The 57671-nt window shown below is 70.1% G+C and carries 53 protein-coding genes (2 of these 53 running past the window's edge); 6 read left to right on the top strand and 47 right to left on the bottom strand.

Features of this window, described 5'->3' with window-relative positions:
* From coaBC to pyrR, 12 genes are all read right to left on the bottom strand, one after another.
* Positions 1 to 186: the 5' portion of a bifunctional phosphopantothenoylcysteine decarboxylase/phosphopantothenate--cysteine ligase CoaBC gene (coaBC, locus tag P8T65_RS39390; RefSeq protein WP_316730153.1), read on the bottom strand. Its footprint begins 1017 nt before the window's first position; only the first 186 of its 1203 coding nucleotides appear in the window; its start codon is at positions 184 to 186; its stop codon lies beyond the left edge, outside the window.
* Between the two features lie 119 nt (positions 187 to 305).
* A complete protein-coding gene (rpoZ, locus tag P8T65_RS39385; RefSeq protein ID WP_257547626.1) occupies positions 306 to 575 on the bottom strand; it encodes a DNA-directed RNA polymerase subunit omega in 270 nt (89 codons plus the stop codon).
* Between the two features lie 64 nt (positions 576 to 639).
* The gene (gmk, locus tag P8T65_RS39380; RefSeq protein WP_316730150.1) at positions 640 to 1233 is read right to left on the bottom strand and encodes a guanylate kinase; all 594 of its coding nucleotides are present in this window, start codon (positions 1231 to 1233) and stop codon (positions 640 to 642) included.
* A gap of 60 nt (positions 1234 to 1293) precedes the next feature.
* Positions 1294 to 1617 carry an integration host factor gene (locus P8T65_RS39375; RefSeq protein WP_003977346.1) on the bottom strand — a complete coding sequence of 108 codons (324 nt, stop codon included), beginning with the start codon at positions 1615 to 1617 and terminating at the stop codon, positions 1294 to 1296.
* A gap of 254 nt (positions 1618 to 1871) precedes the next feature.
* Positions 1872 to 2723, bottom strand: a complete 852-nt coding sequence (gene pyrF / locus P8T65_RS39370) for an orotidine-5'-phosphate decarboxylase (protein WP_316730148.1) — start codon at positions 2721 to 2723, stop codon at positions 1872 to 1874.
* Complete coding sequence (locus P8T65_RS39365; RefSeq protein ID WP_316730147.1) at positions 2720 to 3826, bottom strand: quinone-dependent dihydroorotate dehydrogenase; 1107 nt, start codon at positions 3824 to 3826, stop codon at positions 2720 to 2722. Before P8T65_RS39365 ends, pyrF begins: the two co-directional genes overlap by 4 nt.
* Before the next feature lie 55 nt (positions 3827 to 3881).
* Complete coding sequence (carB, locus tag P8T65_RS39360; RefSeq protein WP_316730146.1) at positions 3882 to 7190, bottom strand: carbamoyl-phosphate synthase large subunit; 3309 nt, start codon at positions 7188 to 7190, stop codon at positions 3882 to 3884.
* Positions 7183 to 8325: a glutamine-hydrolyzing carbamoyl-phosphate synthase small subunit gene (gene carA, locus P8T65_RS39355; RefSeq protein WP_316730145.1), complete on the bottom strand. Its 1143-nt coding sequence runs from the start codon at positions 8323 to 8325 to the stop codon at positions 7183 to 7185. Before carA ends, carB begins: the two co-directional genes overlap by 8 nt.
* On the bottom strand, positions 8322 to 8888 hold the full coding sequence (locus P8T65_RS39350; RefSeq protein WP_316730143.1) for a hypothetical protein: 567 nt from the start codon (positions 8886 to 8888) through the stop codon (positions 8322 to 8324). Before P8T65_RS39350 ends, carA begins: the two co-directional genes overlap by 4 nt.
* Positions 8885 to 10171: a dihydroorotase gene (locus tag P8T65_RS39345; protein ID WP_316730142.1), complete on the bottom strand. Its 1287-nt coding sequence runs from the start codon at positions 10169 to 10171 to the stop codon at positions 8885 to 8887. The genes P8T65_RS39350 and P8T65_RS39345 overlap by 4 nt, the downstream gene beginning before the upstream one ends.
* 4 nt (positions 10172 to 10175) lie before the next feature.
* Complete coding sequence (locus P8T65_RS39340; protein WP_045557249.1) at positions 10176 to 11156, bottom strand: aspartate carbamoyltransferase catalytic subunit; 981 nt, start codon at positions 11154 to 11156, stop codon at positions 10176 to 10178.
* A gap of 89 nt (positions 11157 to 11245) precedes the next feature.
* Positions 11246 to 11842, bottom strand: a complete 597-nt coding sequence (gene pyrR / locus P8T65_RS39335) for a bifunctional pyr operon transcriptional regulator/uracil phosphoribosyltransferase PyrR (RefSeq protein ID WP_316730141.1) — start codon at positions 11840 to 11842, stop codon at positions 11246 to 11248.
* Positions 11843 to 12061: 219 nt separating this feature from the next.
* On the opposite strand from pyrR, the gene bldD reads away from it, so the two are divergent.
* Positions 12062 to 12562, top strand: coding sequence for a transcriptional regulator BldD (gene bldD, locus P8T65_RS39330; protein WP_027751102.1), 501 nt, complete (start codon positions 12062 to 12064; stop codon positions 12560 to 12562).
* A gap of 216 nt (positions 12563 to 12778) precedes the next feature.
* Here the strand turns inward: bldD and nusB are convergent, their stop codons facing one another.
* The 18 genes from nusB to P8T65_RS39240 form a co-directional block, all read right to left on the bottom strand.
* Positions 12779 to 13213 (bottom strand): transcription antitermination factor NusB, encoded by a 435-nt coding sequence (gene nusB, locus P8T65_RS39325; RefSeq protein WP_316730139.1) that lies wholly within the window; start codon positions 13211 to 13213, stop codon positions 12779 to 12781.
* A gap of 2 nt (positions 13214 to 13215) precedes the next feature.
* The gene (efp, locus tag P8T65_RS39320) at positions 13216 to 13782 is read right to left on the bottom strand and encodes an elongation factor P (RefSeq protein WP_033532566.1); all 567 of its coding nucleotides are present in this window, start codon (positions 13780 to 13782) and stop codon (positions 13216 to 13218) included.
* 59 nt (positions 13783 to 13841) lie between these two features.
* Complete coding sequence (locus P8T65_RS39315) at positions 13842 to 14948, bottom strand: aminopeptidase P family protein (RefSeq protein ID WP_316730136.1); 1107 nt, start codon at positions 14946 to 14948, stop codon at positions 13842 to 13844.
* Between the two features lie 196 nt (positions 14949 to 15144).
* On the bottom strand, positions 15145 to 16137 hold the full coding sequence (locus P8T65_RS39310) for an AAA family ATPase (RefSeq protein ID WP_316730134.1): 993 nt from the start codon (positions 16135 to 16137) through the stop codon (positions 15145 to 15147).
* Between the two features lie 177 nt (positions 16138 to 16314).
* Entirely contained in the window at positions 16315 to 17406 is a 1092-nt protein-coding gene (gene aroB / locus P8T65_RS39305) for a 3-dehydroquinate synthase (RefSeq protein ID WP_316730132.1), read from the bottom strand.
* A complete protein-coding gene (locus P8T65_RS39300; protein WP_316731868.1) occupies positions 17403 to 17885 on the bottom strand; it encodes a shikimate kinase in 483 nt (160 codons plus the stop codon). Before P8T65_RS39300 ends, aroB begins: the two co-directional genes overlap by 4 nt.
* 32 nt (positions 17886 to 17917) lie before the next feature.
* The gene (gene aroC / locus P8T65_RS39295) at positions 17918 to 19102 is read right to left on the bottom strand and encodes a chorismate synthase (protein WP_230219221.1); all 1185 of its coding nucleotides are present in this window, start codon (positions 19100 to 19102) and stop codon (positions 17918 to 17920) included.
* A gap of 331 nt (positions 19103 to 19433) precedes the next feature.
* Positions 19434 to 20273: a shikimate dehydrogenase gene (locus P8T65_RS39290; protein ID WP_316730130.1), complete on the bottom strand. Its 840-nt coding sequence runs from the start codon at positions 20271 to 20273 to the stop codon at positions 19434 to 19436.
* The gene (gene mltG, locus P8T65_RS39285; protein ID WP_316730128.1) at positions 20270 to 22075 is read right to left on the bottom strand and encodes an endolytic transglycosylase MltG; all 1806 of its coding nucleotides are present in this window, start codon (positions 22073 to 22075) and stop codon (positions 20270 to 20272) included. The genes P8T65_RS39290 and mltG overlap by 4 nt, the downstream gene beginning before the upstream one ends.
* 124 nt (positions 22076 to 22199) lie before the next feature.
* Positions 22200 to 22664: a Holliday junction resolvase RuvX gene (ruvX, locus tag P8T65_RS39280; protein ID WP_033532576.1), complete on the bottom strand. Its 465-nt coding sequence runs from the start codon at positions 22662 to 22664 to the stop codon at positions 22200 to 22202.
* A gap of 38 nt (positions 22665 to 22702) precedes the next feature.
* Positions 22703 to 25375 carry an alanine--tRNA ligase gene (gene alaS / locus P8T65_RS39275; protein ID WP_316730127.1) on the bottom strand — a complete coding sequence of 891 codons (2673 nt, stop codon included), beginning with the start codon at positions 25373 to 25375 and terminating at the stop codon, positions 22703 to 22705.
* Positions 25375 to 25749 carry a hypothetical protein gene (locus P8T65_RS39270; RefSeq protein WP_316730126.1) on the bottom strand — a complete coding sequence of 125 codons (375 nt, stop codon included), beginning with the start codon at positions 25747 to 25749 and terminating at the stop codon, positions 25375 to 25377. The genes alaS and P8T65_RS39270 overlap by 1 nt, the downstream gene beginning before the upstream one ends.
* Positions 25750 to 25756: 7 nt before the next feature.
* The gene (locus tag P8T65_RS39265) at positions 25757 to 26203 is read right to left on the bottom strand and encodes a DUF948 domain-containing protein (protein ID WP_316731867.1); all 447 of its coding nucleotides are present in this window, start codon (positions 26201 to 26203) and stop codon (positions 25757 to 25759) included.
* Positions 26204 to 26431: 228 nt separating this feature from the next.
* Positions 26432 to 27046 carry a 30S ribosomal protein S4 gene (rpsD, locus tag P8T65_RS39260; protein ID WP_033532580.1) on the bottom strand — a complete coding sequence of 205 codons (615 nt, stop codon included), beginning with the start codon at positions 27044 to 27046 and terminating at the stop codon, positions 26432 to 26434.
* Between the two features lie 302 nt (positions 27047 to 27348).
* Entirely contained in the window at positions 27349 to 28704 is a 1356-nt protein-coding gene (locus P8T65_RS39255; RefSeq protein ID WP_215450973.1) for a replication-associated recombination protein A, read from the bottom strand.
* An 81-nt stretch (positions 28705 to 28785) separates the two neighbouring features.
* Entirely contained in the window at positions 28786 to 29424 is a 639-nt protein-coding gene (locus P8T65_RS39250) for a vitamin K epoxide reductase family protein (protein WP_184896370.1), read from the bottom strand.
* A 146-nt stretch (positions 29425 to 29570) separates the two neighbouring features.
* Positions 29571 to 30833 (bottom strand): histidine--tRNA ligase, encoded by a 1263-nt coding sequence (hisS, locus tag P8T65_RS39245; protein WP_316730122.1) that lies wholly within the window; start codon positions 30831 to 30833, stop codon positions 29571 to 29573.
* 13 nt (positions 30834 to 30846) lie between these two features.
* Positions 30847 to 31566, bottom strand: a complete 720-nt coding sequence (locus tag P8T65_RS39240) for an MBL fold metallo-hydrolase (protein ID WP_215450970.1) — start codon at positions 31564 to 31566, stop codon at positions 30847 to 30849.
* A 167-nt stretch (positions 31567 to 31733) separates the two neighbouring features.
* Between P8T65_RS39240 and P8T65_RS39235 the strand changes: the two genes are divergently transcribed.
* The gene (locus P8T65_RS39235; protein ID WP_316730120.1) at positions 31734 to 32579 is read left to right on the top strand and encodes a peptidylprolyl isomerase; all 846 of its coding nucleotides are present in this window, start codon (positions 31734 to 31736) and stop codon (positions 32577 to 32579) included.
* 136 nt (positions 32580 to 32715) lie between these two features.
* A complete protein-coding gene (locus P8T65_RS39230; protein ID WP_316730119.1) occupies positions 32716 to 33945 on the top strand; it encodes a DUF349 domain-containing protein in 1230 nt (409 codons plus the stop codon).
* A 68-nt stretch (positions 33946 to 34013) separates the two neighbouring features.
* Here the strand turns inward: P8T65_RS39230 and P8T65_RS39225 are convergent, their stop codons facing one another.
* From P8T65_RS39225 to pgsA, 15 genes are all read right to left on the bottom strand, one after another.
* Entirely contained in the window at positions 34014 to 36575 is a 2562-nt protein-coding gene (locus tag P8T65_RS39225; RefSeq protein WP_316730117.1) for a bifunctional (p)ppGpp synthetase/guanosine-3',5'-bis(diphosphate) 3'-pyrophosphohydrolase, read from the bottom strand.
* A gap of 289 nt (positions 36576 to 36864) precedes the next feature.
* Positions 36865 to 37404 carry an adenine phosphoribosyltransferase gene (locus P8T65_RS39220; RefSeq protein WP_184896358.1) on the bottom strand — a complete coding sequence of 180 codons (540 nt, stop codon included), beginning with the start codon at positions 37402 to 37404 and terminating at the stop codon, positions 36865 to 36867.
* On the bottom strand, positions 37401 to 38495 hold the full coding sequence (gene secF, locus P8T65_RS39215) for a protein translocase subunit SecF (protein ID WP_316730115.1): 1095 nt from the start codon (positions 38493 to 38495) through the stop codon (positions 37401 to 37403). Before secF ends, P8T65_RS39220 begins: the two co-directional genes overlap by 4 nt.
* A gap of 1 nt (position 38496) precedes the next feature.
* The gene (gene secD, locus P8T65_RS39210; protein WP_316730114.1) at positions 38497 to 40287 is read right to left on the bottom strand and encodes a protein translocase subunit SecD; all 1791 of its coding nucleotides are present in this window, start codon (positions 40285 to 40287) and stop codon (positions 38497 to 38499) included.
* Between the two features lie 133 nt (positions 40288 to 40420).
* Positions 40421 to 40930: a preprotein translocase subunit YajC gene (yajC, locus tag P8T65_RS39205; protein ID WP_184896352.1), complete on the bottom strand. Its 510-nt coding sequence runs from the start codon at positions 40928 to 40930 to the stop codon at positions 40421 to 40423.
* A gap of 174 nt (positions 40931 to 41104) precedes the next feature.
* Entirely contained in the window at positions 41105 to 42175 is a 1071-nt protein-coding gene (ruvB, locus tag P8T65_RS39200) for a Holliday junction branch migration DNA helicase RuvB (protein WP_316730113.1), read from the bottom strand.
* 86 nt (positions 42176 to 42261) lie between these two features.
* Positions 42262 to 42867, bottom strand: coding sequence for a Holliday junction branch migration protein RuvA (gene ruvA, locus P8T65_RS39195; protein ID WP_184896348.1), 606 nt, complete (start codon positions 42865 to 42867; stop codon positions 42262 to 42264).
* Positions 42864 to 43394 carry a crossover junction endodeoxyribonuclease RuvC gene (ruvC, locus tag P8T65_RS39190; protein WP_230219194.1) on the bottom strand — a complete coding sequence of 177 codons (531 nt, stop codon included), beginning with the start codon at positions 43392 to 43394 and terminating at the stop codon, positions 42864 to 42866. Before ruvC ends, ruvA begins: the two co-directional genes overlap by 4 nt.
* A 144-nt stretch (positions 43395 to 43538) precedes the next feature.
* Complete coding sequence (locus P8T65_RS39185) at positions 43539 to 44291, bottom strand: YebC/PmpR family DNA-binding transcriptional regulator (protein WP_184896346.1); 753 nt, start codon at positions 44289 to 44291, stop codon at positions 43539 to 43541.
* 48 nt (positions 44292 to 44339) lie between these two features.
* Positions 44340 to 44948 (bottom strand): pyridoxal 5'-phosphate synthase glutaminase subunit PdxT, encoded by a 609-nt coding sequence (gene pdxT, locus P8T65_RS39180; protein ID WP_316730110.1) that lies wholly within the window; start codon positions 44946 to 44948, stop codon positions 44340 to 44342.
* Between the two features lie 6 nt (positions 44949 to 44954).
* Positions 44955 to 45872 carry a pyridoxal 5'-phosphate synthase lyase subunit PdxS gene (gene pdxS / locus P8T65_RS39175; protein WP_033532596.1) on the bottom strand — a complete coding sequence of 306 codons (918 nt, stop codon included), beginning with the start codon at positions 45870 to 45872 and terminating at the stop codon, positions 44955 to 44957.
* Positions 45873 to 46171: 299 nt separating this feature from the next.
* Entirely contained in the window at positions 46172 to 46711 is a 540-nt protein-coding gene (locus P8T65_RS39170; protein WP_316730108.1) for a hypothetical protein, read from the bottom strand.
* Positions 46712 to 46812: 101 nt separating this feature from the next.
* The gene (locus tag P8T65_RS39165) at positions 46813 to 47973 is read right to left on the bottom strand and encodes a glycosyltransferase family 4 protein (RefSeq protein ID WP_230219191.1); all 1161 of its coding nucleotides are present in this window, start codon (positions 47971 to 47973) and stop codon (positions 46813 to 46815) included.
* Complete coding sequence (locus tag P8T65_RS39160) at positions 47970 to 49031, bottom strand: phosphatidylinositol mannoside acyltransferase (RefSeq protein ID WP_316730105.1); 1062 nt, start codon at positions 49029 to 49031, stop codon at positions 47970 to 47972. Before P8T65_RS39160 ends, P8T65_RS39165 begins: the two co-directional genes overlap by 4 nt.
* Complete coding sequence (pgsA, locus tag P8T65_RS39155; RefSeq protein ID WP_316730104.1) at positions 49028 to 49780, bottom strand: phosphatidylinositol phosphate synthase; 753 nt, start codon at positions 49778 to 49780, stop codon at positions 49028 to 49030. Before pgsA ends, P8T65_RS39160 begins: the two co-directional genes overlap by 4 nt.
* Before the next feature lie 229 nt (positions 49781 to 50009).
* Here pgsA and P8T65_RS39150 point away from each other — a divergent pair, with 229 nt between their 5' ends.
* Complete coding sequence (locus P8T65_RS39150) at positions 50010 to 52208, top strand: elongation factor G-like protein EF-G2 (protein ID WP_316730103.1); 2199 nt, start codon at positions 50010 to 50012, stop codon at positions 52206 to 52208.
* A 255-nt stretch (positions 52209 to 52463) separates the two neighbouring features.
* Complete coding sequence (locus P8T65_RS39145; RefSeq protein ID WP_316730102.1) at positions 52464 to 54134, top strand: hypothetical protein; 1671 nt, start codon at positions 52464 to 52466, stop codon at positions 54132 to 54134.
* Between the two features lie 247 nt (positions 54135 to 54381).
* On the opposite strand, the gene P8T65_RS39140 is transcribed toward P8T65_RS39145, so the two are convergent.
* Positions 54382 to 54942 (bottom strand): HIT domain-containing protein, encoded by a 561-nt coding sequence (locus P8T65_RS39140; protein WP_316730101.1) that lies wholly within the window; start codon positions 54940 to 54942, stop codon positions 54382 to 54384.
* A gap of 67 nt (positions 54943 to 55009) precedes the next feature.
* Here P8T65_RS39140 and P8T65_RS39135 point away from each other — a divergent pair, with 67 nt between their 5' ends.
* Complete coding sequence (locus tag P8T65_RS39135; RefSeq protein WP_316730100.1) at positions 55010 to 55666, top strand: potassium channel family protein; 657 nt, start codon at positions 55010 to 55012, stop codon at positions 55664 to 55666.
* A 42-nt stretch (positions 55667 to 55708) separates the two neighbouring features.
* Here the strand turns inward: P8T65_RS39135 and thrS are convergent, their stop codons facing one another.
* Positions 55709 to 57671: the 3' portion of a threonine--tRNA ligase gene (gene thrS, locus P8T65_RS39130; protein WP_316730099.1), read on the bottom strand. It continues 14 nt past the right edge of the window; the window shows 1963 of its 1977 coding nt (coding positions 15–1977); its start codon lies off the right edge, out of view; it ends in the stop codon at positions 55709 to 55711.

The raw sequence follows: 57671 nt of genomic DNA, 5'->3' as shown, positions 1-57671 counted from the left end.
GACCTCGGTCGAGACCGGGTTGCCGGAGAGCGCGGACCAGGTGGCGGCGCCGACGAAGTGCAGCGCGGAGTCGGTCGGCACGACCCGTACGTCATGACCGGATTCGGTCAGCCGGCGCAGCAGCTCGCACGCCTTGTAGGCGGCGATTCCACCGCTGACCCCCAGAACGACCTTCGGCTTGCCCACCGGGCCTCCCCGCACTCGGATGTGTACGCCTTCTGCGTGACGCCTCAATGACACACCACAGGCCCGACAGTCGCACTGCCGGGCCTGTGGAAAAACCTACTGCGATCTGCCGATATGACTTACGCGGGGCCCTCGATGGCCTCGGACGTCAGCAGACCCGCGTTGATCTCGCGCAGGGCGATCGAGAGCGGCTTCTCGTGGACGTGGGTGTCGACGAGGGGACCGACGTACTCAAGGAGGCCCTCGCCGAGCTGCGAGTAGTACGCGTTGATCTGGCGGGCGCGCTTGGCCGCGTAGATCACGAGGCTGTACTTCGAGTCGGTTGCCTCGAGGAGCTCGTCGATCGGCGGGTTGATGATGCCCTCGGGCGCGGAGATGGAAGAGGACACGCTCTACCTTCCGATGGATGGGAAAAGACCGGTCGTGATCACAGAAAACGGACAGACCCCGTGATCACACAACATCCATCAAGGCTAGCAGCTCGCGGGCCACGTCCTCGACGGAGGTGTTGACCAGGGTGACGTCGAACTCCGGCTCGGCAGCCAGCTCGACCTTGGCCGCCTCCAGGCGGCGTTCGATCACCTCGGGCGGTTCGGTGCCCCGCCCGGTGAGCCGGCGCACCAGCTCCTCCCAGGAGGGAGGTGCCAGGAAGACCAGCTGGGCGTCCGGCATGGTCTCACGGACCTGCCGCGCGCCCTGGAGGTCGATCTCCAGCAGCACCGGCTCGCCCTTCTCCAGGCGTTCGAGCACGGCGGCCCGGGGAGTGCCGTAGCGGTTGCCGGCGAACTCGGCCCACTCCAGCAGCTCACCGTTGGCGATCAGCTTGTCCATCTCCTCGTCGGTGACGAAGAAGTAGTGGACGCCGTGCTGCTCGCCGGGGCGCGGCTTGCGGGTCGTCGCCGACACCGAGAGCCAGACCTCGGGGTGCGCCTTGCGCATATGGGCGACGACCGTGCTCTTGCCGACCCCGGAGGGGCCGGAGAGCACGGTCAGCCGCGGACGTACGTCCGGGGGCTCGGGGGTCGTCCCCCGGAATGTTGCAGCCATGCAGCGATTATTCCAGCAATCCCGGAGTGCCCGGGACTCCCTTCCCGTCAGGGGGCGGGATCAGGAACCGGTGCTGCCGAACTCACGCTCCAGGGAAGCGATCTGGTTGGAACCGAGGCCGCGTACACGACGGCTCTCGGAGATGCCGAGTCGCTCCATGATCTGCTTGGCGCGGACCTTGCCCACGCCCGGCAGGGACTCGAGCAGGGCGGAGACCTTCATCTTGCCGATGACGTCGTTCTCCTGGCCCTGCTTGATGACCTCGTGCAGGGAGGCGCCGGAGTGCTTGAGTCGATTCTTGACCTCGGCCCGCTCCCGGCGAGCCGCGGCGGCCTTTTCGAGCGCGGCTGCGCGCTGTTCAGGGGTAAGGGGCGGAAGAGCCACGCCTACGTCACCTCGGATGTCGAACTGTCGGATACGGACCGGTGAGGAACCTAGTCGCCCCACACCTGGGGTGCCACGAGCAACACGCTCGCCCGTTCACCCTGCTCGGAGACTAGCGGCCAACTCCGCCAGAGTCAGCGAGAACAGCGGAAAAGTCCTGGTCAGCCTCCCTGGAGTCGGACATAACCGGCATATTGCCCTGGATTTGAGAATGTATTCAGACTCAAGGCGTCCGGTAACCGCCCCTCACACACTCATCGGAGGTCTCGGACGGTCGCCGTCGCGGTGCGGATCTCGTCCGCGAAACGATCCGAGGCGTCACGCAGCGCGACGATGTCGCGACCGTGACGAAGGACACCCCGACTGACGTTCGGGACCACATTGCCCACGGCGGACCCGAAGACCGCCGGAAGATCGGCCGGCGTGGCCCCCTGCGCCCCGATGCCGGGCGCGAGGAGAGGTCCACCGATGTTCAGGTCGTACGACGACAGGTCACCCAGCGTGGCGCCGACGACGGCCCCGAAGGACCCCAGGGGCGCCTCTCCCGCGTTCTCGGCGGCCAGGTGCGCCAGCATGGTCGCGCCGACGTTCCGGCCGTCGGTGCGGACCGCGTGCTGCACCTCGCCGCCCTCCGGGTTGGAGGTCAGCGCCAGCACGAACAGTCCGGCCCCGTTCTCGCGCGCCAGCTCCACGGCGGGCTTCAGCGAGCCGTAGCCCAGGTAGGGCGAGACCGTCAGCGCGTCCGAGAAGAGGGGCGCGTCCTTGTGCAGGAAGGTCTCGGCGTACGCGGCCATGGTGGAGCCGATGTCGCCGCGCTTGGCGTCCATGACGACCAGCGCGCCCGCCGCCCGCGCCTCGGCCACCGACTTCTCCAGTACGGCGACGCCGCGCGACCCGAAGCGCTCGAAGAACGCGCTCTGCGGCTTGAGGACGGCGACCCGGTCGGCCAGCGCCTCCACGACCGTGCGGCTGAAGTGCTCCAGGCCCGCGACGTCGTCGTTCAGGCCCCAGTCGGCGAGCAGGGAGGCGTGCGGGTCGATGCCGACGCAGAGCGGCCCGCGTTCGTCCATGGCTCGGCGCAGCCGTGCGCCGAAGGGCTCGGTCATACCGTCTTCCTCACGTCGGCGCCGACCGCGTCGGCGAGGGTGGCGTACGGGCTCGTGCGCAGCCGCGCGGCGAGCCCCTTGTGGAGGGTGCGGCTCCAGAAGGGCCCCTGGTAGACGAAGGCGCTGTAGCCCTGGATCAGGGTGGCGCCCGCCAGGATGCGCTCCCAGGCGTCCTCGGCGTTCTCGATGCCACCGACGCCCACCAGGGTGATCCGGTCGCCCACGCGCGCGTAGAGGCGGCGCAGGACCGCCAGGGAGCGGGCCTTCACGGGGGCGCCGGAGAGGCCGCCCGTCTCCTTCACGAGGGAGGGTGCGGAGGTGAGGCCGAGTCCCTCGCGCGCGATGGTGGTGTTCGTGGCGATGATCCCGTCCAGGCCCAGCTCCACGGCGAGGTCGGCGACGGCGTCGATGTCCTCGTCGGCGAGGTCCGGCGCGATCTTCACAAGGAGCGGGACGCGGCGGGCGCGGACCGTGCGGTCGGCGGCCTCGCGGACGGCGGTCAGCAGGGGCCGCAGTGCCTCGGTGGCCTGGAGGTTGCGCAGGCCGGGCGTGTTGGGCGAGGAGACGTTGACGACGAGGTAGTCGGCGTACGGGGCGAGGCGCTCGGTGGATTTCACGTAGTCCCCGACGGCCTCGTCCTCCGGGACGACCTTGGTCTTGCCGATGTTGACGCCGACGACCGTCCTGAAGACGGGCGTGCGGGAGGCCAGGCGGGCGGCGACGGCGAGCGAGCCCTCGTTGTTGAAGCCCATACGGTTGATCAGCGCGCGGTCGGCGACCAGGCGGAACAGCCGCTTCTTGGGGTTGCCGGGCTGGCCCTCGCCGGTCACCGTGCCGATCTCGACGTGGTCGAAGCCGAGCATCGACATCCCGTCGATGGCGATCGCGTTCTTGTCGAAGCCGGCGGCGAGTCCGAAGGGGCCGTGCATCCGCAGACCGAAGGCCTCGGTGCGCAGTTCCTCGTAGCGGGGCGCGAGCGCCGCCGCCAGGAAGGTGCGCAGCACGGGGACGCGGGAGGCGAGACGGATCCAGCGGAAGGCCAGGTGGTGGGCCTCCTCCGGGTCCATCCGGGTGAAGACCAGACGGAAGAAGAGCTTGTACATGGTGGTGTCCTCACGACGAGGGGGACACCGTTTCCGGTGTCCCCCTCGTCGGCTGCTAGTCGCGGGCCGCGGTCAGGTGTTCGGCGTGTTCCTGGAGCGAGCGCACGCCCACTCCGCCGTGGTTGAGCGCGTCGATGCCCTGGACGGCCGCGGCGAGGGCCTGCACGGTCGTCAGGCACGGCACCGAGCGGGCCACGGCGGCCGTCCGGATGTCGTAGCCGTCGAGGCGGCCGCCGGTGCCGTACGGGGTGTTGACGATGAGGTCGACCTCGCCGTCGTGGATGAGCTGGACGATCGTCTTCTCGCCGTTCGGACCGGTGCCCTCGGACTGCTTGCGGACGACGGTGGCGTTGATCCCGTTGCGCTTGAGGACCTCGGCCGTGCCGGACGTGGCCAGCAGCTCGAAGCCGTGCGCGACCAGCTCACGCGCCGGGAAGATCATCGAGCGCTTGTCGCGGTTGGCGACCGAGATGAACGCGCGGCCCTTGGTGGGCAGCGGCCCGTACGCGCCCGCCTGCGACTTGGCGTACGCCGTGCCGAAGACCGAGTCGATGCCCATGACCTCGCCGGTGGAGCGCATCTCCGGGCCGAGGATGGTGTCGACGCCGCGCCCGTGGATGTCGCGGAAGCGCGACCACGGCATGACGGCCTCCTTGACGGAGATCGGCGCGTCGAGCGGCAGCTCGCCGCCGTCGCCGTTCTTCGGCAGCAGCCCCTCCTCGCGCAGCTCGGCGATGGTCGCGCCGAGCGAGATCCGGGCGGCGGCCTTGGCCAGCGGCACCGCGGTCGCCTTCGAGGTGAAGGGGACGGTGCGGGAGGCGCGCGGGTTGGCCTCCAGGACGTAGAGGATGTCGCCGGCCATCGCGAACTGGATGTTGATCAGTCCGCGCACGCCGACACCCTTGGCGATGGCCTCGGTGGAGGCGCGCAGGCGCTTGATGTCGAAGCCGCCGAGGGTGATCGGGGGAAGGGCGCACGCCGAGTCGCCGGAGTGGATGCCGGCCTCCTCGATGTGCTCCATCACGCCGCCGAGGTAGAGCTCGTGGCCGTCGTACAGGGCGTCCACGTCGATCTCGATGGCGTCGTCGAGGAAGCGGTCGACGAGGACCGGCCGGGAGGGGCTGATCTCGGTCGACTCGGCGATGTACGCCTCCAGGCGGGCCTCGTCGTAGACGATCTCCATGCCTCGTCCGCCGAGCACGTAGGACGGGCGGACGAGGACCGGGTAGCCGATCTCGTCGGCGATGGCCTTGGCGCCCGCGAAGGTGGTGGCGGTGCCGTGCTTGGGCGCGGGGAGGCCGGCCTCGGCGAGGACGCGGCCGAAGGCGCCGCGGTCCTCGGCGGCGTGGATGGCCTCCGGGGAGGTTCCGACGACGGGCACGCCGTTGTCCTTGAGCGCCTGCGACAGGCCCAGCGGGGTCTGGCCGCCGAGCTGGACGACGACGCCCGCGATCGGACCGGCCAGCGACTCGGCGTGCACGATCTCCAGCACGTCCTCGAGCGTCAGCGGTTCGAAGTAGAGGCGGTCGGAGGTGTCGTAGTCGGTGGAGACGGTCTCCGGGTTGCAGTTGACCATCACGGTCTCGTAGCCCGCGTCGTGCAGCGCGAAGGAGGCGTGCACGCAGGAGTAGTCGAACTCGATGCCCTGGCCGATGCGGTTCGGGCCGGACCCCAGGATGATCACGGCCGGCTTCTCGCGCGGGGCGACCTCCGACTCCTCGTCGTAGGAGGAGTAGAAGTACGGCGTCCTCGCGGCGAACTCGGCGGCGCAGGTGTCGACCGTCTTGTACACCGGGCGTACGCCCAGGGCGTGCCGGACCTCGCGCACGACGTCCTCGCGCAGCCCGCGGATCTCGGCGATCTGCTGGTCGGAGAAGCCGTGCCGCTTGGCCTCGGCGAGCAGCTCGGGGTCGAGTTTGCCGGCCGCGGCCAGTTCGTCCGCGATCTCCTTGATCAGGAAGAGCTGGTCGACGAACCACGGGTCGATCTTCGTGAACTCGAAGACCTCCTCGGGCGTGGCGCCCGCCCGGATGGCCTGCATGACGGTGTTGATCCGGCCGTCGGTGGGGCGGACGGCCTCTTCGAGGAGGCGGGCCTTGTCGCCGGGCTCACCGACGAAGGTGAACTGGCTGCCCTTCTTCTCCAGCGACCGCAGCGCCTTCTGGAGCGCCTCGGTGAAGTTGCGGCCGATCGCCATGGCCTCGCCGACCGACTTCATGGTGGTGGTCAGCGAGGAGTCGGCGGACGGGAACTTCTCGAAGGCGAACCGCGGGGCCTTGACGACGACGTAGTCGAGCGTCGGCTCGAAGGAGGCCGGGGTCTGCTCGGTGATGTCGTTCGGGATCTCGTCGAGCGTGTAGCCGACGGCGAGCTTCGCGGCGATCTTGGCGATGGGGAAGCCGGTCGCCTTGGAGGCGAGGGCCGAGGAGCGCGAGACGCGCGGGTTCATCTCGATGACGATGACCCGGCCGTCCTCGGGGTTGACCGCGAACTGGATGTTGCAGCCGCCGGTGTCGACACCGACCTCGCGGATGATCGCGATGCCGACGTCACGCAGCACCTGGTACTCGCGGTCGGTCAGGGTCATCGCGGGCGCGACCGTGATCGAGTCGCCGGTGTGCACGCCCATGGGGTCGAAGTTCTCGATGGAGCAGACGACCACGACGTTGTCGTGCTTGTCGCGCATCAGCTCCAGCTCGTACTCCTTCCAGCCGAGGATGGACTCCTCCAGGAGCACCTCGGTGGTCGGGGAGAGAGTGAGGCCCTGGCCGGCGATACGGCGCAGCTCGTCCTCGTCGTGCGCAAAGCCGGAGCCGGCGCCGCCCATCGTGAAGGAGGGGCGGACGACGACGGGGTAGCCGCCGAGCGTCTCGACGCCGCCGAGCACGTCGTCCATGGAGTGGCAGATGACCGAGCGGGCGGACTCGCCGTGCCCGATCTTGGCGCGGACGGCCTCGACGACCTCCTTGAAGAGGTCGCGGTCCTCGCCCTTGTTGATGGCCTCGACGTTGGCGCCGATCAGTTCGACGGCGTACTTCTCCAGCGTCCCGGCCTCGTGCAGCGAGATGGCCGTGTTCAGGGCCGTCTGACCGCCGAGGGTGGGCAGGAGGGCGTCCGGGCGCTCCTTGGCGATGATCTTCTCGACGAACTCCGGGGTGATCGGCTCGACGTAGGTGGCGTCGGCGATCTCCGGGTCGGTCATGATCGTCGCCGGGTTGGAGTTGACCAGGATGACGCGCAGGCCCTCGGCCTTGAGCACGCGGCACGCCTGGGTGCCGGAGTAGTCGAACTCGGCGGCCTGGCCGATGACGATCGGGCCGGAGCCGATGACCAGGACGGACTGGATATCGGTGCGCTTAGGCACGCTGGCCCTCCATCAGGGATACGAAGCGGTCGAACAGGTAGGCGGCGTCGTGCGGGCCCGCTGCCGCTTCGGGGTGGTACTGGACGCTGAACGCCGGCCGGTCGAGGAGCTGGAGCCCTTCCACCACGTTGTCGTTGAGGCAGACGTGGGAGACCTCGGCGCGACCGTAGGGGGTGTCGGAGACCTGGTCGAGCGGGGCGTCGACGGCGAAGCCGTGGTTGTGCGCGGTGACCTCGACCTTGCCGGTCGTACGGTCCTGCACCGGCTGGTTGATGCCGCGGTGGCCGTACTTCAGCTTGTAGGTGCCGAAGCCGAGCGCGCGGCCCAGGATCTGGTTGCCGAAGCAGATGCCGAAGAGCGGGGTGCCGCGCTCCAGGACCGCCTGCATGACGGAGACCGGGTGGTCGGCGGTGGCCGGGTCACCGGGGCCGTTGGAGAAGAACACGCCGTCGGGGTTCACGGCGTACACGTCCTCGGCCGTGGCGGTGGCCGGGAGCACGTGCACCTCGATGCCGCGCTCGGCCATGCGGTGCGGGGTCATGCCCTTGATGCCGAGGTCGACGGCGGCGACGGTGAACTTCTTGGTGCCGATCGCGGGGACGACGTACGTCTCCTTGGTGGCGACCTCGGCCGAGAGGTTCGCGCCCTTCATCTCGGGGGCCTCGCGGACCTCGGTGAGCATGATGCCCTCGTCGGGCAGCGCGTTGCCGGAGAAGATGCCGACGCGCATGGCGCCACGCTCACGGAGGTGGCGGGTGAGGGCGCGGGTGTCGATGCCGGAGATGCCGACGACGCCCTGGGTGCGCAGTTCGTCGTCCAGGGAGCGCCGGGAGCGCCAGTTGGACGGCACGCGCGCGGGGTCGCGGACGACGTAGCCGGAGACCCAGATCCTCTTCGACTCGGGGTCCTCGTCGTTGACGCCGGTGTTGCCGACGTGCGGGGCGGTCATGACGACGACCTGGCGGTGGTACGACGGGTCGGTGAGGGTCTCCTGGTAGCCGGTCATCCCGGTGGAGAACACGGCCTCGCCGAAGGTCACCCCCACGGCCCCGTAGGCACGGCCGCGGAAGATCCGGCCGTCCTCCAGGACGAGTACGGCGGGAACCCTGGTGGCTCCCCGGGTGGAGGTCGTCATCGTGCGCCTTCCGTTTCCGTCTTGTTGATCATCTGGTTCAGGGTCTCGACCCACTCGTTGTGCTCGGCCGCGCGGTCGGAGCGGAACCCGGAGTCGAGCAGCTTGCCGCCGTGCTCCCAGGTGACGACCAGCAGGCCGCCCTCGGTGAGGACCTTCCCGGCGATGCCCTTGTCGAGCCGGGCCTCGCGCAGCGCCGCGACCGGGACGAAGAAGTCCGTCGCCCCCGGGCGTACGACGTCCAGGCCCGCGTCCGTCAGGGTCAGCTCGACCCGGCTGCGGGTGCCCAGGCCGTGCGCCACGATGCGGTCGAGCCACTGCCCGGCGGTGGTGGAGCCGTGGTAGCGGCCGCTCATGCTCAGTCTGGCCTCGCCCGGCTCGTCCGGCGCGGTGGGGATGGCCGGCAGATCGCTCTGGAGCGTGCCGCGCCACTTCCAGCCCTCGCGCATCAGCCAGTACACGAGCGCGACGAAGAGGGCGAGTCCGACGACCCAGCCGATGCGCGCGGCCCAGTCGGTGACCTCGGCCGATTCCTTCTCCGCGGCCAGCAGAATTACAGGTGTCACGTGAGCTTCCCGTCGACGAGCGTGGCCTTGCCCCGCAGCCACGTGTGCGTGACACGGCCCGGCAGCTCGCGGCCCTCGTAGGGGGTGTTGCGGCTGCGCGAGGCGAAGCCCGCGGGATCCACCGACCCACGGTATGCCGTGTCGACGAGCGTGAGGTTGGCGGGCTCACCTGCCGAGACGGGACGTCCGTGACCGGTCGCCCGGCCGATCTTCGCGGGCTTGAACGACATACGGTCCGCGACGCCGGCCCAGTCGAGCAGACCGGTGGTGACCATCGTCTCCTGGACCACCGAGAGCGCGGTCTCCAGGCCGACCATGCCCATGGCCGCCGCGGCCCACTCGCAGTCCTTGTCCTCGTGCGGGTGCGGGGCGTGGTCGGTGGCGACGATGTCGATCGTGCCGTCGGCGAGCGCCTCGCGCAGGGCCAGCACGTCGCGTTCCGTGCGCAGCGGCGGGTTGACCTTGTACACCGGGTTGTACGACCGCACCAGCTCGTCGGTGAGGAGGAGGTGGTGCGGGGTGACCTCGGCGGTGACGTCGATGCCCCGGGACTTGGCCCAGCGGACGATCTCGACGGACCCGGCGGTCGACAGGTGGCAGATGTGGACGCGGGAGCCGACGTGCTCGGCGAGCAGCACGTCCCGGGCGATGATCGACTCCTCGGCCACCGCGGGCCAGCCGCCGAGGCCCAGCTCGGCGGAGACGATGCCCTCGTTCATCTGGGCGCCCTCGGTCAGCCGGGGCTCCTGCGCGTGCTGGGCGACGACCCCGCCGAAGGCCTTCACGTACTCCAGGGCCCGGCGCATGATCACCGCGTCGTCGACGCACTTGCCGTCGTCCGAGAAGACGGTGACACCGGCGGCCGACTCGTGCATCGCGCCCAGCTCGGCGAGCTTCTTGCCCTCCAGGCCGACGGTGACGGCGCCGATGGGCTGCACGTCGCAGTAGCCGTGCTCCTGGCCGAGCCGGTAGACCTGCTCGACCACACCGGCGGTGTCGGCGACCGGGAAGGTGTTGGCCATGGCGTAGACGGCCGTGTAACCGCCGGAGGCCGCCGCGCGCGTGCCGGTCAGCACGGTCTCGGAGTCCTCGCGGCCGGGCTCGCGCAGATGGGTGTGCAGGTCGACCAGGCCCGGCAGGAGCACCTTGCCGTCGGCCTCGACGACCACGGCGCCCTCGTCCGACAGGCCGGTGCCCACCTCGGCGATGATCTCGCCGTCGATCAACACGTCCTGCGGCTCGCCGCCCAGCACCTTCGCACCACGGATCAGGATCTTGCTCATGGACTTACTTCTCCTCGGTGGTGCGGGTGTGGGTCACGGCGGGCTCGTTGCCGCCGAGCAGCAGGTACAGCACCGCCATCCGGATGGAGACGCCGTTGGCGACCTGCTCGACGACGGTGCAGCGGTCGGAGTCGGCGACCTCGGCGGTGATCTCCATGCCCCGGACCATCGGGCCCGGGTGCATCACGATGGCGTGCTCGGGCATGCGGGCCATGCGGTCGCCGTCGAGGCCGTAGCGCCGCGAGTACTCGCGCTCGGTCGGGAAGAACGCGGCGTTCATCCGCTCCCGCTGCACCCTCAGCATCATCACCGCGTCGGACTTGGCGAGCGTGCTGTCGAGGTCGTACGACACCTCGCAGGGCCAGGTCTCGACGCCGACCGGGACCAGGGTGGGCGGGGCGACGAGGGTGACCTCGGCGCCGAGGGTGTGCAGCAGGTCGACGTTGGAGCGGGCGACCCGGCTGTGCAGGACGTCGCCGACGAGCGTGATCCGCTTGCCGGACAGGTCCTGCCCGAGCCCGGCGTCCCGGCCGACGAGGCGGCGGCGCATGGTGAAGGCGTCCAGCAGAGCCTGGGTGGGGTGCTGGTGGGTGCCGTCGCCGGCGTTGATCACGGCGGCGTCGATCCAGCCTGAGGTCGCCAGCCGGTACGGTGCCCCCGAGGCGCCGTGCCGGATGACGACGGCGTCCACGCCCATGGCTTCGAGGGTCTGGGCGGTGTCCTTCAGGGACTCGCCCTTGGAGACGCTCGACCCCTTGGCGGTGAAGTTGATGACGTCCGCCGAGAGGCGCTTCTCGGCGGCCTCGAAGGAGATCCGGGTGCGGGTGGAGTCCTCGAAGAAGAGGTTGACGATCGTCCGGCCGCGCAGGGTCGGCAGTTTCTTGATCGGCCGGTCGGCGACCCGGGCCATCTCCTCGGCGGTGTCGAGGATCAGGACGGCGTCGTCACGGGTGAGGTCGGCGGCCGAGATGAGATGACGCTGCATCTTTCAGGCTCCGTAAGGCAGTTCGGGAGATTACGGGCAGTCAGGGGCATCGCGAGGAGACGTACGGCACCGGGCCGCACGCGCGCGTGCTACTGCTGGGCGGTCCGCTTCGCACCGAGCAGGACGGTGTCCCGACCGTCCTCCTCGGCGAGCTGGACCTTGACCGTCTCCCGCAGCGACGTGGGGAGGTTCTTGCCGACGTAGTCGGCGCGGATGGGCAGTTCGCGGTGGCCCCGGTCGACGAGGACCGCGAGCTGGACGGCGCGCGGGCGGCCGATGTCGTTCAGCGCGTCGAGCGCCGCGCGGATCGTGCGGCCGGAGAAGAGCACGTCGTCGACGAGGACGACCAGCCGGCCGTCGATGCCGTCACCGGGGATCTCGGTGCGGGCCAGCGCACGCGGCGGGTGCATGCGCAGGTCGTCGCGGTACATGGTGATGTCGAGCGAGCCGACCGGGATCTTGCGGTCGGTGATCTCCGCGAGCTTGGCGGCGAGCCGCTGCGCGAGGAAGACGCCCCTGGTCGGGATGCCGAGGAGCACCACGTCGTCGGCGCCCTTGGCGCGTTCGACGATCTCGTGGGCGATGCGGGTCAGTACGCGCGCGATGTCGGGGCCTTCGAGAACGGGCCGCGCATCGGACGACGGCGCGTCCAGGGGCAGGTTCGCTTGCGGGTCGTGCGTGTCCATACGAAACGGACCTCCTTCTCCGCCTCACGGGACGGACCTTAAAGGACGTCGGATTTGCGCCGTCAACGTTAGCAGGCCCCCGAAACGCCCCTGATCACCCCCCTGGCCCAAGGGAACGCGGTTGCCACGGAAGAGTCGGTCCGGACCATCCGGCTTGACGGGGCAGAGTCACGCTGCGTAACCTCACAGTGAGTCACCAGCCTTCGTCCGGGGAGCTATATGTCCAGCGAATACGCCAAACAGCTCGGGGCCAAGCTCCGGGCCATCCGCACCCAGCAGGGCCTATCCCTCCACGGTGTCGAGGAGAAGTCCCAGGGACGCTGGAAGGCGGTCGTGGTCGGTTCGTACGAGCGCGGCGACCGCGCCGTCACCGTGCAGCGCCTCGCGGAGCTGGCGGACTTCTACGGGGTTCCCGTGCAGGAGCTGCTTCCTGGTACGACCCCTGGTGGCGCCGCCGAGCCGCCGCCGAAGCTCGTCCTGGACCTGGAGCGCCTGGCGCACGTGCCGGCCGAGAAGGCGGGCCCGCTGCAGCGTTACGCGGCGACGATCCAGTCCCAGCGCGGTGACTACAACGGCAAGGTGCTCTCGATCCGCCAGGACGATCTGCGCACACTCGCCGTCATCTACGACCAGTCCCCCTCGGTCCTCACCGAGCAGCTGATCAGCTGGGGCGTCCTGGACGCGGACGCGCGCCGCGCCGTCTCCCACGAGGACGCCTGACCCTCCGGGCGGAGCCCAGCAGAAACGTGCCGCCGGGGTGGCCCGAACCAGTTGGTTCGGGCCACCCCGGCGGCTTTGTGTGTGGCGTACGGCACGTGGTCACAGAGGAGCGGGACAGCGCCCCGCAAGGGGCGCGGGGAACTGCGCGACCAGCCACGGATCACCCGCGGCCGGCTTCGCACAGCACCTCTACGGCGCTCTCCGTCCGGCCGTCCGCTACTCGGCTTCCCGGCGGAGCGAAGGCTTGAGGTCCTTCAACCGGCCGAGCAGCCCGTTCACGAACGACGGCGAGTCGTCCGTGGAGAACTCCTTCGCCAGCTGCACCATCTCGTCCAGCACCACCGCGTCCGGAGTGGCGTCGACCCAGATCAGCTCGTACGCGCCGAGCCGCAGGATGTTGCGGTCCACCACCGGCATCCGGTCGAGCGTCCACCCCACCGAGTACTGCGCGATCAACTCGTCGATCCGCCTGGCGCGCTCGGCGTACCCCTCGACCAGCTCCATGGTGTACTCGCTGACCGGCGGCTGACGGGTGTCGCTGTGGGCGTGCCGGATCCAGTCCGCGAGGACGGTCAGGACGTCGACCCCGCGCTGGTCGCCCTCGAAGAGGATCTGGAAGGCGCGCTTGCGGGCCGTGTTACGGGCAGCCACGGTTAGCTGTTCACCCGGCCGAGGTAGTCGCTCGTGCGGGTGTCGACCTTGATCTTCTCACCGGTGGTGATGAAGAGCGGCACCTGGATCTGGTGGCCGGTCTCCAGGGTGGCGGGCTTGGTGCCACCGGTGGAGCGGTCGCCCTGGACGCCCGGCTCGGTCTCCTGGATGACGAGCTCGACGGCGGCCGGCAGCTCCACGAAGAGCACCTCGCCCTCGTGCTGCGCGACGGTGGCGGTGAAGCCCTCGATCAGGAAGTTGGCGGCGTCGCCGACGGCCTTGCGGTCGACCATGAGCTGGTCGTAGGTCTCCATGTCCATGAAGACGAAGTACTCGCCGTCCATGTAGGAGAACTGCATGTCGCGCTTGTCGACAGTGGCCGTCTCGACCTTGACGCCGGCGTTGAACGTCTTGTCGACGACCTTGCCGGAGAGCACGTTCTTGAGCTTGGTGCGCACGAAGGCCGGGCCCTTGCCGGGCTTGACGTGCTGGAACTCGACGACGGACCAGAGCTGGCCGCCTTCGAGCTTGAGCACCAGGCCGTTCTTGAGGTCGTTCGTGGAAGCCACGGTTGCGGAATCTCCTGGACTGACGTGGACGACCCCGGGCCACGCGCCCAGCCGATGAGCTAGAGCGCGAGCAGCTCCTTGGTCGTGATGGTGAGTAGCTCGGGTCCGCCGTCCGCCTCGGGGCGTACGACGAGCGTGTCATCGATCCGGACGCCGCCCCTGCCTGGGAGGTGGACCCCCGGTTCGACGGTGACCGGCACGCAAGCGTCCAGTTTACCCATGGCCGCGGGGGCCAACTGCGGGTCCTCGTCGATTTCGAGTCCGACCCCGTGCCCCATCAGCGGCGGGAGGCGCTCACCGTGCCCCGCCGAGTCCAGGACCTGGCGGGCCGCCCGGTCCACGGCACGGTAGGCCGCACCGGGTGCGAGTGACTCCCGTCCGGCCCGCTGGGCTGCGAAGACCAGGTCGTACAGCTCGATCTGCCAGTCCGCGGGCGAGGTGCCGATCACGAACGTACGGCCGATCTCACAGCGGTAGCCGCGATAGGTCGCGCCGAGGCAGACGGAGAGGAAGTCGCCCTCCTCGACCCGCCGGTCCGTGGGGACGTGACCGGGACGGCCGGAGTTCGGGCCGGTGGCGACGGAGGTCGGGAAGGCGGGGCCGTCCGCGCCATGGTCGACGAGGCGGCGCTCCAGTTCGAGGGCGAGATGGCGCTCGGTGCGGCCGACGAGGATCGATTCGAGGAGTTCACCCAGGGCCTGGTCGGCGATCTCCGCGCCGATCCGCAGACAGGAGATCTCCTCCTCGTCCTTGATCACTCTCAGCTGCTCGACGGCGCCGCCGAGGTCGGCCAGCCGCAGCCGGGGGGCGACCGAGCGGATCGCCCGGTGGCGGGCCACGGTGAGGTGGTGCTCCTCCACGGCCAGCGACTCGGCGTCGAGTGCCGTGACCAGGTCGGCGGCGGCGACCGCCGGGTCGCCACCCGGGCTCGGCAGCACCTGGACGCGTACGGCCTCGTCGGGCCGGCCCTCACCGATCTCTCCTCTCGGGGGTGCGCCACAGACCAGGACGTCCTCGCCCCCGCCCAGCAGGAGGACGGCTCCCGCGGGTGCCGCGCCCGCCAGATACCGGATGTTGGCCGGACGCGTGACAAGTGCGGTGGCGCTGCCGCTGGAATGGCAGCGTTCCCTGAGCCGGCCGCGGCGGGCCGCGTACACCTCTGACATGTGCCGAGCGTATGAGCCTCGGCGGACAGCCGCCGGTCGAGCGGGGCCAGCTGGGGGCACGGCGCGGAGTACGGGGGTGCGGCGAGGGGTTGTGTGCCGTCCGCGAGCCGGTGGGGGCTTGTCGCGCAGTTCCCCGCGCCCCTTTGGGGCACGGGTCAGTTCAACGGGTTCGCCAGAGCCGTCCCCTGCTGCTCGGCTACCACTTCGGGGGGCTGGCGATCGACCTCGCCAGGACCTCGTCCAGGACCCTTGCCGTGGCCGGGACATCCAGTTGGGAGTTGTCGATGATCGGGAGGCCCGAGCCGTACCAACCCGCCATCCGGCCGTGGATGCGGGCCACCTCTTCGTCGGTGAGACGGCGGTTGCCCGAGCGCTCGGCGTTGCGTTCGAGGACAATCTCCAGGCCCGGAAGGAGGACGACCGGGAGCAGGCCGGGGCCGACGTGCCGCTTCCAGCCGCCGAGGCCGACGACCGGGCGGTCGGGGAAGACGGCGTCGTCGAGGATGCAGGAGATGCCGTTGGCCAGGAAGTTCCTGGCGGAGAAGCCGCAGGTGCGGCGGGCGAGACGATACTGCGCCTCGGAGTTGTCGTTCCACCCGGACTGCGGGTCCGCGAAGCCCGAACGCACCCACTCGCGCACGTCGTCCAGGCTGATGTGCGCGGTGGGCACCCGGCGGTGGTCCGCCCAGTACTTGGCGACGCTGGTCTTGCCCGCCCCCGCGGGCCCGATCAGCAGGACCGCGAGTGTGGTGGTCGTGACGTCGGGGGCGCCGGTGGCGGGCGGCGGCATGGTCACGGGGCCGCCCGGCGGCAGTTGCACGTGTCCGGTGGCGTCCCTCGGCATCGCCGTCTGCTGCGGGGCGGCGGGGTGCGGGTGCCCGGGGCCGCCGGCGAAACCCGGCGCGGGGGGCACCGAGCCGGGAGGGGCGGGTGGGGGTGCCGAGACGGGGGGTGCGGCCGGGGTGGGCGGAGCCGCCGGTGCGGGCGGGGGCGGCGGTACGGCGCCGGGGTGCGCGCCCGGGGGAACGGGGTGGCCCGCACCGGGGTGCCCCGGCGGGTTCGCGCCCGGTGCTCCGGGGTGCGGGGGTGCCGGGTGTCCCTGGTGGTTCGCGGTCGGCGACCACGGGGCCGCCGGGTCCTGCCCCGGCCGTTGGGGCGGCGGCAGCGGAGCTCCCACTGCGTGCTGCATCCGGTGCCACTCCGTCTCGTACAGTCACATCGACACTGGCGAGCGGGGTCCTTCGACCCCGCCCTCACCGAACGGTACCGTCCCCGGCCGTCGTTTGGTGAACGGCCGGGGGCAGCCCGAAGTGCCCAAGTGGCCAGGGACACAAGGCGAATCGGGCAAGTGATGCCCGAGCGGGCGTTACTGGCCCACTTCGCCGTAGGCGGCGAGCAGGATCGCCGGGTCGGGTCCTTCCAGGACGGTGGGCTTGGCCAGACCGTCCAGGACGATGAAGCGCAGCAGGTCGCCCCGGGACTTCTTGTCGACCTTCATCGTCTCCAGCAGCCGCGGCCACTGGTCGTAGCGGTAGGTCAGCGGCAGCCCGACGGACTCCAGGACCGTGCGGTGGCGGTCGGCGGTGGCGTCGTCCAACCGGCCCGCCAGACGGCCCAGTTCGGCCGCGAAGTGCATACCGACGGACACGGCCGCGCCGTGCCGCCACTGGTAGCGCTCGTTCTTCTCGATCGCGTGGGCCAGGGTGTGCCCGTAGTTGAGGATCTCGCGGCGCCCGGACTCCTTGAGGTCGCCGGAGACGACCTCGGCCTTGACCCGGATCGACCGCTCGATCAGCTCGGAGGTGTGCGGCCCGGCGGGGGTGCGGGCGGCCTGCGGGTCGGACTCGATCAGGTCCAGGATCACCGGGTCGGCGATGAAACCGGCCTTGATGATCTCGGCCAGGCCGGAGACGTAGTCGTTGACCGGCAGGGACTCCAGCGCGGCCAGGTCGCACAGCACCCCGGCCGGCGGGTGGAAAGCGCCCACCAAATTCTTGCCCTCGGCCGTGTTGATGCCGGTCTTGCCGCCGACGGCGGCGTCCACCATGGCGAGGACGGTGGTGGGGACGGCGATCCAGCGGACCCCGCGCAGCCAGGTGGCCGCCACGAAGCCGGCCAGGTCCGTGGTGGCGCCGCCGCCGACTCCGACGATGACATCGGTGCGGGTGAACCCGGACTGGCCGAGCGCCTTCCAGCAGTACGCGGCGACCTCGGCGGTCTTGGCCTCCTCCGCGTTCGGCACCTGGATCGCGACGGTCTCGAAGCCCTGCTCCGCCAGATCCGCGCGCAGCGCCTCCCCGGTGTCCGCCAGCGCCTCGGGGTGGATCACGGCGACCCGCTTGGCCCGGTTGCCGATCAACCCACCCAGTTCGCCGAGGAGTTGACGCCCCACCAGGACCTCGTACGGCTCGGTGCCCGCCGTACCGCCGACCTGGATACGGGTCACTGTCTCGCTCATGCTTCCTTCAACTCCAGTGCGTCCAGGACCGCCCGGGTGACTTCCTCGGGCGTGCGGCCGTCGGTGGCGACGACGGCCGTGGCGACCTCCTCGTAGAGGTTGCGCCGCGCCTCCATCAACTCCCGCCACTGCTTGCGGGGGTTGACGGCCAGCAGGGGTCGGGCGGCGTTGAGGCCGGTGCGCTTGACGGCCTCCTCGACGTCCATCGAGAGGTACACGACCCGCTGTCCCACGAGCAGGGCCCGGGTGTCGGGGTCGAGGATCGCGCCGCCGCCGAGGGCGAGGACACCGTCGTGGCCCGCGAGCGCCGTGTGCACGGCCCGCTTCTCGATGGCGCGGAAGGCGGGCTCGCCCTCGTCGACGAAGATCTCCGCGATCGCGCGGCCCTGTTCGGCCACGATGTCGTCGTCGGTGTCGCGGTAGGCGACGCCGAGCCGCTCGGCGAGCTGCTGTCCGACGGTGGACTTGCCCACACCCATGGGGCCGACGAGGACGACCAGAGGCACCGGGCTCACCGGATCGCGAGGTGGTCGAGGTAGGAGCGGACGTTGCGGGCCGTCTCGGTGACGCTGTCGCCGCCGAACTTCTCGGCCACCGCGTCGGCCAGCACCAGGGCCACCATCGCCTCGGCGACGATGCCGGCCGCCGGCACGGCGGAGACGTCGGAGCGCTGGTGGTGGGCCTGCGCGGCCTCGCCCGTGGTCACGTCGACGGTCTGCAGGGCTCGCGGCACCGTCGCGATCGGCTTCATGGCCGCGCGGACGCGCAGCAGCTCGCCCGTGGTGAGCCCGCCCTCGGTGCCACCGGAGCGGCCGGAGACCCGGCGGATGCCCTCGGGGGTGTTCACGATCTCGTCGTGCGCCTTGGAGCCGGGCACCCGCGCCAGCTCGAAGCCGTCGCCGATCTCGACGCCCTTGATGGCCTGGATGCCCATCAGCGCACCGGCGAGTCGGGCGTCCAGCTTGCGGTCCCAGTGGACGTGCGAGCCGAGGCCCACGGGCACGCCGTACGCCAGGATCTCGACGACACCGCCGAGGGTGTCGCCGTCCTTGTGGGCCTGGTCGATCTCCGCAACCATCGCCTTCGACGCGTCGGCGTCCAGGCAGCGCACCGGGTCCGCGTCCAGCCTGTCCACGTCCGCCGGGGTCGGGTACACACCCTGCGGGGCCTTGGCGGCGGCCAGCTCGACCACGTGGCTGACGATCTCGATCCCGGCCGTCTCCTTCAGGTACGACCGGGCGACGGCACCGAGGGCCACGCGGGCGGCGGTCTCCCGGGCGGAGGCCCGCTCCAGCACCGGGCGGGCCTCGTCGAAGCCGTACTTCTGCATACCGGCCAGGTCCGCGTGACCGGGCCGGGGGCGGGTCAGCGGAGCGTTGCGGGCGAGTCCGGCCAGGATCTCCGGGTCGACCGGGTCGGCGGACATGACCTGCTCCCACTTCGGCCACTCGGTGTTCCCGACCATGATCGCCACCGGGGAGCCCATGGTGAGGCCGTGCCGCACACCGCCGAGGAAGGTGACCTCGTCGCGCTCGAACTTCATCCGGGCACCGCGCCCATAGCCCAGGCGCCGACGGGCCAGGTGGTCCGCCACCATCTCCGTGGTGATCGGCACGCCGGCGGGAAGGCCCTCCAGCGTCGCGACAAGTGCGGGACCGTGGGACTCCCCCGCGGTCAGCCAGCGCAACCTGCTCAACGGTGCTCCTCAGTGCTCGCGCCCGGTACTGCGTCCTGCCTGCGTGTACGCGCGTCCTCGCGTACGGCGACGGCTACCGGGTGCGCGGCCCCGGCCCGCCACCTCCGATCCTCCCACGTCCGGGGCGCGAGCCGGTCACGGGTCCAGCAGACGGACGGGGGCGACGGGCGCCGAGCGGCGGGGACCGCGCCAGGTCGTCCCGTCTTCGCCACCGCGCTCTTGATCGCCTCACATGTGGCCCGGCCCGCACGGTGGTGGAGATCCTGCCAGTGAGCCCGCCGAGCAGCAGGGCCCCAGGTGCAAGGGTGACGGGTCAGCGCACGAGGGAGGCTCAGCCCCGCTCGGCCAGCGCCCGCTCCCCCGCGGCCCGCATCGCCGCCAACGGCGCCGTCTTGCACCCCGTCATCTGCTCGACCTGCAGAACCGCCTGGTGGACGAGGAGATCCAGCCCGCTGACGACGGCACCGCCGTAGGCCGACCAGCGCGCGGCGAGCTCCGTCGGCCACGGGTGGTACAGCACGTCGAACAGCGTCGTCGGCCGCTCCGGCACCGCCCCGGAGAGCGCATCCGTCGCCCCGGCCGGAGTCGTGGCGATGACCAGCGGAGCGCTCAGCGCCCGCTCGGCCTCCGCCCAGTCCGCCGTGCGCACCTCGACGTCCAGCCGCTCGCCCCACTGCCGCATCTCGGCGGCCCGCGCCTCGCTCCGGACGTACGCCACGACCTCACCCGTGCAGATCCGGGCGAGCGCGGCCAGCGCGGAGGAGGCGGTGGCGCCCGCGCCGAGGACGGCCGCCGACTCCACCTGCTCGATGCCGCGCTCCCGCAGGGCGGCGACCATGCCGGGGATGTCGGTGTTGTCGCCGACGCGCCGTCCGTCCTCGGTGAACACCAGCGTGTTGACGGCTTCGACGGACGTGGCCGTCTCGGTGATCTCGTCCAGCAGCGGAATGACCGCCCGCTTGAGCGGCATCGTCAGCGACAGGCCCGCCCACTCCGGCCCGAGCTGCTCGACGAACCCGGGCAGCGCCTTCTCGTCGACCTCGAAGCGGTCGTACGACCAGCCGGTGAGCCCGAGTTCGGCGTAGGCGGCCCGGTGCAGCACCGGCGAGAGCGAGTGGGCGATCGGCGAACCGAGCACGGCGGCACGGTTCTTGCTGGCGGTGCGGCTCATTGTGCGTTCTGCGCTTCCTGGTACTTCCGGCGGTTCTTGTTGTGCTCTTCGTTGGTCACGGCGAAGAGCGTCTCGTCCTCGTTGATCGACACGAAGTAGTACCAGTCGCCCTTGGCAGGCTTGAGGGCCCCCTCGATCGCCTCGTCACCGGGGTTCCCGATCGGCCCGGGCGGCAATCCATACACCTTGTACGTGTTGTACGGGTCGTCGATCTGTCGCAGCGAGTCGACCGAGCCGGTCGCCAACTTGGATTCACCGCGCAGGTAATTGACCGTCGAGTCGAAGTCGAGCAGACCGGCCGTCTCCGCGTTGTTGGGCTCAAGGCGGTTGTAGACGACCCGCGCGATCTTCTTGTAGTCCTTCTTGTTGTTCCCCTCGGCCTGTACGAGGCTCGCGACAGTGAGGACCTGAAGCGGATTCTCGAGCTTCAGCCCCTTGGCTTTGCCGGCCAGATCGAACTGCTCGTATTTCGCCTTCGCCAGGGCGATCAATTCCTTGAGGACCTGCTCGGGCTTCATGTCCTTGGAGACCGGATACGTGGAAGGGTAGAGGAATCCTTCCAGCGGGTCCTTGATGTCGTCGTTGTCGTTGGCCCACTTGGGGAGGCCGAGGGATTCCCATTTCTTCCCGGCGACGTCCTCGGTGGTGCCCTTCTTGAGGCCGAGTTCCTTGTCGATCAAGACATAGATTGCGCTGTTCCGCTCGCCTTCGCGCACAGTGAAGTTGTTCTGGCTCTTCGGGTCGAGCATGAGGGTGATAGCGCTTTCAGCGGACATCTCCTTCTTGAGGAGATAAACGCCCGCCTGAATATTGGGCCTGTCGGGATTCTGCGCCAGCGCGGCCGTGAAGGCATCCACACTCTTGACGACCCCGGCCGCCTTCAGCTTCTGCCCGATCGCCGACCCGAACTCACCCTTGGCGACCGTGATCGTGACCGTCTCGTTGGTGCCGTTACCCGAGTAATCAGGGGCCTCGCCGAAGCGGCTCTGGAAGAACTGGTAGCCGAAGTAGCTCACACCGGCGAATCCGCCACCGAAGACCATGACGACCACCAGGCAGGCGCATCCACTGCGACGCTTCTTGCCGCTCTTGCCCGGTTTCTTGGACTTTCCGCCGCGGCCCTTCCGGTCACCGCGGCCGGCGCGTTCCTCGGCCTCGTCGTCCTCGTCGTCACCGCCGCCACCCGCGAAGAACGCGTGCTCGCCCTGGTCCGGTCCGGGGTCCCAGTCCGTACGGTCCGCGGCCGATTGCGTCTCCGCCTCGGGCTCCGGAGCCGGCGCGGGCCGGGTCTCCGCGCCCCGGCGAGCAGGCGGCTCCGGCGGCGGATACGCGTCCGGCGTCCCGTAGAAGTCCTGCTGGCCGCCGCCGTAGGCCATCGCCTGCTGCTGCCCCCCGTAGGGGTCGTTCGGGTCGGCGGCGTAAGTGCCCTGCGGGTGCTGGGCGGTTCCGTCGTTCCAGCCCCCGTTGCCCTGGCCGTACTGCTGCTCACCATGGCCGGTGTACTGCTGGTGGTGCTGTGGCTGCTGCTGGCCGGGGTACTGCTGCCCCGGGTCGCCGTACTCCTGCTGGTACTGCTGCTGGGCGTAGGCGTCCTGGTGGCCGTTGTCCCAGCCGCCGTGGCCGTTGCCGTTGCCGTAGTGCTGCTGGTACTGCTGCTGCTCCGGGTAGTGCTGCTGCGGCTGGCCGCCGTAGGCGGACTGCTGGCCTCCCTGGGCCTGCTGTCCGTCCCATCCGCCGTCCCCGTACAACGGGTCGTCCGGATGCCACGGTTCGGAGCCTTGGCCCCGGCCATACTCAGTCATCGATCCCCTAGAGCCGCGAGGCGGCGGTCACGCGGGGCCTGTGGCTCGGCTGTCGTCCCCGCCTCTTTTTGTGCGGTGGCTGTTCGAAGGCCCCCACATCGCGCGGAACGTTACCGTATCGCGATCAGATGACCACTTCGACGCCCTCGCCCGGTGCTTTGCCTGACGCCCGTTCGGATTCCAGCGCTTGTTGCAGAATGATCACGGCTGCTGCCTGGTCGATGACCGACCTGCCCTTCTTGGATTTCACACCCGAGGCACGAAGTCCTTGACCGGCCGTCACTGTGGTCATCCTCTCGTCGATGAGTCTGACCGGAACCGGCGCGATCATGCGGGCCAACTCCTGGGCGAAACCCCGCACCTTGACTGCGGCCGGGCCTTCTCCCCCTTTGAGAGAGCGTGGCAGGCCGACGATTACCTCGATGGGTACGTATTCGTCGACCAGTTGTCTCAGTCGACGCTGAGCTGCGGGGACATCGCGTCCGGGAACCGTCTCGACGGGGGTGGCGAGGATCCCGTCGGGGTCGCAGGAGGCGACCCCGATACGGGCGTCCCCGACGTCGATCGCGAGGCGACGGCCACGGCGCATGGCCGGACCGTCGCCTTCGCTCGTGGGATCCGTGGTGGTCACTTGGCCGTCTCGGCGACCAGGCGCTCGACCGCGTCCACGGCCTCGCCGACGGCGGCCGGGTTCTGGCCACCGCCCTGGGCGACGTCCGGCTTGCCGCCACCGCCGCCGCCGAGCGTCTTGGCGGCCGTACGGACCAGGTCACCGGCCTTGAGGCCACGCTCGCGGGCGGCCTCGTTGGTGGCGATGACCGTCAGCGGCTTACCGTTCACGACGGTGAACAGGGCGACCACGACGGCCCGGCCGCCCTGGATGCGTCCGCGTACGTCGAGGACGAGCTTGCGGAGGTCGTCGGCGGTGGTGCCGTCCGGGACCTGCCCGGTCACGAGAGCGACGCCGGCGACGTCCTTGGCGGACTCGGCGAGACCGGCGGCGGCCTGCAGCACCTTCTCGGCGCGGAACTTCTCGATCTCCTTCTCGGCGTCCTTGAGCTTGCCGAGCATGGCGGAGACCTTCTCCGGAAGCTCCTCGGGACGGCCCTTGATCAGCTCCTGGAGCTGGGCGACGACCGTGTGCTCACGGGCGAGGAAGTTGTAGGCGTCGACGCCGACCAGGGCCTCGATACGGCGCACACCGGAGCCGATCGAGGACTCCCCCAGCAGCTTGACCAGGCCGAGCTGCGAGGTGTTGTGGACGTGCGTGCCGCCGCACAGCTCCTTGGAGAAGTCGCCGATGGTGACGACACGGACGCGCTCGCCGTACTTCTCGCCGAACTCGGCGATGGCGCCCTGCTTCTTGGCCTCGTCGAGGCTCAGGATCTCCGCGTGGACGTCCAGGTCGCGGGAGAGCACCTCGTTGATCTTCTGCTCGACGTCGGTCATCACGGCCGTCGGAACGGCGGACGGGGATCCGAAGTCGAAGCGGAAGCGACCCGGCTGGTTCTCGGAACCGGCCTGGGCGGCCGTCGGACCGAGGGCGTCACGCAGGGCCTGGTGGGTGAGGTGGGTGGCCGAGTGGGCGCGGGCGATGGCGGTGCGGCGACGGCCGTCGATGGAGGCCTGGGCCTTGGCGCCGACGGTCACTTCGCCGACCTGGACGACGCCCTTGTGGACGTACACGCCCGGGACCGGCTTCTGGCAGTCGCGGATCTCGATGACGGCACCGGAGTCGACCTTGATCCGGCCGGTGTCGCCGATCTGGCCGCCACCCTCGGCGTAGAACGGGGTGCGGTCGAGGACGATCTCGACCTCGTCGCCCTCGGTGGCGGCAGGCGAGGAGAGGCCGTCGACAAGGATGCCGACGACCGTGGACTCGCCCTCGGTGTCCGAGTAGCCGATGAACTCGGTCTCGCCGGCGGCGTCGGCGATCTCGCGGTAGGCGCCGAGGTCGGCGTGGCCGGTCTTCTTGGCGCGGGCGTCGGCCTTGGCGCGGTCCCGCTGCTCCTTCATCAGACGGCGGAAGCCGTCCTCGTCCACGGAGAGGCCCTGTTCGGCGGCCATCTCCAGGGTGAGGTCGATCGGGAAGCCCCAGGTGTCGTGGAGCAGGAAGGCCTTGTCGCCGGCCAGGACCTGGCCACCGGAGGCCTTGGTCTCGGTCACGGCGGTGTCGAGGATGTTGGTGCCGGCCTTCAGCGTCTTGAGGAAGGCGTTCTCCTCGGCGAGGGCCACCTTCTCGATGCGCTCGCGGTCGGTGATCAGCTCGGGGTACTGCTGACCCATCATGCCGATGACGACGTCGATGAGGTCCTTGACGACCGGGCCGGTGGCACCGAGGAGGCGCATGTTGCGGATGGCGCGGCGCATGATGCGGCGCAGGACGTAACCACGGCCCTCGTTGCCGGGGGTGACGCCGTCGCCGATGAGCATCACAGCGGTGCGGATGTGGTCGGTGACCACGCGCAGGGAGACGTCGGACTCGCGGGCGTCGCCGTAGCGGACGCCGGTCAGCTCGGTGGCCTTGTTGATGACGACCATGGAGGTGTCGATCTCGTACATGTTCTGCACGCCCTGCAGAATCATGGCGAGGCGCTCCAGGCCGAGGCCGGTGTCGATGTTCTTGCTGGGCAGCTCGCCGAGGATCTCGAAGTCCTCCTTGGAGGTGCCCTCGCCGCGCTCGTACTGCATGAAGACCAGGTTCCAGATCTCCACGTACCGCTCGTCGTTGACGGCGGGGCCGCCCTCGACGCCGAACTCGGGGCCGCGGTCGTAGTTGATCTCGGAGCACGGGCCGCACGGGCCGGGGACGCCCATGGACCAGTAGTTGTCCTTCATGCCGAGGCGCTGGATGCGCTCCTTGGGCACGCCGATCTGCTCGTGCCAGATGCGCTCGGCCTCGTCGTCGTCCTTGTAGACGGTGATCCAGAGCTTCTCCGGCTCCAGGCCGTAACCACCCTTGTCCTGGGGGCTGGTGAGCAGCTCCCAGGCGTGCTTGATGGCGCCTTCCTTGAAGTAGTCGCCGAAGGAGAAGTTGCCGCACATCTGGAAGAACGTGCCGTGCCGGGTGGTCTTGCCGACCTCTTCGATGTCAGGCGTGCGGACGCACTTCTGCACGCTGGTGGCGCGGGCGAAGGAGGGCTTGACCTCACCCAGGAAGTACGGCTTGAAGGGGACCATGCCCGCGTTGACCAGGAGCAGAGTCGGGTCGTCCGCGATGAGCGACGCCGAAGGGACAACGGTGTGACCGCGCTCCTCGAAGAAGCTCAACCAGCGGCGACGAATCTCGGCCGACTCCATCAGTGGTCCTCATTCCGGTTGTACGGGTACGACGAGTTGTCGGCGTACCGCGGATTCCTGCTGTACTTCGGGGTGTTGCTGTTCTCGATGGCGACGACGCGCCGCGGGGCCGGAAGCTCCGGGTACGTGTCGGGGTTGGCCTCGATACCGAGTGCCTCGCCCAACTCGGCCTCCCGCTGGGCCATGTTGTCGCGGACGTCGAGCGCGAAGTGGACGGCCCGGTCCTTGAGCCTGTGGCCCGCCTCGACCGCCTTGTGCGCGGCCTGGGTGGCGAGGTGCTCGGGGGTGAGCTGCTTCAGCTTGCGGTTGACCTTGGTGGTGGCCCACACTCCGGCGGCGACCCCTGTGGTGAACCAGAACGTACGGCGGAACATCGCTCGGTCAGTCCTTCTTTCCACGGGTGTCACGCCTGCTCCGGCGCGTGCCCGGAACGGTGCGTCCCACGATCACGGTACGACGCCGCTCCTCGGCGGGCTCGCCCTCCCGGCGGCCGCCCATGGCCCGGCGTACGCCGTAGCCGAAGGCGGCGACCTTCACGAGGGGGCCGCCGAAGGTGGACGCGACGGTCGTGGAGAGCGCCGAGGCGTTCGACGTGACCTCCTGGACGTCGGACGCGATGGCGTCGACCCGCTCGATCTGGGTCTGCGCGGAGCGGACCGCGGTGGACGCGTCGGCGAGGAGGGGGACGGCCTGGTCGGTCACGTCCGCGACGAGCTTGGTGGTCGCTCTGAGCGTCTGGGCCAGCCTCGCCAGCGCGACGGCGAGGAAGGAGACCAGGATCGCCCAGAAGACGGCCACCAGGATCCCGGCCACCTCTCCACCGGACACTGTCTGCACCCGCTCCCTGGAACATGCCTGAACGTCGAAAGTCGTGTCCCGAGCCTATCGCGCCGCGGCGATCGCTCAGTACCGCATTAGTACTCAGCGCGGAGACCGCAGCCGGCTCGCCGCGATCTCGCCGTAGCAAGGCGAGAGCCCGCCGTCCCGCCCGCCAAGAGGGCGGGGGGACGACGGGCTGACGCTCGGTGCGTATGTACTACGTCCGTCGAAAGAGGATCAACGGGCGTAGTACTCGACGACGAGCTGCTCGTCGCAGATGACCGGGATCTCCTTGCGGTTCGGGTCGCGGTCCAGGCGGAAGGCCAGGGCCTTCAGGTTCACCTGGAGGTAGCGCGGGGTCTCGCCGTCGGCGGCGAAGCCACCCTCGCGGGCGACCTCGAACAGCGGCTTCTGACGGCTGCGCTCACGGACCATGACGACGTCGTCCGGCTTGACGCGGAAGGACGGCTTGTCGACCTTGTGACCGTTGACCTCGATGTGGCCGTGGACGACCATCTGGCGGGCCTGGTAGATCGTGCGGGCGATGCCCGAACGCAGGACCAGCGCGTCGAGACGGCGCTCGAGCTCGATGATCAGGGCCTCACCGGTCTTGCCCTGGACCTTGGAGGCACGCTCGTAGGCGCGGACGAGCTGGCGCTCGGACACGTCGTACTGCGCGCGCAGACGCTGCTTCTCGAGCAGACGGACCTTGTAGTCCGAGTTCTGCTTGCGGCCACGGCCGTGCTCACCCGGCGGGTAGGGGCGGGCCTCGAAGTACTTGACGGCCTTCGGGGTCAGCGCGATGCCGAGGGCACGCGACTTCTTGACCTTGGGGCGGGACTGGTTCGCCACTTCTTTTCCTTTTCCTTCAATTCGGCTGCCTCAGGGTTACGGGAGGTCGCATCCGCAGCCGGGGAATCCCGTCAGGTCCGCGAGGGACATGTCGGGTAGCCGCTCCCCTGGTCTGGGCACATACGTGCAGCACACGAACGGCCCACCGACCGGTCCCGGGAATCCGAGTGGTGGTGGGCTGCCCGCGACACCTACGACGGTGCGCGACGCTCCTGGATCCGAAGATCCGGCTGGATGTCCCGCCTGAGGCGCCGACCGGAGCCGGACACGGGACGCAGCACTGTGGAGGAGTCTACAGGGGTTCAGGACTGCTTCCGACCGAGGTTCTTCCTGGTCCACTCCACCGCGTCGGCGTACCGGGCCTCGGCGCCGTGCCGGGTCGGGGTGTAGTACTCCCGCTCCTTGATGGCGTCCGGTGCGTACTGCTGGGCGGCGATGCCCTCGGGCAGGTCGTGCGGGTACACATACCCCTGGGCGTGGCCGAGCTTGGCCGCGCCCTTGTAGTGCCCGTCCCGCAGATGCGGGGGCACGGGACCGGCCAGGCCCTTCCTCACGTCCTCCATGGCCGCGCCGATGGCGGTCGTCGCCGCGTTCGACTTCGGGGCCAGGGCGAGGGCGATGGTGGCGTGGCTGAGGGTGAGCGCCGCCTCGGGGAAGCCGATCATGGCGACGGCCTGGGCGGCGGCGACGGCTATGGGCAACGCGTTCGGATCGGCCAGGCCGATGTCCTCGCTGGCGGAGATCATCAGGCGTCGGGCGATGAACCGGGGGTCCTCACCGGCCTCGATCATCCGCGCCAGGTAGTGCAGCGCGGCGTCCACGTCGGAACCGCGGATGGACTTGATCAGGGCGCTGGCCACGTCGTAGTGCTGGTCGCCGTCGCGGTCGTACTTCACGGCGGCGCGGTCGACGGTCTCCTCCAGCGTCTGGAGACCGATCTCCCCCTCCCCCTTGTCGAGAGCCGCGCCGGCCGCGGCCTCCAGGGCGGTCAGGGCACGGCGGGCGTCGCCGCCGGCGATCCGCAGGAGGTGCGCCTCGGTGTCCTCGGGGAGGGTGACGGCGCCTTTCAGGCCGCGCTCGTCGGTGAGGGCGCGCTGGAGCAGGCCGCGCAGGTCGTCGTCGGTGAGCGGTTCGAGGGTGAGGAGCAGGGAGCGGGACAGCAGCGGGGAGATCACCGAGAAGTACGGGTTCTCCGTGGTCGCCGCGATCAGGGTGACCCAGCGGTTCTCGACGGCCGGGAGGAGGGAATCCTGCTGGGCCTTGCTGAAGCGGTGGATCTCGTCGAGGAAGAGGACGGTCTCCTTGCCGAAGCCGCCGGTGGCGCGACGGGCGCCCTCGATCACCGCGCGGACCTCCTTGACTCCGGCGGTGATCGCGGAGAGCTCCACGAACCGCTTGTTGGTGGCCTTGGAGACGACGTACGCCAGGGTCGTCTTGCCGGTGCCGGGCGGGCCCCAGAGGATCACCGAGGAGGGGCCGGCGGGGCCGCCGCCGGACTCGCCGACCAGTCTGCGCAGCGGCGAGCCGGGCTTCAGCAGGTGCTGCTGGCCCACGACCTCGTCCAGGGTGCGCGGGCGCATCCGTACGGCCAGGGGGCTGGCGGCCGGGTCCTTCTCCTGGCGTTCTTCTGCGGCGGCGGTGAACAGATCGGGCTCCACACGGAAAACCCTATGTCACGCCACCGACAGTCCGGCCGGCCCGGCGTCGGACCCGGCGGCCGCCCCCGGGAGGAGCCGCCGTCAGCTGGTCCAGAAGTCCCACCAGCGGGTCAGGATCAGCATGCCGATGATGCCGATGTGCATCACGGGCAGGACCCAGGTGAACTCGGCGAAGAAGCCCTTCAGCCAGCCGGGGGCGGGCAGGAACCCGTTGCGGATGTTGGAGGACGTGACGTACCAGAACATCAGGATGGTGGCGACCCAGGCGAGGCAGCACCACAGGCAGAGCGAGTTGATGTTGTACAGCGACTGGTACTGCAGCCAGGTCACGAAGCCGACGCCGAAGGCGGTGCCCGCGTTGAAGGTCAGCCAGTACCAGCGTGGGTAGGTGGCACGGGCGAGCAGGCTCACGCCGACGCAGATGACCATGCCGTAGGCGACGAGCCCGAGCATCGGGTTGGGGAACCCGAAGACGGACGCCTGGTCGCTCTTCATGATGTTGCCGCAGGAGACGACCGGGTTGAGGCTGCACCCGGGGGTGAAGTTCGGGTCCTCCAGCAGCTTGAACTTGTCGAGCGTGATGACCCAGGAGGCGAGCAGCCCGGCCGCGCCGGTGATCAGCAGCAGGACCGCGAAGGCCCGGCTTCCACCCACCGTGCGCGGGGCCTCGGTGCGTTCCCGGTCGGTGGTCGAGACGTCCCTGACTGTCGTCCTGCTCATCACGTCGATTCCGTCGATTCCATAGCGTCGAAGGGGCCGCTGGGGCACGGTCATTGTGCCGTACACCCTCGCGCGCGCAGCGTTCGCTGGACGTAAAAGTCGCCCCCGCCCCCGTAAAGGGCGACGAGGGCGACAACGGTTCGAACTCAGCCCAGTCGGGCCTCCAGCTCGGCCACGATCTCGTTCACGCCGACGGAGACCTGCTCCCCGGACTCCATGTCCTTGAGCTGGACGACGCCCTCGGCGAGGTCGCGTTCGCCGGCCACGACCGTGTAGCGCGCGCCGCTGCGGTTGGCGTTCTTCATCGCGCCCTTCAGGCCCTTGCCGCCGTAGGCGAAGTCGGCCGCGATGCCCACCTTGCGCAATTCGGTGACCTTGCTGAACAGCAGCCGGCGGGCCGCGTCGCCGAGCGGGACGGCGAACACGCTGGTGGCGGCGGGGAGTTCGAGCTCGACGCCCTCCGCCTCCAGGGCGAGGACGGTCCGGTCGACGCCGAGCGCCCAGCCGACCGAGGGCAGCGCGGGGCCGCCGATCATCTCGGAGAGGCCGTCGTAGCGGCCGCCGCCGCCCACCGCGGACTGCGAGCCCAGACCGTCGTGGACGAACTCGAAGGTGGTCCGGGTGTAGTAGTCGAGGCCGCGCACCAGCTTGAGGTCGTCCTCGAAGGCGACGCCCGCCGCCGTGATCAGCTCGCGCACCTCCTCGTGGTACGCCTTGCAGGCGTCGCAGAGGTAGTCGCGCAGCAGGGGGGCGTCCCCGAGCTGCTTCTGGACCGACTCGCGCTTGTCGTCGAGGACCCGCAGCGGGTTGATCTCCGCGCGGCGGAGCGTGTCCTCGTCGAGATCGAGGCCGCGCAGGAACTCCTGCAGCGCCGCCCGGTAGACGGGACGGCACTCCTTGTCGCCCAGGCTGTTGAGCAGGATGCGGAAGTTCCTGAGGCCCAGCGAGCGGTACGCCTGGTCCGCCAGGATGATCAACTCGGCGTCCAGGGCCGGGTCCTCGGCGCCGATCGCCTCGGCGCCCACCTGGGAGAAGTGGCGGTAGCGGCCCTTCTGGGGGCGCTCGTAGCGGTAGTACGAGCCGGAGTACCAGAGCTTGACCGGGAGGTTGCCGACCTTGTGGAGGTTGGCCTCCAGTGCGGCGCGCAGCACGGAGGCGGTGCCCTCGGGCCGCAGGGCGAGCCTGTCACCGCCCTTGGTCTCGAAGGCGTACATCTCCTTGGTCACGATGTCGGTGGACTCACCCACACCGCGCGCGAACAGTTCGACGCTCTCGAAGCCGGGCGTCTCGATGTACCCGTAGCCGGAGTCGCGCAGCGGCGCGGCGATGGCCTCGCGGACGGCCAGGTACTTGGCGCTGTCCGGGGGCAGCAGGTCGTACGTGCCCTTGGGGGCCTGAAAGGTGCTCACGGAAGGCCTCTCGTCACATTCCTCGTCGGGGAGGGGTCGTCGGACCCGCTCCCTGGCCGCCGGCGTCCGCCACCTGCCGCAGATACGGGTTGGTGGCGCGCTCCTGGCCGATGGTCGTCTGGGGGCCGTGGCCGGACAGCACCACGGTCGAGTCGTCGAGCGGCAGGCACACGCGGGCCAGCGAGTCGAGCATCTCGGCCATGTCACCGCCGGGCAGGTCGGTGCGTCCGATGGAGCCGGCGAACAGCAGATCCCCGGAGAAGAACACGGAGGGGATCTCCGTGTTCTCGGGCATCCGGAAGGTCACCGACCCCTTGGTATGGCCGGGCGCGTGCGCGACGGACAGCTCCAGACCGGCCAGCTCCAGCTTGGCGCCGTCGGTCAACTCCTTGACGTCGTCCGGCTCCCCCACGGTCAGCTCGCCCATGAGCGGCATGCCGATGGACCGGCCGAGCGCCTTCTCCGGGTCGCTCATCATGTACCGGTCCTCGGGGTGGATCCACGCCGGTACGTCGTGCGCGCCGCACACCGGGACGACCGAGGCCACATGGTCGAGGTGGCCGTGGGTGAGGACGACCGCGACGGGCTTGAGCCGATGCTTCTTCAGCGTCTCCTCGACTCCCTGGGTGGCCTGGTGGCCCGGGTCGATGATCACGCACTCCTCCCCGGCGGCGGGGGCGACCAGATAACAGTTGGTCCCCCAGGCCCCGGCGGGGAACCCGGCAATGAGCACGATCGTCCTTCTTGTGGCGTACGAGGGTGGGTTGCTGTGGATCAGAGCCTACCGGCGCTGCCGTTTCCTCAGCGAACCCATATACGGTACGGGTCACACGCAATCAGTCCACTCAACGGACGCGCGACGCACCCGTCGACGTACGAGACGCATGAGGAGAGAACCCCGTGGTCAGCCAGGATCAGCGGCGGCGTCAGCTCGCCCGGGAGAAGTTCTTGCGGCAGCAGCAGCGGCGGACGTCCGCGCGGCGCAGGGCACGAGTCCGTAACGCGGCGATCGCTTCGGTGCTCGGTGTGATCCTGGTGGGCAGTGTGGCGCTCTACACGACCGACGTGCTCAAGGGCGACGACAAGAAGGACAACGTGAGCGCGGACGCGAGCGCGAGCCCGTCACCCAGCAAGGCGCCGGACCCGTGCGAGAAGCCGGCCGAGGGCAAGGTGAAGGAACTCACCTTCAAGAAGGAACCCGCGCTCACGATCGACAAGACCGCGAAGTACACGATGGATCTGCAGACGACCTGTGGTGCCATCCCCATAACGATGGACGCGGCGAAGGCCCCGCGCACCGTCAACTCCTTCGACTTCCTGGTGAACAAGGGGTACTTGGACCACACCAAGTGCCACCGTCTCACCACCGAGGGCATCTACGTCCTGCAGTGCGGTGACCCGCAGGGCACCGGTATGGGCGGTCCCGGCTACACGATCCCGGACGAGAACCTCAAGGACTCGCGTCTGAAGGGCGATGTGTACCCGGCGGGCACGGTCGCGATGGCGAACCAGTTCAACGCGCAGACGGGCGAGGGCAAGAACAGCGGCGGCAGCCAGTTCTTCCTGGTGACCCAGGACAGTCCGCTGCCGGCCAACTACACACCGTTCGGCACCGTCTCCAAGGACGGCATGAAGGTCCTGAAGAAGATCGCCGACGCGGGTGCCCAGCCCGCGGACCCCCAGACCGGCAACACGGCACCCAACGCGACCGTGGTCATCAACAAGGCGACTGTCAAGAAATCCTGACCGCCACCAGTGAAATTTCGGTCGCGCGGGATGCGGACAGGCAACCCGCCGGTCGCCTATGTTGGCCGTGACGAAACTGTGGACGATGCCCGGGGGAGCTTCAGGCCCCTCGCAGGCATCATGTGGAGGAGGCGCTGTGAGCAGCGACCCGTGGGGCCGCGTCGACGAGACGGGGACCGTGTACGTGCGTACGGCCGACGGCGAGCAGGTCGTCGGTTCCTGGCAGGCAGGCTCCCCCGAGGAGGCGCTGGCCTATTTCGAGCGCAAGTACGAAGGCCTGGTTGTCGAGATCGGCCTCCTCGAGAAGCGCGTCAAGACCACCGACCTGTCGGCGAAGGACGCCCAGGCCGCGATCGACCACATTCGCGAGCAGGTCGACGCGCACCACGCGGTCGGTGACCTGGACGCGCTCAAGGTGCGGCTGGACAAGCTCGTCGAGACCGTCGAGGCCCGCCGCGAGGAGCGCAAGCAGCAGCGGGCCAAGCAGTCCGACGAGGCCCGGCACGCCAAGGAGGCGTTGGTCACCGAGGCGGAGGAGCTGGCGCAGTCCGATCAGTGGCGGGCCGCCGGTGATCGGCTGCGGGCGCTGGTGGACACCTGGAAGGGTCTGCCGCGTCTGGACCGCAAGTCCGACGACGAGCTGTGGCACCGCTTCTCGCACGCCCGCTCGGCGTTCTCCAAGCGTCGCAAGGCCCACTTCGCGCAGCTCGACGCGCAGCGCGAGGACGCCCGCAAGACCAAGGAGAAGTTGGTCGCGGAGGCCGAGGCGCTGTCGAACTCGACGGACTGGGGTCCGACGGCCGCGCGCTACCGCGAGCTGATGGCCGACTGGAAGGCCGCCGGCCGCGCCCAGCGCGAGCACGAGGACGACCTGTGGAACCGCTTCCGCGGCGCCCAGGACGTCTTCTTCGCCGCCCGCAGCTCGGTGTTCGCCGAGCGTGACGCGGAGCAGTCGGAGAACCTCAAGCTCAAGGAGGAGCTGGCCGGAGAGGCGGAGAAGATCCTGCCGGTGACGGATCTGAAGGCCGCCCGTGCCGCCTTCCGCTCGATCAACGAGCGGTGGGAGGCCATCGGCCACGTGCCGCGTGACGCCCGTCCGAAGGTCGAGGGGCGGATGCACGCGGTCGAGCGGGCGATCCAGGAGGCCGAGGAGGCGGAGTGGCGCCGCACCAACCCGGAGGCCCGCGCCCGCGCGGCCGGTCTCACGGGCCAGCTGCAGGCCGCCGTCGACAAGCTGAAGACGCAGATCGAGGCCGCCCGCGCCCAGGGCAACAACGCCAAGGCCGACAAGCTCCAGCGTGAGCTCGACGGCCGCCAGGCGCTGCTGGACCAGGCCCTGAAGGGTCTGCAGGAGTTCGGCGGCTGACGTCGAAGGCACATGTGAGAGGGGCTCCCGAACGAACCGTTCGGGAGCCCCTCTCACATGTGTCGTGCCTACGGCCGTCGCGCCGATGTCACCCGGTACACGTCATAGACGCCCTCCACTCCGCGTACGGCCTTCAGGACGTGCCCCAGGTGCTTCGGGTCGCCCATCTCGAAGGTGAAGCGGGAGGTGGCGACGCGGTCGCGGGAGGTCTGGACGGCGGCCGACAGGATGTTGACGTGCTGGTCGGACAGGACGCGCGTGACGTCGGAGAGCAGACGGCTGCGGTCCAGCGCCTCGACCTGTATGGCGACGAGGAAGACCGAGGACTGGGTCGGGGCCCACTCGACGTCGAGGATGCGCTCGGGTTCACGGGAGAGCGACTCGACGTTGACGCAGTCGCTACGGTGAACCGATACGCCACTGCCCCGGGTGACGAACCCGATGATGGGGTCGCCGGGGACGGGCGTACAGCAGCGGGCGAGTTTGACCCACACGTCGTCGACACCCTTGACCACGACACCGGGGTCGTTGCTGCCGCGCCGCTTGCGGCTTCGGCCGCGGGTGGGCGGTACGGCCTCGTCGATCTCCTCGGTGGCGGCCTCCTCGCCGCCGAGGGCCTGGACGAGCTTCTGGACCACGCTCTGCGCGGAGACATGGCCTTCGCCTATGGCCGCGTAGAGGGCGGAGATGTCCGGGTAGCGCATCTCGTGCGCCAGGGTGACGAGCGAGTCGCCGGTGAGGATGCGCTGGATCGGCAGGTTCTGCTTGCGCATCGCGCGGACGATGGCGTCCTTGCCCTGCTCGATGGCCTCGTCGCGCCGCTCCTTGGAGAACCAGGCGCGGATCTTGTTGCGGGCGCGCGGCGACTTCACGAAGCCGAGCCAGTCGCGGGAGGGGCCCGCGCCGGCCGCCTTGGAGGTGAAGACCTCCACCAGGTCGCCGTTGTCGAGGGTGGATTCGAGCGGGACCAGGCGGCCGTTGACCCGGGCGCCTATGGTGCGGTGGCCGACCTCGGTATGGACCGCGTACGCGAAGTCGACGGGGGTCGCGCTGGCCGGCAGCGCGATGACGTCGCCCTTCGGGGTGAAGACGAAGACCTCGTTGCGGGAGAGGTCGAAACGCAGGGACTCCAGGAACTCTCCGGGGTCCTCGGTCTCCTTCTGCCAGTCCAGCAGCTGCCGCAGCCAGGCCATGTCGTTGAGGTGGTCGTCCTTGCCGGTGGTCCGGGGCGCGTCCGTGCGCACCTTGGAGGCGCCGGCGACGGCCTCCTGCTTGTACTTCCAGTGCGCGGCGATGCCGTACTCGGCGCGGCGGTGCATGTCGAACGTACGGATCTGGAGTTCGACGGGCTTGCCGTTGGGTCCGATGACCGTCGTGTGCAACGACTGGTACATGTTGAACTTGGGCATCGCGATGTAGTCCTTGAACCGCCCCGGAACCGGGTTCCAGCGGGCGTGGACGGTGCCCAGGGCCGCGTAGCAGTCGCGGACGGTGTCCACCAGGACACGGATGCCGACCAGGTCGTAGATCTCCGCGAAGTCCCGGCCGCGGACGATCATCTTCTGGTAGACGCTGTAGTAGTGCTTCGGGCGGCCGGTGACGGTCGCCTTGATGCGGGCCGCACGCAGGTCCTGCTGCACCTCGTCGGTCACTATGGCGAGGTACTCGTCGCGCTTGGGGGCGCGCTCGGCCACGAGCCGGACGATCTCGTCGTACATCTTGGGGTAGAGGATCGCGAAGGCGAGGTCCTCCAGTTCCCACTTGATGGTGTTCATGCCCAGGCGGTGGGCGAGCGGCGCGTAGATCTCCAGGGTCTCGCGCGCCTTCTTCTCCTGCTTCTCGCGCTTGAGGTAGCGCATGGTGCGCATGTTGTGCAGGCGGTCGGCGAGCTTGATGACCAGGACGCGGGGGTCCTTGGCCATGGCGACGACCATCTTGCGCACGGTCTCGGCCTGCGCGGCCTCACCGAACTTGACCTTGTCCAGCTTGGTGACGCCGTCGACGAGGAGGGCGACGGAGTCGCCGAAGTCACGACGGAGCTGGTCGAGGCCGTACTCGGTGTCCTCGACCGTGTCGTGCAGCAGACCGGCCATCAAGGTGGCCGGATCCATACCCAGCTCGGCGAGGATGGTGGTGACGGCGAGCGGGTGCGTGATGTAGGGGTCGCCGCTCTTGCGCTTCTGGCCCCGGTGCCAGCGCTCGGCGACCTGGTAGGCCTTCTCGATCTGGCGGAGCGTCGACGTCTCGATCTTCGGGTCGTTGCTGCGCACGATCCGCAGCAACGGCTCCAGGACCGGGTTGTACGGGTTGGAGCGCTGCACGCCGAGCCGGGCGAGACGGGCGCGTACGCGGTTGGAGGAACCGGAGCGGGCGGGCTGGCCCGTGCCGGTGGGGCGGACCGGGGGCGCCGGAGCGGGCGCGGGCGCGGTGCGCTCGGGCGGGGCCGGCTTGGGGCGCGCCGGGCCGTCGGTCTTGTCGGCGGGCGCGGACTGGGCGTGCTCGACGGAGCCCTGCGCGGACGTGGCGGTGTTCTCGGGGTTCGCCTTCGCCGCGTGCTGCGCGGGCTTGGCCGCGGGGCCCGAGGCGGACTCGGGCTTGGCGGCGGTCAGGTGCTGGGCCTCGTCTGCCAAGAGGGCTCCTCGTGCGCGATCCGGGTCCCCGGTCAGGCTCCGGAGCACCCATGGTAGCGATCCCCCGCCTCAGGATCGCCTTCAGGCCACATTGAGGGCGGTCTACCCATGCAACACGGGGGCGCGCGGCGGATTCCGAGGGCCGACGTGGGGGTGTGCGGTGAGGGGTCCGGTGCCGGTGGAGTGTGGTTGCTCGCGCCCCGGGGCGCGCGTCCTGCGGGGCACACGACGCGGCGGGCGCCCCGGGAAAGAGATCCCGGGGCGCCCGCCGCATGGCTGTCCGTTGGGTTCAGACGGTGATCAGGGCCTCCAGCGGGGCCCCGGCCAGAGCCGTCTCCAGGCGCTGTCGGCCCGGGAGGAACGACAGCTCCATCAGGACCGCGACGCCGGCGACCTGGGCGCCCGCGCGGCGGATCAGCTGGAGGGAGGCCTCGGCGGTGCCGCCGGTGGCGAGGACGTCGTCTATGACCATGACGCGGTCGCCCGCGGTCAGGTCCTCGGCGTGCACCTCGATCTCGGCGGAGCCGTACTCCAGGTCGTAGGCCTGGCCGAGCGTGGCCCCGGGGAGCTTGCCCGCCTTGCGTACGGGGATGAAGCCGACGCCGGCGCGGACGGCGGCCGGGGCGCCCAGGATGAAGCCCCGGGCCTCCAGACCGACGATCTTCGTGGCGCCGTGCCGCACGGTCAGCTCGGCCAGCGCGTCCGTCAGCGCGGTGAACGCCGCCGGGTCCGCCAGCAGCGGGGTGATGTCCTTGAACATCACGCCCGGCTCCGGGTAGTCCGCGACGTCACGGATACGGCTGAGCAGCAGCTCCTTGATGTCGGTCATCGCCGCTTCCCGCCCCGGCCCCGACTGCGGCTCCCGGACTGGGCACGCGGGCCGACCACCGCGGGGGTCGCGTCCGCCGGCTCGTCGTCGTAGGGACCGTCGGCCGCCGTCTTCGCGTCGTGCTCGGCCTGGGCCCGCTTGGCGAGGACGCGCTTCTTGAGGGCCTTCAGCTGCGGCTCGCGCTCCTTGAGGTCGGCGACGAGCGGCGTGGCGATGAAGATCGACGAGTACGCACCGGCCGCGAGGCCGACGAACAGCGACAGCGAGATGTCGTTGAGCATGCCCGCGCCGAGGACACCGCCACCGATGAAGAGAAGGCCGGCGACCGGGAGCAGCGCCACCACCGTGGTGTTGATCGACCGCACCAGGGTGCTGTTGATCGAGCGGTTGGCGATCTCGGCGTACGTCCAGCGGTTCTGCTTGGTGATGTCCTTCGTCTGCTCCTTGAGGCTGTCGAAGACGACGACTGTGTCGTAGAGCGAATAACCGAGAATGGTCAGCAGACCGATCACCGTGCCCGGCGTCACCTCGAAGCCGACGAGGGCGTAGATGCCGACCGTGATCGTGATGTCGTGGACCAGGGCGACGAACGCGGCGATGGCCATGCGCCACTCGAACGCGATCGCCAGGTAGATCACCACGAGGACCATGAAGATCCCGAGACCCTGCCATGCCTTGTTGGCGATCTGGTCACCCCAGCTGGGACCGACCAGATCGGCGTTGATCTTCTCCGCGTCCATCTTGAGGTCGTCGGCGAGCGTTTCCTTGATCTCGTCGGACTTGCTGGTGTCCACACCGGAGATCTGGATGCGCAGGGTGTCGTTGCCGAGCTTCTGGACGATCGCCTGGTGGCCGGAGGCCTCTGTGGCGTATTCCTCCGCCTGGGCGACCGAGACGCTCGTCTTCGGCGTCGTGAAGACGGCGCCGCCCTGGAACTCGATACCCATGTTCAGGCCACGGACCGCGAGCCCGACGATGGCCGTGATGGTGATCAGGATGGAGAGGCCGTACCAGAGCTTGCGGTTGCCGACGAAGTCATAACCGACCTCGCCACGGTGGAGTCGGGCTCCGAGGTCACCGAGCTTCGACATCTCAGGCCTCCTTCGGGTCGGCGGGGACGGCGGGACGGCGGGTGCGGCGCAGCGGCGGCTGGGCACCCAGACGCTTCGGGTCGAGGCCGGACCAGCGGTGGCCGTTGGCGAAGAACTTGGTGCGGGCCAGCAGGGTCAGCAGCGGCTTGGTGAAGAGGAAGACGACCACGACGTCGAGCACGGTCGTCAGGCCGAGTGTGAACGCGAAGCCCTGCACCTTGCCGACGGTGACGACGAAGAGCACCGCGGCGGCGAGGAAGGACACGAAGTCGGAGACCAGGATGGTGCGCCGGGCACGGGGCCAGGCCCGCTCGACGGCAGGGCGCAGCGTGCGGCCCTCGCGGATCTCGTCCCGGACGCGTTCGAAGTACACGATGAACGAGTCCGCCGTGATACCGATCGCGACGATCGCACCGCAGACCGCCGGCAGGTTCAGGGCGAAGCCGATGGCCGGGCCGAGCAGCGACATGATCAGGTAGGTCAGAGCCGCGGAGAGCAGCAGTGAGGCGACCGCGATCAACGACAGACCGCGGTAGTAGACGAGCAGATAGATCACGACCAGAGCCAGGCCGATCGCACCGGCGATCAGACCTGCCTGCAGCTGCTCACCGCCGAGCGCGGGGCTGACGGTGGTGACGCTGGACTCCTTGAAGGTCAGCGGGAGCGCGCCGTACGACAGCATGTTGGCGAGGTTCTGGGCCTCCTCCTGCGTGAAGCTGCCGGAGATCTCGGCCTTGCCGCCGGTGACCGCCGCCTGCACGTAGGGGTGGGAGACGACCTCGTCGTCGAGGACGATCGCGAACTCGTTCTGCGGGGAGGTCTGCGTCGCCAGCTGGCCGGTGATGTCGGCGAACTTGTCGGCGCCCTTGGAGTCGAAGTCCATGACGACCTGCCAGCCGGTGCCGTTCTGCGTGTCGAGCAGCGCCTGGGCCTTCTCGACCTCGGTGCCGTCGACCCCGACCGGGCCGAGGACGAACTTGCTCCAGCTGCCGTTGTCCTGGCCGCAGGCCACGACGGTGTCGGTGGTCTTGCCCTTGCCGGCCTCGGCGCGCTGCTTCGGGTCGTTGCAGTCGAGGGCGGCGAACTTGGCCTGGATCGCCTGGGTCTCCTCATCGGCGCTCGGGCTCGCGGGCGGGGAGGCGCTGTCGGAGGCCTTGGCGGACGCGGAACCGCTGCCGGACGGCGTGGGGTCGGCCTTCAGCGCGTCGGTGAGCGCACGGCCCTGCGACGTGGCGGAGGACGACGGGCTCGACGACGGGCTCGCGGAGTCACCGGCCCCGGGCTCGGTGGCCTCGTCCTTGCCGTCGGAGCTCGACGGGCTCGGCGAGCCGCTGCCACTGGGGCTGGTGCTCGGCGAGGCGGTGGGGTTCTCCGTCGCACCAGTGCCGACCTGGCTCTGGAGGACGGGACGGAAGTACAGCTTCGCGGTGGTGCCGACCTGGTCCCTGGCCTCTTGGGAATCCGTGCCCTTGGGGATGTTGACAATGATGTTCTCATTGCCCTGGGTCTGGACCTCCGCCTCGGACACGCCCAGACCGTTGACGCGGCGGTGCATGATCTCGACCGCGGTGTCCATGTTGGTCTTGTTGATCGCGTTGGGCTGGCCGGGCTCGTTGACCGCCGTCAGTGTGATGCTCGTACCACCGGCGAGGTCGATGCCGAGACGCGGAGTGGTGTGTCCGGAGGCGAACATTCCCCCGGTGAGCGCCACAAGGGCGATCAGGATGAGGGCCAGCGCGCGCCCAGGCTTGCTCTGGGTGCTCGCGCTCCGGCCCTTCTTCGGTGCTGCCACCTTCTCGTACTCCCTCTCGGGCCGCCGTGCGCGGGGTCAGCGCGGGGACGGCCATGACTTGTGTCGGGAAGCCGGGCGAAAACGACACGCGCCCGGGGTGCGGGCGGTTCTCGCCTGCACTCCCGGGACGTGACTACTTCGCGTCGGACTCGCCGTCGGTCTTCTTCGGCTCTGCTTCGTCGGCCTTGGCCTCGTCGGCCTTCGCCTCGGCGGTCTCGTCGGCCGCGTCGTCGGACGCGTCCTTCTTGCCGAGGTCGATGGGCTTGTCGTCGGAAGCGGCGGAAGCGTCGTCGGAGGGCTCGTCGGTCTCGGTGAGGGAGGAGGCGTCGTCCGGGACGACGTCGGACTTCAGGTCGTGCTCGATGCCGTGGACGATGCGGTTGTACTCCTCGTCACTGAGGACGGCACCGATGGAGTTCTTGGCGAACAGCAGCTCGACGCCCGGCCCGGCGTCGAGGAGGACCGTGTCCTCGCTGACTTCCTTGACGGTCGCGTACATGCCCCCGATCGTGCGGACGCCGGAACCGGGCTGCATCTGGTTCCGCATGTCGACGGCCTGCTGCTGCTTCTTCTTGGCCGATCGGGTCATCAGGATCATGGCCCCGATGAGCACGATGAACGGGAGGAGGGTCACGAGACTCACGGGTCGGAACTTCCTTCACACGACCGCGATGGCGAGCGGCCTGATGGTTGGGGGTATGTGTGCTGCCGACAAGGGCGGCATCGGCGGAGTCTAAGCGAGTCCACCGTGATGGAACAACGCACAGCATGTCACCGGGGTTCCATGCCGGGCGAGTACCGCGGCGTCACGAGACGGTCACGCCCCGAACAGGTCCTGTTGTCCGTTTCCGCCGGTCGTGCCGCGTGGCGGGGTGAGTCCGAGGTGGGCCCAGGCGGCGGGGGTGGCGACCCGGCCGCGGGGGGTGCGGGCGAGCAGTCCCTCGCGGACGAGGAAGGGTTCGGCGACCTCCTCGACGGTCTCGCGCTCCTCCCCCACCGCGACGGCGAGGGTGGACAGACCGACCGGTCCGCCGCCGAAGAGCTTGAGCAGAGCTTCGAGGACACCCCGGTCGAGGCGGTCGAGGCCGCGGGCGTCGACCTCGTACACGGCGAGGGCGGCGGAGGCGATGTCGCGGGTGATGACGCCGTCGGCCTTGACCTGCGCATAGTCCCGTACGCGGCGCAGCAGGCGGTTGGCGATACGGGGGGTGCCGCGGGAGCGGCCCGCGATCTCGGCGGCACCGTCCGTGTCGATCTCGACGTCGAGCAGGTTCGCCGAGCGGTGGATGACGCGCTCCAGTTCGGCGGGCTCGTAGAACTCCATGTGCGCGGTGAAGCCGAAGCGGTCGCGCAGCGGCGGCGGCAGCAGTCCCGCGCGCGTGGTGGCGCCGACCAGGGTGAAGGGCGGCAGTTCGAGGGGGATCGCGGTGGCACCGGGGCCCTTGCCGACGATCACGTCGACGCGGAAGTCCTCCATCGCCATGTACAGCATCTCCTCGGCGGGCCGGGACATGCGGTGGATCTCGTCGAGGAAGAGGACCTCGCCCTCCTGGAGGGAGGAGAGGATCGCGGCGAGGTCGCCGGCGTGCTGGATGGCGGGGCCGGAGGTGATGCGGATGGGGGCGCCCATCTCGGCCGCGATGATCATCGAGAGCGTGGTCTTGCCGAGGCCCGGGGCGCCGGAGAGCAGGACGTGGTCGGCGGTGGCCCCGCGCGCGCGTGCGGCCCGCAGGACCAGGTCCAGCTGTTCGCGGACCTTCTCCTGGCCGATGAACTCGTCCAGGTCCTTGGGGCGCAGGGCGGCCTCGACGGCCTGGTCCTCACGGTCGGCGACGGAGCCCACCAGGCGGTCGGCGGCGGTGTCGTCGGTCGTGTCGTCCCAGTTCATTGCGTGTGCCTCGCGGGTTGCTGTCGGATGGAGCGGAAGGGGGCGGCGGCCCGTACCGGTGGTGCACGAGCGCTTCGACAGAGCGGTCAGCGGGCTCTGTTGAGGGTCTGGAGGGCGGCCTTCAGCAACTGGCCCACCTGGGGCGTGCCTTCGGTGGCCTCGGCCTGGGGGGTCACGGCCGACACGGCCTCGTCGGCCTCGCGGGTGGCGTACCCGAGGCCGATCAGGGCGGCGTGCAACTGGTCGCGCCAGCCCTGGGTGACCGGGGCCCCGATCGCGGGGGCGCCGATGGGCTCGCCCAGCCGGTCCTTCAGCTCCAACAGGAGTTTCTGGGCACCCTTCTTGCCAATGCCGGGGACGGCGACGAGCGCCTTCTCGTCGCCGGTGGCGACCGCTCGGCGCAGCGCGTCGGGGGTGTGCACGGCGAGCATCGCCTGTGCCAGGCGCGGTCCGACCCCGCTCGCGGTCTGCAGCAGTTCGAAGACCTGGCGCTCGTCGTCGTCCACGAAGCCGTACAGCGTCAGCGAGTCCTCGCGGACGACCAGGGAGGTGGCGAGCTTGGCCGGCTGCCCCATGCGCAGCCCGGACAACGTGTTGGGCGTGCACTGGACCGCGATGCCGATCCCACCGACCTCGACCACCGCGGAGTCCGGAGCCAGGGCGGCGACCGGGCCGCTGACGAAGGCGATCATGACGTACGGCCTTTCGATGCGTGCAGGGCCACGGCCTGCTGGAGGCGGTTCTGGGCGGGGGCCCGCCAGATGTGGCAGATGGCGAGGGCGAGGGCGTCGGCGGCGTCCGCCGGTTTCGGTGGGGCGTCGAGCCGGAGGAGACGGGTGACCATGGCCCCGACCTGGGCCTTGTCGGCCCGGCCGCTGCCGGTGACGGCGGCCTTGACCTCGCTGGGGGTGTGCAGGGCGACGGGGATGCCGCGGCGGGCGGCGCACAGCATGGCGACGGCGCTGGCCTGGGCGGTGCCCATGACCGTGCGGACGTTGTGCTGGCTGAACACCCGCTCCACGGCGACGCATTCGGGGCGGTGCTCGTCGAGCCACTGCTCGATGCCCTGCTCGATCGCGACGAGTCGGTGCCCCAACTCCGCGTCCGCGGGCGTGCGGACGACACCGACGCCGAGCATGGTCAGCGGCCGGCCCGCGACGCCCTCGACCACACCCACGCCACACCGCGTCAGTCCGGGGTCCACCCCGAGTACGCGCACCGCGCCCCCTCCCACTCGATCTCCCCCAGCTACTGCTGGGAGGTGCCCCCAGTTTGTGCAGGCTATCTGCTGCCACCGACAACGGCGGCGGGCCGGTGGGTGTGTCCCACCGGCCCGCCCGATCCGCTCGGTTCGCGCGCAGCGCTAGGCGTCGACCTTGGCCATCACGTCGTCGCTGACGTCGAAGTTGGCGAAGACGTTCTGGACGTCGTCGCTGTCCTCCAGCGCGTCGATCAGCTTGAAGATCTTCCTGGCGCCCTCTTCGTCCAGTTCGACCTGCATGGTCGGGACGAAGTTGGCCTCGGCCGAGTCGTAGTCGATGCCGGCCTCCTGGAGGGAGGAGCGGACCGCGACCAGGTCGGTGGCCTCGCTGAGCACCTCGAAGGACTCGCCCAGGTCGTTGACCTCCTCGGCGCCCGCGTCGAGCACAACCTCCAGGACGTCGTCCTCGGACAGCTCGCCCTTGGGAACGATCACGACGCCCTTGCGGTTGAAGAGGTACGAGACGGAACCCGGGTCGGCCATCGAGCCGCCGTTGCGGGTCATGGCGACCCGGACGTCGGAGGCGGCGCGGTTGCGGTTGTCGGTGAGGCACTCGATGAGCACCGCGACACCGTTCGGGCCGTAGCCCTCGTACATGATCGTCTCGTAGTCGGCGCCACCGGCTTCGAGGCCGCCGCCGCGCTTGATCGCGGAGTCGATGTTCTTGTTGGGGACCGACTGCTTCTTCGCCTTCTGCACGGCGTCATAGAGCGTCGGGTTGCCCTCGAGGTCCACGCCGCCCATCCGTGCGGCGACCTCGATGTTCTTGATCAGCTTCGCGAAGAGCTTGCCGCGCTTGGCGTCGATCACGGCCTTCTTGTGCTTCGTCGTAGCCCATTTAGAGTGGCCGGACATCTGCCTGTCTCCTTCGCGTTACCCAACTCCGTACGAACCCCAGAGATCCTACAAGGACTCCGCCGCCCGGTTCGCGCGCACCATGTCGACAAAGAGGGCGTGCAGGCGGTGGTCGCCGGTCAGTTCCGGATGGAAGGACGTGGCGAGGGCGTTGCCCTGGCGTACGGCGACGATGTGACCGTCGTGCTCGGCCAGCACCTCCGTCTCCGCGCCCACGGACTCCACCCACGGGGCGCGGATGAAGACGCCCTCCACGGGATCGCCCTCGACGCCCCTGACGTCGACCGCCGCCTCGAACGACTCGTTCTGGCGTCCGAAGGCGTTACGGCGCACGATCATGTCGATGCCGCCGACGGTCTCCTGGCCCGAGCGCGGGTCGAGGATCTTGTCGGCGAGCATGATCAGGCCGGCGCAGGTGCCGTACACGGGCATGCCCGCGCGGACGCGCGCGCGGAGCGGTTCCATGACGCCGAAGAGGACGGCGAGCTTGGAGATCGTGGTGGACTCGCCGCCCGGGACGACGAGGCCGTCCACCTCGGCGAGTTCCTCGGGGCGCCTGATCGGCCTGGCCACGGCGTCGGCCGCGGCCAGGGCGACGAGGTGCTCCCGTACGTCGCCCTGGAGCGCCAGGACGCCGATGACCGGGGTGTCGCTCATGGGTGCTTACCAGCCCCGGTTCGCGTAGCGCTCGGCCTCGGGGAGGGTGTCGCAGTTGATGCCGACCATGGCCTCGCCCAGGTTGCGGGAGGCGTCCGCGATGATCTTCGGGTCGTCGTAGAAGGTGGTGGCCTTCACGATGGCGGCGGCGCGCTTGGCCGGGTCGCCGGACTTGAAGATGCCGGACCCGACGAAGACGCCCTCGGCGCCGAGCTGGCGCATCAGCGCGGCGTCGGCCGGGGTGGCGACGCCACCGGCGGAGAAGAGGACCACCGGCAGCTTGCCCAGCTCGGAGACCTCCTTGACCAGCTCGTACGGGGCGCGCAGCTCCTTGGCGGCGGCGTACAGCTCGTTGTTGTCGAAGCCACGCAGCTTGGCGATCTCGTTCTTGATCTGGCGCAGGTGACGGACGGCCTCGACGACGTTGCCGGTGCCGGCCTCGCCCTTGGAGCGGATCATGGCGGCGCCCTCGGCTATGCGGCGCAGGGCCTCGCCGAGGTTGGTGGCACCGCAGACGAAGGGGGTGGTGAAGGCCCACTTGTCGGAGTGGTTGACCTCGTCGGCCGGGGTGAGGACCTCGGACTCGTCGATGTAGTCGACGCCGAGCGACTGCAGGACCTGGGCCTCGACGAAGTGGCCGATGCGGGACTTGGCCATGACCGGGATGGAGACGGCCTCGATGATGCCCTCGATCATGTCGGGGTCGGACATCCGGGCGACGCCTCCGTCCTTGCGGATGTCGGCGGGGACCCGCTCAAGGGCCATGACCGCGACCGCGCCCGCGTCCTCGGCGATCTTGGCCTGCTCCGGGGTGACGACGTCCATGATCACACCGCCCTTGAGCTGCTCGGCCATGCCGCGCTTCACGCGGGCGGTGCCGGTCTCGGGGGTCTGGGCGGCGGAGTTGGAGAGCGTGCTGGACACGGGTTTGACCTCGCTCGGGGAAGGGGGTTTCTGCAATCACCGAGGAAACGTGAGAGGAGCGGGCCACGGCAAGGGCCAATGGGGAGGCGGTGGATCGTTTTCCTGAGGTGCGGGTGAGGGGTCGGGTGCGGGCCCGGTGGGGGCTGGTCGCGCGGTTCCCCGCGCCCCTCAAGGGCCTACGGCCCTTTCGGGCCGAAAAAAGAAAGGGGCGCAGCCCCTGCTTTTCAGGGGCGCGGGGAACCGCGCGAGAAGCCCCCACCGGGCCCGCGGTCGCCCACGAACCCGCACCCCCCGAGCCCCTAGGCGCCCGAAGCCAACGCCCCCGGCGGCTCGTCGTCCATCTCGAACGCCATCGGGAACGGCGCGTGCCCGGCGAGCCGGAACCAGCGGACCTTGCGATGCCGGCGCAACGCCCGCGCCGCCCGCACCGCGTCGTTGTGGAAGCGCCGCGCCATCGGCACCCGGCGCACCGCCTGGGCCAGCTCGTTCGCCGCGTCCTCACCACCCGGCGCCTCGCGCACCACCTCCACCTGCTGCGCGTCCGCGAACACGGCCCGCAGCGCCTGGCTCAGCTCGCTCTCGGCGACCTCGCGCTGCTCCTCCTCGGCCTGCCGGGCCGCGTGTGCCGCCTCGTAGAGGACGATCGAGGCGGCCGGGTCCAGCACCCCGGAGGTGGCCAGTTCCTGGGCGACCGACGCGCGGCGCAGCAGCTGCGCGTCGAGCGCGGCCCGGGCGGCGTCGATGCGCGCGTGCAGCCGGTCGAGGCGTCCCGCGGTCCAGCTCAGATAGAGGCCGATCGCGAACAGGACGACAGCGATCCAGATGAGTGTCGAAGTCACGGGCGGCAAGGCTACTACCGGAGCCCACCACGACCACGCCCCAGCTCAGCCCCGCACGGGACGGGCGGGAACCGTGCGAACGGCCCCCGCACCCACCGGAGTCATTCCCGGCCCAGCCCCAACCGCGCCCGCAGTCCCACCCGTTCGTCCGCCGCCACCGACGCCGCGCCCTCCGTGACGGTCTCGTAGACGCCGAGGATGTCGGCGCCGACGGTGGACCAGTCGAACCGGCGGACGTGGGCGCTGCCCCGCTCGCGGAGCTCGGCTCGGCGCTCCGGGTCGCCGAGCAGGCGTACGGCGGCTGTCGCGAGGGCGTCGGCGTCCTCGTTGGCGAAGAGCTCACCCGCGCCGCCCTGGTCGAGGACCTGGGCGAAGGCGTCGAGGTCGGAGGCGAGGACGGGGGCGCCGGCGGACATGGCCTCGACGAGGATGATGCCGAAGCTCTCGCCGCCGGTGTTGGGGGCGACGTAGACGTCGACGCTGCGCAGGAAGCGGGCCTTGTCCTCGTCGCTGACCATGCCGAGGAACTCGACGCGGGAGCGGAGCTCGGCGGGCAGGCTCTCCACCGCCTGCTCCTCGTCCCCCCGTCCCGCGACCAGCAGCCTGGCCCCGGGACGCTCGGCGAAGATCTTCGGCAGGGCCTTCATCAGCACCGGCAGCCCCTTGCGGGGTTCGTCGATCCGGCCGACGAAGCCCAGCGTGTCGCCCTGCCAGTCGGGGTTGGGCTTGGCGCGGGCGAAGAAGTCGACGTCGACGCCGTTCGGGATGACGACCGCGTCGCCGCCCAGGTGCTCGACCAGGGTGCGGCGGGCGTACTCGCTCACCGCGATCCGCGCACTGATCTTCTCCAGGGCGGGCTGGAGGATCGGGTAGGCCGCGATCATGGCCCGGGAGCGCGGGTTGGAGGTGTGGAAGGTGGCCACGATCGGGCCCTGTGCGGCCCAGCAGGCCAGCAGGCCGAGCGACGGGGAGGCCGGCTCGTGGATGTGGATCACGTCGAAGGTGCCGTCGTGCAGCCAGCGCCGTACCCGGGCGGCCGACAGGAAGCCGAAGTTCAGGCGGGCGACCGAGCCGTTGTAGGGCACGGGGACCGCGCGGCCCGCGGAGACGACGTACGGCGGCAGCGGTGTGTCGTCGTCCGCCGGGGCGAGCACCGACACCTCGTGGCCGAGCCGGATGAGGTGGTCGGCCAGATCACGGATGTGGAACTGGACTCCCCCGGGCACGTCCCAGGAGTACGGGCAGACGATCCCGATCTTCACGGGCGCCCCTTCTCGGAATCCGTCGCGGCCTCCGGCAGCGGATCACGCGCGGCACCCGTCCGCGGACCGCGCCCTGCATCCGTCGCGGCATCAGCGGCCGAACTCGGAGCGGGATCGGTGGCCGGTCTCGGTGGGGGCGGCGTGGGCCCGCCCGGACTCTTCGCGGGGTCGAGGTCCGCGAGCCACAAGCGCTGGAGCATGTGCCAGTCCTCCGGGTGGTCGGCGATGCCGGTGGCGAAGGCGTCTGCCAGCGCCTGTGTCATGACAGACGTCTTCTCGGCGCGGGTACCTGTCCCGGGTACCTCGATCGGGGCGTGCACGCGTCCCCGCATGACGGGCGAGTCGTCGTACCAGAGCGTCACCGGCAGCAGCAGCGCGCCGGTCTGCTGGGCCAGCAGGGCCGGTCCGGCGGGCATCCGGGTGGGCTCGCCGAAGAAGTCGACCTCGACGCCGGACGCGGACAGGTCGCGGTCGGCGACCAGACAGACCAGGCCGCCGTCGCGCAGCCGCCGCGCGAGGGTGCCGAAGGCGGAGCCGCCGTTGTGCGGCAGGACCTCCATGCCGAGGCCCTCGCGGTAGGCGACGAAGCGGTCGTAGAGCGTCTCGGGCTTGAGGCGTTCGGCGACCGTCGTGAACGGTGTCTTCAGCTCGGTGGTGACCCAGGCGCCGGCGAGGTCCCAGTTGGCCAGGTGAGGCAGCGCGAGGACGACGCCCCGGCCGGCGGCGAGGCCGTCGGTGAGGTGGTGGAGGTCCGCGACGGTGACGCCGCTCCTGATCCGCTCCTCGCTCCAGGCGGGAAGGCGGAAGGACTCCATCCAGTAGCGCAGGTACGAACGCATGCCCGCGCGGGACAGCTCGGCGAGGCGCTCCGGGCCCGCGTCCGGGACCACGCGCGCGTAGTTGGCCTCCAGCCGACGCACGAGGGGGCCACGTCGCTTCCAGGTGGCGTCGGCGATCGTCCGGCCGAGGCGGACGGCGGCGGGCTCGGGGAGCTTCTTGACGGTGCTCCAGCCCAGGCCGTACAGCCCGTCGGTGAGCCGTTCCCGCAGAGCGCTCACGGGGTCGCCTCGCTGTTGCGGGAGGTGTCCGGGGTGTCCTGGGCGGGCGAGGCGGCGGCCTCCGCCTCGGCGGCCGCCTCGACCTCGGCGGATTCGCGGCGGACGGTGACCACGCGCTGGATCAGCGTGACGAGGCTGCCGACGGCGACGATCCACAGGGCGATGGGCAGCAGGACGTCGATCCCGGGCACCCCGAACGCGTGCAGGCCGGAGAGGCCGGCCGCGACCAGCGAGATCACCAGGCGCTCGGCGCGCTCCACCAGCCCGTTGACCGCCACCGGCAGGCCGATCGACTCGCCGCGTGCCTTGGTGTACGACACCACCTGGCCGCTCGCCAGGCAGAAGATCGAGACGGCGCACAGGGCGAGGTCGTCGCCCTTGCCCGCGTACCAGAGGGCGAAACCGCCGAAGATCGCGCCGTCGGCGACCCGGTCGAGCGTGGAGTCGAGGAAGGCTCCCCAGCGGCTGGAGCGGCCCATCTGACGGGCCATGTTGCCGTCGACGAGGTCCGAGAACACGAACAGCGTGATGACGATCGTGCCCCAGAAGAACTCGCCCCGGGGGTAGAAGACCAACGCGCCCGCGATCACTCCGGCGGTGCCGATGAGAGTGACCGTGTCGGGGCTGACACCCCTGCGGATCAGAAACGCGGCGAACGGTGTGAGGACACGCGTGAAGAATGCACGCGCGTACTTGTTCAGCATGGCCTTCCCGAGGGTCGGTGTCGCCGCGTGGCCCCTGTTGGCCATCCGGCTGGCCCATCGTAGCCACGCGCGCGCGTGTGCGACCGTCGGGCACCAGCCCGCCGTGTCCCCCGGGCGTGACCGGGGACGCGAGGAGCGATCACGTCGTTCGTATGGACGCACCGTGACGCGGGTGCAAAGCTCGAAGACACCGCGGGCGTCATCGGAGCCGCACCGCACGCGGATCCGCATGTCCGCGCCCACAGTGACCTCACCGTGCACGGGAGGCAGGATCATGGGCGACAAGGCGAACGCACATCCCGGAGCCGCCGGCAGGGCTACGGCGGCCGACCACCCCGCGTCCGTACGGAATGTGGTGCTGGTCGGCCACTCCGGTTCGGGCAAGACGACTCTGGTGGAGGCTCTCGCGCTGACGGCGGGAGCGGTGAACCGGGCGGGCCGCGTGGAGGACGGCGGCACCGTCTCCGACTACGACGAGATCGAACACCGGCAGCAACGCTCGGTGCAGCTCTCCCTCGTCCCCGTCGAATGGGGCGGGTACAAGATCAATCTGTTGGACACCCCCGGATACGCCGACTTCGTCGGGGAACTCAGGGCCGGTCTGCGAGCGGCGGACGCGGCCCTGTTCGTCGTCTCGGCCTCGGACGGCGTCGACGGCTCGACGCGCATGGTGTGGGAGGAGTGCGCGGCGGTGGGCATGCCGCGGGCGATCGTGATCACGCACCTGGAGGCCGCGCGGGCGGACTTCGAGGAGATGACCAGGATCTGCGCGGAGACGTTCGGCGGGGACGACCCTGACGCCGTCCTGCCGCTCTATGTGCCGCTGCACGGCCCCCAGGGTCCCGACGGGCACGCGCCCGTGACCGGGCTGACCGGGCTGCTGACGCGGAAGCTCTTCGACTACTCCTCCGGCGAGCGCAAGGAGTCCGAGCCGGGCCCGGAGCAGTTGCCGGCGATCGAGGAGGCCCGCAACCGGCTCATCGAGGGGATCATCGCCGAGAGCGAGGACGAGACCCTCATGGACCGCTACCTCGGCGGCGAGGCCATCGACGTCAAGACGCTCATCGACGACCTGGAGCGGGCCGTCGCGCGCGGGGTCTTCCACCCGGTGCTGGCCGCCGCCCCCGCGGCCGAGGGCGCCAAGCAGGGCCTCGGCACGGTCGAACTCCTCGAACTGGTCACCGGCGGCTTCCCGACCCCCCTGGAGCGCGAGACGCCCACGGTCACCACCCCCGAGGGCCGCCCCCGCGAGATCACGTCGGCCTGCGACCCGGACGGGCCGCTGGTCGCCGAGGTCGTGAAGACCGCCAGCGACCCCTACGTGGGCCGGATCTCCCTGGTACGGGTCTTCTCCGGGACGCTGCGCCCCGACGCGACGGTGCACGTCTCCGGGCACGGGCTGGCCGACCGCGGACACGAGGACCACGACGTCGACGAGCGGATCGGCGCCCTGTCCGCCCCGTTCGGCAAGCAGCAGCGGTCGCTCACCCACTGCATCGCGGGCGACCTGGCGTGCGTGGCGAAACTCAACCGCGCGGAGACCGGGGACACGCTGTCCGCCAAGGACGACCCGCTGCTCATGGAGCCGTGGGAGATGCCGGACCCGTTGCTGCCGCTCGCCATCCAGGCGCACAGCAAGGCCGACGAGGACAAGCTCTCCCAGGGCCTCGCCCGGCTGGTCGCCGAGGACCCGACGATGCGGCTCGAACAGAACCAGGACACGCACCAGGTGGTCCTGTGGTGCCTGGGCGAGGCGCACGCCGACGTCGCCCTGGAACGGCTGCGCAGCCGCTACGGCGTCCAGGTCGACGTCATACCGCACCGGGTGTCCCTGCGGGAGACGTTCGCCGACAGATCGGCGGGCCGGGGGCGGCACGTGAAGCAGTCCGGCGGACACGGGCAGTACGCGATCTGCGAGATCGAGGTGGAGCCGCTGCCCGGCGGCTCCGGCATCGAGTTCGTCGACAAGGTCGTCGGCGGCGCGGTGCCCCGGCAGTTCATCCCGTCCGTGGAGAAGGGCGTACGGGCGCAGGCGGCGAAGGGCGTCGCGGCGGGCTATCCGCTCATCGACGTACGGATCACGCTGCGCGACGGCAAGGCGCACTCGGTGGACTCCTCGGACGCCGCGTTCCAGACGGCGGGCGCGCTGGCGCTGCGCGAGGCGGCCGCCGACGCGAAAATCCACCTGCTGGAGCCGGTGGCCGAGGTGTCGGTGCTGGTCGGCGACTCGTACGTCGGTCCGGTGATGAGCGATCTGTCCGGGCGGCGCGGCCGGGTCGTCGGCACCGAGCAGGCGGGCGGCGGGCGCACCCTCGTCCGGGCCGAGGTGCCGGAGATCGAGATCGACCGGTACGCCGTCGACCTGCGCTCGCTCTCACACGGCACCGCGCGCTTCGGCCGCCGGTACACGCGACACGAGCCGATGCCGTCCCACGTCGCCGACAAGCTCCGGGAACGGACGAAGGAGAACTGACCTACGGGTTCGAGTTCGGGCAACGGGACGGAAGGTGCAGGAGACACCCGTGACCTCGCGGTGGGCGGCCCCGGCCGTCCACCGGTGGGTTCCGTGAATGTCCGTTCCCTGCGCCGCGCGTTGCCCGCGGCTGCGGATACGCTGATCACCTGATCGACAAGTATGGCTCGATCAGGTCCAGATCAGGCTATGACCTGATCAACAGGTGTGCGGAGCACGGAAGTCGGGAAGAGCCGCAGGAGCGAGTGTGCGGCGATGGGGGCGGCGGTGGCGGACGAATTCGATTTCTCTCCCGGGGCACAGGTGCCGCTGACGGGCACCGCGGGCCAGACCGCGGCGACGTACGCCCTGGCGTCCGCGGCATACCGGGACAACGAGATCGCGGAGATCCTCAAGGCCAACAACGACTGGCACAAGTCCTCGGTCAATCCGGGCCGCAAGTGGGCGACCATCTTCCGGCCGAACCTCGGAGAGGCCTTCTCCCTCGCGGTGCGGGACCGGATGGTCGGCGCGGGCCGCAAACCGCTCATCCAGTCCTTCGGCATGGAGCCGCAGGTCGTGGTCGAGCACTGCCTCGCGGCCAACAACATCCGCCGGGAGCGCGACAACCGGCTCTCGGCGATCATGGTCCTGTGCGGGGTGCTCTTCCTTCCCGGGCTCCTGCTGTGGCTGCTGGTCTTCCAGATCCGTACGACGGTCGCCAAGCGTGACGACAAGCGGGCGGGCGCTCTCGGCACCACCCTGCTGGTCGCGGTCGGGGCCCTCGCCGTGATTTTCCTGCTCAAGATGCCCTTCGACGGCTTCTGGGCCTGGTACGCGCGTGCGTGCGTGGTGCTGCCGGTGGTCGGCTGGTTCTGGGCCAAGCAGGTCTGCGAGCGCGCCGCGAAGGATCTGCGAGAGCGCTGGTCCGGCCTGCTGGCGGGCGGTGGCATCGGCGCCAAGATCCCTGAGGCCGTGCCCGGCAGCCCCGGCGAGACCAAGGCCGAGCAGCTGCGCAAGGAACTGGCCCGGCTCAGCGCCGAGCAGCGCTCCAACCTGGTCTTCTACGCCGGCCCCAAGGGCATCCTCGGCATGGGCACCCGGTGGGGCAGCTGGCAGCTCGCCGAGGACCTCGTGCCGGCCGAAGCGGGCAAGGAGATCCACCCGTTCCGCAGCTGGGACGTCATACGCGCCATCCACGACCAGCTGCGCATGCTGGAGCGCACCCCCCTCAACACCGGTGGTTTCACGGCCCCTTCCATCAAGCACTGGATCGTGAGCCCCATCGGCGAGGGCGCCGGAGCCGTGGCCCGGCCCGACAGCACCGACGTGGACGCGTACCAGTACAAGACGCACGCCATACAGGAGATCTGCAACAAGCAGCACTTCGGCAGCGGCAACCGCCACTACCTGGGGGTCCAGTGGACCCTCTGGGACGGTCAGTTGATCATCACCATGCTGGTCACGGTCACCGTGCTGCACCAGACGCTGCGCATCGAGGTCACCGGGCACGCGCTGGGGCCGGTGCACGGCCTGTTCACGACCGGCCCCGCGGCCAAGGAGAAGGAAGTCCAGAAGTCGCTGCGCTTCTGGGAGACGCGCAAGATCAAGCTCCCGCTCGTCGACGCCGACGAGGTCGTACGGCTCGCCGCGCGCGCCCCTCTGACCTGGTACCCGCCGCTGCTGAACTGGCTCGGCGGCTCCATGGGACTGCCCGAGCCGTTCGGCCTGCGCCACGCGTGGGCCGACCAGCCGTGGCGGCACCGCTTCATGGCCGACGACGCGCTGCGCGCGGCCACGCCGGTGCTCCGCGTGGTGCACAACGCGGCGATCAAGGTACTCAAGGAGAACGGCGTGGACACCGAGAAGTTCGGGTCGCGGGCCGGGTTCCTCAGCGGGGCGGTGCAGGATCCTGCGCCGCGGAAGGCGGACCTCTACGACGCGTGAGCGCTGCGCTGGGCTTGGCCGGCGGGGGGCGTGGGGGGTGGGGGTCGGTTTCGGGTGCGGGTCCGGTGTGCGCTGGTCGCGCAGTTCCCCGCGCCCCTGAAAAGCAGGGGCTGCGCCCCGTGCCTTTCATCCCGCGGCCCAGCCATCCTCAGGCCCGCAGGGCCTGAGTCTTCAGGGGCGCGGGGAACCGCGCGAGACGCCCCGCGCACCCACACCCGAACAACCAACGCCCAGCACCCGACGGCAGTCACACGGTGGGCCACGCCTCCGCGAGCATCTTCCTCGTGTCGGCCAGCAGCTGCGGCAGGATCCTCGTGTGACCGACGACCGGCATGAAGTTGGTGTCCCCGCCCCAGCGAGGCACGATGTGCTGGTGAAGGTGGGCCGCGATACCCGCCCCCGCGACCGAGCCCTGATTCATGCCGATGTTGAAGCCGTGGGCGCCGGAGGCGTTGCGCAGCGCGGTCATGGACTGCTTGGTCAGCTCGCCCAGCTCGGCGGTCTCCGGCCCGGTGAGATCCGTGTAGTCGGCGACGTGCCGGTAGGGGACGACCATGAGGTGGCCGCCGTTGTACGGGTAGAGGTTGAGCACCGCGTACACGTGCTCCCCGCGCCTGATGACCAGGCCGTCCTCGTCCGATTTGGCCGGGATCGAGCAGAACGGACAGCCGTCGTCGGCCCCAGGACCGGTCGGCTTGTTCTCGCCCTGGATGTACGCCATCCGATGGGGCGTCCACAGGCGCTGGAACGCGTCCTGCGTTCCCACTCCGATCTGCTGCTCCGGCTCACTCGTCATGCAGTGCAGCATATGGCTTCGCCCGTTCGCGGCGTGTCGCCGGGTGCCGGCGCCGGGCGACCGGGGCCAAGCTGAGGCGATGGACCTCGACAGCCGCGCGCTCCGCTGGGAGCAGCGCACCGGACGCGCCCTCACCGGAGCGTCGGCCTTCTTCCTCGGCTCGTACGCGGTACGGGTGCTCGACAACGGCCTTCCCCAGGTCTGGCTCGACCTCTGTCTCGCGGTGACCATGGCGTGCTGGGCGATCTTCGTCCTCGACTACGGGGTGCGGTGGCGGCTGAGCGGGCTGGGGCCGAGGTTCGTACGTGTCCACTGGCTGGACACAGTCGTGCTGGTACTGCCGCTGCTGCGGCCGCTGCGGGTCGTGCAGCTCCACGACGCTCTGCAACGTCGCCACGAGCGGCCGCGGCTCCCCCTGCAAGCGCGCGTGGCCGTCTACGCGGGCCTGTCGGTGACCCTGCTCGGCTTCACCGGCGCCCTCGCCGTCTACCAGCAGGAGCGCGACGCACCGGGCGCGACGATCCTGACCTTCGGGGACTCCGTGTGGTGGACCTGCTCGACGCTCGCCACGGTCGGGTACGGGGACGTCACCCCCGTGACCCCGATGGGCCGGACGATCGCCGTGTTCCTGATGGCCTGCGGTCTCGCCCTGCTCGGCACGGTGACGGGGTCGTTCGGGTCGTGGCTGATCCAGGTGTTCGCGCGGGAGGACGAGGAGAGGCCCCCGGCGAGCTGAACTCTCCGGGGGCCTCCCTCGACGATGGGGCGCGGGTGCGCATCAGATCTGGACGCGGTCCTCCACGACCTTGGCGATCTTGGCGACGGCCTCCTCGACGGGGATGCCGTTCTCCTGCGAGCCGTCGCGGTAGCGGAAGGAGACGGCGCCGGCCGCCATGTCCTCGTCGCCCGCGATGACCATGAAGGGCACCTTCGCCTTCTGGGCGTTGCGGATCTTCTTCTGCATCCGGTCGGAGGAGGAGTCGACGTCGACGCGCAGCCCCTTCTTCTTCGCCTCGGCGGCGAACTTCCTCAGGTACTCCACATGCGCGTCGCCGATCGGGATGCCGACCGCCTGGACGGGCGCCAGCCACGCCGGGAACGCGCCCGCGTAGTGCTCCAGGAGCACGGCGAAGAACCGCTCGATCGAGCCGAACAGCGCGCGGTGGATCATGACCGGGCGCTGCTTGGAGCCGTCCGGGCCGGTGTACTCCAGGTCGAAGCGCTCGGGCAGGTTGAAGTCGAGCTGGACCGTGGACATCTGCCAGGTGCGGCCGATCGCGTCCTTGGCCTGGACGGAGATCTTCGGGCCGTAGAACGCGGCGCCGCCCGGGTCGGGGACCAGCGGGAGGCCCTGCTTCTCGGCGACCTGGCGGAGCGTCTCGGTCGCCTCCTCCCACGCCTCGTCCGAGCCGACGAACTTCTCCGGGTCCTTGGTGGACAGCTCCAGGTAGAAGTCCGTGAGCCCGTAGTCGCGCAGCAGGTTGAGGACGAAGGTGAGCGTCTTGTCGAGCTCGTCGGCCATCTGCTCACGGGTGCAGTAGATGTGCGCGTCGTCCTGGGTGAAGCCCCGGGCCCGGGTCAGACCGTGCACGACGCCGGACTTCTCGTACCGGTACACGGTCCCGAACTCGAAGAGGCGCAGCGGCAGTTCACGGTACGAGCGGCCGCGCGCGTCGAAGATCAGGTTGTGCATCGGGCAGTTCATGGGCTTGAGGTAGTAGTCCACGCCCTCGTCGAGCTGCATGGGCGGGTACATGCCGTCGGCGTACCAGTCCAGGTGACCCGAGACCTCGAAGAGCTTCCCCTTCGTGGCGTGCGGGGTGTAGACGAACTCGTAGCCCTCCTCCTCGTGCCGGCGGCGCGAGTAGTCCTCCATGACCCGGCGGATGATGCCGCCCTTGGGGTGGAAGACGGCGAGGCCGGAGCCGATCTCGTCCGGGATGGAGAACAGGTCGAGTTCGTTGCCCAGCTTGCGGTGGTCGCGCTTCTCGGCCTCGGCGAGGAAGTCGAGGTGGGCCTTCAGCTCCTCCTTGGAGGGCCAGGCGGTGCCGTAGATGCGCTGGAGCATCGGGTTCTTCTCGCTGCCGCGCCAGTACGCGGCGGCATTGCGCATCAGCTTGAACGCCGGGATGTTGCGGGTGGTGGGCAGGTGGGGGCCTCGGCAGAGGTCCTTCCAGCACAGGTCACCGGTCTTGGCGTCCAGGTTGTCGTAGATCGTCAGCTCGCCGGCGCCGACCTCGACGTCCGCACCGTCGTCCGAGGACGCGGAGCCCTTGAGGCCGATCAGCTCCAGCTTGTACGGCTCGTTCGCCAGTTCCTCGCGGGCGGCCTCGTCGGTGACGACACGGCGGGAGAAGCGCTGACCGCGCTTCTGGATCTCCTGCATCTTCTTCTCGATGGCCTTGAGATCCTCGGGCGTGAACGGCTTCTCCACGTCGAAGTCGTAGTAGAACCCGTCCCGGACCGGCGGCCCGATGCCCAGCTTCGCCTCGGGGAAGAGTTCCTGCACGGCCTGGGCCATGACGTGCGCGGTGGAGTGGCGCAGGATGTTGAGGCCGTCCTCGGAGGAGATCTCCACGCTCTCGACGGTCTCGCCGTCCCGCACCTCGTACGCGAGGTCCTTCAGCTCTCCGGCCACGCGGGCCGCGACGACGGTCCGCTCGCCGGCGAAGAGGTCGGCGGCCGTAGTGCCCGTCGTCACCACGCGCTCTTCCCGCTCGGAATCGCGTTGGATGATCACA

The organism is Streptomyces sp. 11x1, from assembly GCF_032598905.1.
Taxonomy (GTDB): domain Bacteria; phylum Actinomycetota; class Actinomycetes; order Streptomycetales; family Streptomycetaceae; genus Streptomyces.
Note: the sequence above shows the minus strand (reverse complement) of the source record. Positions and strands in the feature narration are given on the sequence as shown.

Coding starts and splice junctions, on each gene's coding strand:
- P8T65_RS39270 (WP_316730126.1), bottom strand. CDS start 25,749: ATGTTCCGCCGTACGTTCTGGTTCACCACAGGGGTCGCCGCCGGAGTG.
- aroB (WP_316730132.1), bottom strand. CDS start 17,406: ATGAGCGAGACAGTGACCCGTATCCAGGTCGGCGGTACGGCGGGCACC.
- alaS (WP_316730127.1), bottom strand. CDS start 25,375: ATGGAGTCGGCCGAGATTCGTCGCCGCTGGTTGAGCTTCTTCGAGGAG.
- pgsA (WP_316730104.1), bottom strand. CDS start 49,780: ATGGCCAACAGGGGCCACGCGGCGACACCGACCCTCGGGAAGGCCATG.
- ruvB (WP_316730113.1), bottom strand. CDS start 42,175: ATGAACTGGGACGACACGACCGACGACACCGCCGCCGACCGCCTGGTG.
- pdxT (WP_316730110.1), bottom strand. CDS start 44,948: ATGAGCGACACCCCGGTCATCGGCGTCCTGGCGCTCCAGGGCGACGTA.
- P8T65_RS39185 (WP_184896346.1), bottom strand. CDS start 44,291: ATGTCCGGCCACTCTAAATGGGCTACGACGAAGCACAAGAAGGCCGTG.
- P8T65_RS39300 (WP_316731868.1), bottom strand. CDS start 17,885: ATGGGTGTGGGCAAGTCCACCGTCGGACAGCAGCTCGCCGAGCGGCTC.
- pyrR (WP_316730141.1), bottom strand. CDS start 11,842: ATGGACACGCACGACCCGCAAGCGAACCTGCCCCTGGACGCGCCGTCG.
- P8T65_RS39220 (WP_184896358.1), bottom strand. CDS start 37,404: ATGACCGACATCAAGGAGCTGCTGCTCAGCCGTATCCGTGACGTCGCG.
- P8T65_RS39290 (WP_316730130.1), bottom strand. CDS start 20,273: ATGAGCCGCACCGCCAGCAAGAACCGTGCCGCCGTGCTCGGTTCGCCG.
- P8T65_RS39135 (WP_316730100.1), top strand. CDS start 55,010: ATGGACCTCGACAGCCGCGCGCTCCGCTGGGAGCAGCGCACCGGACGC.
- P8T65_RS39145 (WP_316730102.1), top strand. CDS start 52,464: ATGGGGGCGGCGGTGGCGGACGAATTCGATTTCTCTCCCGGGGCACAG.
- P8T65_RS39340 (WP_045557249.1), bottom strand. CDS start 11,156: ATGCAGCGTCATCTCATCTCGGCCGCCGACCTCACCCGTGACGACGCC.
- gmk (WP_316730150.1), bottom strand. CDS start 1,233: ATGGCTGCAACATTCCGGGGGACGACCCCCGAGCCCCCGGACGTACGT.
- mltG (WP_316730128.1), bottom strand. CDS start 22,075: ATGACTGAGTATGGCCGGGGCCAAGGCTCCGAACCGTGGCATCCGGAC.
- P8T65_RS39365 (WP_316730147.1), bottom strand. CDS start 3,826: ATGTACAAGCTCTTCTTCCGTCTGGTCTTCACCCGGATGGACCCGGAG.
- ruvX (WP_033532576.1), bottom strand. CDS start 22,664: ATGCGCCGTGGCCGTCGCCTCGCGATCGACGTCGGGGACGCCCGTATC.
- pyrF (WP_316730148.1), bottom strand. CDS start 2,723: ATGACCGAGCCCTTCGGCGCACGGCTGCGCCGAGCCATGGACGAACGC.
- bldD (WP_027751102.1), top strand. CDS start 12,062: ATGTCCAGCGAATACGCCAAACAGCTCGGGGCCAAGCTCCGGGCCATC.
- P8T65_RS39310 (WP_316730134.1), bottom strand. CDS start 16,137: ATGCAGCACGCAGTGGGAGCTCCGCTGCCGCCGCCCCAACGGCCGGGG.
- P8T65_RS39140 (WP_316730101.1), bottom strand. CDS start 54,942: ATGCTGCACTGCATGACGAGTGAGCCGGAGCAGCAGATCGGAGTGGGA.
- P8T65_RS39150 (WP_316730103.1), top strand. CDS start 50,010: ATGGGCGACAAGGCGAACGCACATCCCGGAGCCGCCGGCAGGGCTACG.
- ruvA (WP_184896348.1), bottom strand. CDS start 42,867: ATGATCGCCTTCGTCAGCGGCCCGGTCGCCGCCCTGGCTCCGGACTCC.
- carA (WP_316730145.1), bottom strand. CDS start 8,325: ATGACGACCTCCACCCGGGGAGCCACCAGGGTTCCCGCCGTACTCGTC.
- P8T65_RS39315 (WP_316730136.1), bottom strand. CDS start 14,948: ATGTCAGAGGTGTACGCGGCCCGCCGCGGCCGGCTCAGGGAACGCTGC.
- P8T65_RS39250 (WP_184896370.1), bottom strand. CDS start 29,424: ATGAGCAGGACGACAGTCAGGGACGTCTCGACCACCGACCGGGAACGC.
- secF (WP_316730115.1), bottom strand. CDS start 38,495: ATGTCGAAGCTCGGTGACCTCGGAGCCCGACTCCACCGTGGCGAGGTC.
- P8T65_RS39345 (WP_316730142.1), bottom strand. CDS start 10,171: ATGAGCAAGATCCTGATCCGTGGTGCGAAGGTGCTGGGCGGCGAGCCG.